The 56,278-nt window shown below is 56.7% G+C and carries 57 protein-coding genes and 1 pseudogene (2 of these 58 cut by a window edge); 38 read left to right on the top strand and 20 right to left on the bottom strand.

What is annotated here, in order from left to right:
- The 3 genes from NR795_RS08730 to NR795_RS08720 all read left to right on the top strand — a co-directional run.
- Positions 1-386, top strand: partial view of a flagellar protein FlhE gene (locus NR795_RS08730; RefSeq protein WP_186370584.1) — the 3' portion only. 10 nt of this gene lie to the left of the window's left edge; 386 of the gene's 396 nt are visible here — the last part of the coding sequence; its start codon lies off the left edge, out of view; it ends in the stop codon at positions 384-386.
- A gap of 242 nt (positions 387-628) precedes the next feature.
- Positions 629-2,215 carry an MFS transporter gene (locus NR795_RS08725; RefSeq protein WP_144818583.1) on the top strand — a complete coding sequence of 529 codons (1,587 nt, stop codon included), beginning with the start codon at positions 629-631 and terminating at the stop codon, positions 2,213-2,215.
- On the top strand, positions 2,216-3,355 hold the full coding sequence (locus NR795_RS08720; RefSeq protein ID WP_257757949.1) for a glycoside hydrolase family 105 protein: 1,140 nt from the start codon (positions 2,216-2,218) through the stop codon (positions 3,353-3,355).
- 43 nt (positions 3,356-3,398) lie between these two features.
- On the opposite strand, the gene argS is transcribed toward NR795_RS08720, so the two are convergent.
- Positions 3,399-5,132 (bottom strand): arginine--tRNA ligase, encoded by a 1,734-nt coding sequence (argS, locus tag NR795_RS08715; protein WP_257757948.1) that lies wholly within the window; start codon positions 5,130-5,132, stop codon positions 3,399-3,401.
- A gap of 245 nt (positions 5,133-5,377) precedes the next feature.
- On the opposite strand from argS, the gene NR795_RS08710 reads away from it, so the two are divergent.
- The gene (locus NR795_RS08710) at positions 5,378-5,944 is read left to right on the top strand and encodes a VOC family protein (protein WP_257757946.1); all 567 of its coding nucleotides are present in this window, start codon (positions 5,378-5,380) and stop codon (positions 5,942-5,944) included.
- Between the two features lie 17 nt (positions 5,945-5,961).
- On the top strand, positions 5,962-6,708 hold the full coding sequence (cutC, locus tag NR795_RS08705; RefSeq protein WP_257757945.1) for a copper homeostasis protein CutC: 747 nt from the start codon (positions 5,962-5,964) through the stop codon (positions 6,706-6,708).
- A 123-nt stretch (positions 6,709-6,831) separates the two neighbouring features.
- On the opposite strand, the gene cmoB is transcribed toward cutC, so the two are convergent.
- Genes cmoB through NR795_RS08680 form a run of 5 tightly spaced genes read right to left on the bottom strand, consistent with a single transcriptional unit; the run spans position 6,832 to position 10,414 of the window.
- A complete protein-coding gene (cmoB, locus tag NR795_RS08700) occupies positions 6,832-7,803 on the bottom strand; it encodes a tRNA 5-methoxyuridine(34)/uridine 5-oxyacetic acid(34) synthase CmoB (RefSeq protein ID WP_257757944.1) in 972 nt (323 codons plus the stop codon).
- Positions 7,800-8,543, bottom strand: coding sequence for a carboxy-S-adenosyl-L-methionine synthase CmoA (cmoA, locus tag NR795_RS08695; RefSeq protein WP_144818593.1), 744 nt, complete (start codon positions 8,541-8,543; stop codon positions 7,800-7,802). The genes cmoB and cmoA overlap by 4 nt, the downstream gene beginning before the upstream one ends.
- A 40-nt stretch (positions 8,544-8,583) precedes the next feature.
- Complete coding sequence (locus NR795_RS08690) at positions 8,584-8,979, bottom strand: MAPEG family protein (RefSeq protein ID WP_257757942.1); 396 nt, start codon at positions 8,977-8,979, stop codon at positions 8,584-8,586.
- Between the two features lie 53 nt (positions 8,980-9,032).
- Complete coding sequence (locus tag NR795_RS08685; RefSeq protein ID WP_257757941.1) at positions 9,033-9,851, bottom strand: DUF72 domain-containing protein; 819 nt, start codon at positions 9,849-9,851, stop codon at positions 9,033-9,035.
- Positions 9,848-10,414, bottom strand: a complete 567-nt coding sequence (locus NR795_RS08680) for a hydrolase (RefSeq protein WP_257757940.1) — start codon at positions 10,412-10,414, stop codon at positions 9,848-9,850. The genes NR795_RS08685 and NR795_RS08680 overlap by 4 nt, the downstream gene beginning before the upstream one ends.
- 258 nt (positions 10,415-10,672) lie before the next feature.
- Between NR795_RS08680 and NR795_RS08675 the strand changes: the two genes are divergently transcribed.
- The 8 genes from NR795_RS08675 (at position 10,673) to ruvB (ending at position 17,091) form a co-directional block, all read left to right on the top strand.
- The gene (locus NR795_RS08675) at positions 10,673-11,212 is read left to right on the top strand and encodes a type IV secretion protein Rhs (RefSeq protein WP_238085035.1); all 540 of its coding nucleotides are present in this window, start codon (positions 10,673-10,675) and stop codon (positions 11,210-11,212) included.
- Positions 11,209-11,565 carry a putative T6SS immunity periplasmic lipoprotein gene (locus NR795_RS08670; protein ID WP_257757939.1) on the top strand — a complete coding sequence of 119 codons (357 nt, stop codon included), beginning with the start codon at positions 11,209-11,211 and terminating at the stop codon, positions 11,563-11,565. The genes NR795_RS08675 and NR795_RS08670 overlap by 4 nt, the downstream gene beginning before the upstream one ends.
- 278 nt (positions 11,566-11,843) lie before the next feature.
- Entirely contained in the window at positions 11,844-13,616 is a 1,773-nt protein-coding gene (aspS, locus tag NR795_RS08665) for an aspartate--tRNA ligase (protein WP_257757937.1), read from the top strand.
- Positions 13,616-14,059, top strand: a complete 444-nt coding sequence (gene nudB / locus NR795_RS08660; protein WP_144818601.1) for a dihydroneopterin triphosphate diphosphatase — start codon at positions 13,616-13,618, stop codon at positions 14,057-14,059. The genes aspS and nudB overlap by 1 nt, the downstream gene beginning before the upstream one ends.
- A 24-nt stretch (positions 14,060-14,083) precedes the next feature.
- The gene (locus tag NR795_RS08655) at positions 14,084-14,827 is read left to right on the top strand and encodes a YebC/PmpR family DNA-binding transcriptional regulator (protein ID WP_042391358.1); all 744 of its coding nucleotides are present in this window, start codon (positions 14,084-14,086) and stop codon (positions 14,825-14,827) included.
- A 33-nt stretch (positions 14,828-14,860) separates the two neighbouring features.
- The gene (gene ruvC, locus NR795_RS08650; RefSeq protein ID WP_042391357.1) at positions 14,861-15,382 is read left to right on the top strand and encodes a crossover junction endodeoxyribonuclease RuvC; all 522 of its coding nucleotides are present in this window, start codon (positions 14,861-14,863) and stop codon (positions 15,380-15,382) included.
- A 78-nt stretch (positions 15,383-15,460) separates the two neighbouring features.
- The gene (gene ruvA / locus NR795_RS08645; protein WP_144818603.1) at positions 15,461-16,072 is read left to right on the top strand and encodes a Holliday junction branch migration protein RuvA; all 612 of its coding nucleotides are present in this window, start codon (positions 15,461-15,463) and stop codon (positions 16,070-16,072) included.
- Positions 16,073-16,080: 8 nt separating this feature from the next.
- Entirely contained in the window at positions 16,081-17,091 is a 1,011-nt protein-coding gene (ruvB, locus tag NR795_RS08640) for a Holliday junction branch migration DNA helicase RuvB (RefSeq protein ID WP_144818605.1), read from the top strand.
- A gap of 63 nt (positions 17,092-17,154) precedes the next feature.
- Here the strand turns inward: ruvB and znuB are convergent, their stop codons facing one another.
- Together znuB and znuC are read right to left on the bottom strand one after the other, a co-directional pair.
- Positions 17,155-17,940: a zinc ABC transporter permease subunit ZnuB gene (gene znuB / locus NR795_RS08635; RefSeq protein ID WP_257757933.1), complete on the bottom strand. Its 786-nt coding sequence runs from the start codon at positions 17,938-17,940 to the stop codon at positions 17,155-17,157.
- Entirely contained in the window at positions 17,937-18,692 is a 756-nt protein-coding gene (gene znuC / locus NR795_RS08630; protein ID WP_144818609.1) for a zinc ABC transporter ATP-binding protein ZnuC, read from the bottom strand. The genes znuB and znuC overlap by 4 nt, the downstream gene beginning before the upstream one ends.
- A 78-nt stretch (positions 18,693-18,770) precedes the next feature.
- Between znuC and znuA the strand changes: the two genes are divergently transcribed.
- The 3 genes from znuA (at position 18,771) to lpxM (ending at position 22,174) form a co-directional block, all read left to right on the top strand.
- Entirely contained in the window at positions 18,771-19,715 is a 945-nt protein-coding gene (gene znuA / locus NR795_RS08625; protein ID WP_257757931.1) for a zinc ABC transporter substrate-binding protein ZnuA, read from the top strand.
- Between the two features lie 15 nt (positions 19,716-19,730).
- Positions 19,731-21,056: a murein DD-endopeptidase MepM gene (gene mepM / locus NR795_RS08620; protein ID WP_144818613.1), complete on the top strand. Its 1,326-nt coding sequence runs from the start codon at positions 19,731-19,733 to the stop codon at positions 21,054-21,056.
- Between the two features lie 146 nt (positions 21,057-21,202).
- Entirely contained in the window at positions 21,203-22,174 is a 972-nt protein-coding gene (gene lpxM, locus NR795_RS08615; RefSeq protein ID WP_257757929.1) for a lauroyl-Kdo(2)-lipid IV(A) myristoyltransferase, read from the top strand.
- Positions 22,175-22,229: 55 nt separating this feature from the next.
- Here the strand turns inward: lpxM and pyk are convergent, their stop codons facing one another.
- Positions 22,230-23,672, bottom strand: coding sequence for a pyruvate kinase (pyk, locus tag NR795_RS08610; RefSeq protein WP_257757927.1), 1,443 nt, complete (start codon positions 23,670-23,672; stop codon positions 22,230-22,232).
- A gap of 126 nt (positions 23,673-23,798) precedes the next feature.
- A complete protein-coding gene (locus NR795_RS08605; protein ID WP_238085593.1) occupies positions 23,799-24,668 on the bottom strand; it encodes a MurR/RpiR family transcriptional regulator in 870 nt (289 codons plus the stop codon).
- Positions 24,669-25,013: 345 nt separating this feature from the next.
- Here NR795_RS08605 and zwf point away from each other — a divergent pair, with 345 nt between their 5' ends.
- The 3 genes from zwf (at position 25,014) to kdgA (ending at position 29,242) form a co-directional block, all read left to right on the top strand.
- Positions 25,014-26,489, top strand: coding sequence for a glucose-6-phosphate dehydrogenase (gene zwf, locus NR795_RS08600; RefSeq protein WP_144818620.1), 1,476 nt, complete (start codon positions 25,014-25,016; stop codon positions 26,487-26,489).
- Between the two features lie 259 nt (positions 26,490-26,748).
- Positions 26,749-28,560 (top strand): phosphogluconate dehydratase, encoded by a 1,812-nt coding sequence (gene edd, locus NR795_RS08595; RefSeq protein WP_257757924.1) that lies wholly within the window; start codon positions 26,749-26,751, stop codon positions 28,558-28,560.
- 40 nt (positions 28,561-28,600) lie between these two features.
- Positions 28,601-29,242 (top strand): bifunctional 4-hydroxy-2-oxoglutarate aldolase/2-dehydro-3-deoxy-phosphogluconate aldolase, encoded by a 642-nt coding sequence (gene kdgA / locus NR795_RS08590; protein ID WP_042391344.1) that lies wholly within the window; start codon positions 28,601-28,603, stop codon positions 29,240-29,242.
- Between the two features lie 44 nt (positions 29,243-29,286).
- On the opposite strand, the gene purT is transcribed toward kdgA, so the two are convergent.
- Positions 29,287-30,465 carry a formate-dependent phosphoribosylglycinamide formyltransferase gene (gene purT, locus NR795_RS08585; protein WP_257757921.1) on the bottom strand — a complete coding sequence of 393 codons (1,179 nt, stop codon included), beginning with the start codon at positions 30,463-30,465 and terminating at the stop codon, positions 29,287-29,289.
- Positions 30,466-30,595: 130 nt separating this feature from the next.
- Between purT and NR795_RS08580 the strand changes: the two genes are divergently transcribed.
- From NR795_RS08580 to ptrB, 4 genes are all read left to right on the top strand, one after another.
- Entirely contained in the window at positions 30,596-30,904 is a 309-nt protein-coding gene (locus NR795_RS08580) for a YebG family protein (RefSeq protein ID WP_144818625.1), read from the top strand.
- Positions 30,905-30,969: 65 nt separating this feature from the next.
- Positions 30,970-31,317 (top strand): protein YebF, encoded by a 348-nt coding sequence (yebF, locus tag NR795_RS08575; protein ID WP_144818627.1) that lies wholly within the window; start codon positions 30,970-30,972, stop codon positions 31,315-31,317.
- Positions 31,318-31,411: 94 nt separating this feature from the next.
- On the top strand, positions 31,412-32,071 hold the full coding sequence (locus tag NR795_RS08570) for a tellurite resistance TerB family protein (protein WP_222888151.1): 660 nt from the start codon (positions 31,412-31,414) through the stop codon (positions 32,069-32,071).
- A gap of 84 nt (positions 32,072-32,155) precedes the next feature.
- The gene (ptrB, locus tag NR795_RS08565; protein ID WP_257757918.1) at positions 32,156-34,213 is read left to right on the top strand and encodes an oligopeptidase B; all 2,058 of its coding nucleotides are present in this window, start codon (positions 32,156-32,158) and stop codon (positions 34,211-34,213) included.
- Here ptrB and exoX read toward each other — a convergent pair.
- Positions 34,210-34,872 (bottom strand): exodeoxyribonuclease X, encoded by a 663-nt coding sequence (exoX, locus tag NR795_RS08560; protein ID WP_144818633.1) that lies wholly within the window; start codon positions 34,870-34,872, stop codon positions 34,210-34,212. The two genes, ptrB and exoX, sit on opposite strands and share 4 nt — an antisense overlap.
- Positions 34,873-34,896: 24 nt before the next feature.
- Positions 34,897-35,127 (bottom strand): DNA polymerase III subunit theta, encoded by a 231-nt coding sequence (locus NR795_RS08555; RefSeq protein WP_042391334.1) that lies wholly within the window; start codon positions 35,125-35,127, stop codon positions 34,897-34,899.
- 134 nt (positions 35,128-35,261) lie between these two features.
- On the opposite strand from NR795_RS08555, the gene yobA reads away from it, so the two are divergent.
- Genes yobA through NR795_RS08540 form a run of 3 tightly spaced genes read left to right on the top strand, consistent with a single transcriptional unit; the run spans position 35,262 to position 36,855 of the window.
- Positions 35,262-35,636 (top strand): CopC domain-containing protein YobA, encoded by a 375-nt coding sequence (yobA, locus tag NR795_RS08550; RefSeq protein WP_144818635.1) that lies wholly within the window; start codon positions 35,262-35,264, stop codon positions 35,634-35,636.
- 1 nt (position 35,637) lies between these two features.
- Positions 35,638-36,501, top strand: a complete 864-nt coding sequence (copD, locus tag NR795_RS08545) for a copper homeostasis membrane protein CopD (RefSeq protein ID WP_257757916.1) — start codon at positions 35,638-35,640, stop codon at positions 36,499-36,501.
- Between the two features lie 15 nt (positions 36,502-36,516).
- On the top strand, positions 36,517-36,855 hold the full coding sequence (locus NR795_RS08540) for a YebY family protein (protein WP_144818639.1): 339 nt from the start codon (positions 36,517-36,519) through the stop codon (positions 36,853-36,855).
- A gap of 534 nt (positions 36,856-37,389) precedes the next feature.
- Here NR795_RS08540 and NR795_RS08535 read toward each other — a convergent pair.
- From NR795_RS08535 to yebS, 5 genes are all read right to left on the bottom strand, one after another.
- Positions 37,390-37,581: a YebW family protein gene (locus NR795_RS08535; RefSeq protein ID WP_042391328.1), complete on the bottom strand. Its 192-nt coding sequence runs from the start codon at positions 37,579-37,581 to the stop codon at positions 37,390-37,392.
- A gap of 131 nt (positions 37,582-37,712) precedes the next feature.
- Positions 37,713-37,952 (bottom strand): YebV family protein, encoded by a 240-nt coding sequence (locus tag NR795_RS08530; protein WP_144818641.1) that lies wholly within the window; start codon positions 37,950-37,952, stop codon positions 37,713-37,715.
- Positions 37,953-38,065: 113 nt separating this feature from the next.
- Positions 38,066-39,505, bottom strand: coding sequence for a 16S rRNA (cytosine(1407)-C(5))-methyltransferase RsmF (gene rsmF / locus NR795_RS08525; RefSeq protein ID WP_257757913.1), 1,440 nt, complete (start codon positions 39,503-39,505; stop codon positions 38,066-38,068).
- Positions 39,506-39,586: 81 nt separating this feature from the next.
- Positions 39,587-42,223, bottom strand: coding sequence for a PqiB family protein (locus NR795_RS08520; protein ID WP_186370585.1), 2,637 nt, complete (start codon positions 42,221-42,223; stop codon positions 39,587-39,589).
- Positions 42,192-43,475, bottom strand: coding sequence for a membrane integrity lipid transport subunit YebS (yebS, locus tag NR795_RS08515; RefSeq protein ID WP_144818647.1), 1,284 nt, complete (start codon positions 43,473-43,475; stop codon positions 42,192-42,194). The genes NR795_RS08520 and yebS overlap by 32 nt, the downstream gene beginning before the upstream one ends.
- 131 nt (positions 43,476-43,606) lie before the next feature.
- Here yebS and NR795_RS08510 point away from each other — a divergent pair, with 131 nt between their 5' ends.
- From NR795_RS08510 to htpX, 4 genes are all read left to right on the top strand, one after another.
- Positions 43,607-44,104, top strand: coding sequence for a GAF domain-containing protein (locus NR795_RS08510; protein ID WP_144818649.1), 498 nt, complete (start codon positions 43,607-43,609; stop codon positions 44,102-44,104).
- A 97-nt stretch (positions 44,105-44,201) separates the two neighbouring features.
- On the top strand, positions 44,202-44,894 hold the full coding sequence (proQ, locus tag NR795_RS08505; RefSeq protein WP_042391318.1) for an RNA chaperone ProQ: 693 nt from the start codon (positions 44,202-44,204) through the stop codon (positions 44,892-44,894).
- 19 nt (positions 44,895-44,913) lie between these two features.
- The gene (prc, locus tag NR795_RS08500) at positions 44,914-46,962 is read left to right on the top strand and encodes a carboxy terminal-processing peptidase (RefSeq protein ID WP_144818651.1); all 2,049 of its coding nucleotides are present in this window, start codon (positions 44,914-44,916) and stop codon (positions 46,960-46,962) included.
- 193 nt (positions 46,963-47,155) lie between these two features.
- The gene (gene htpX, locus NR795_RS08495; RefSeq protein ID WP_042391315.1) at positions 47,156-48,037 is read left to right on the top strand and encodes a protease HtpX; all 882 of its coding nucleotides are present in this window, start codon (positions 47,156-47,158) and stop codon (positions 48,035-48,037) included.
- A gap of 44 nt (positions 48,038-48,081) precedes the next feature.
- Here htpX and NR795_RS08490 read toward each other — a convergent pair whose 3' ends face one another.
- Entirely contained in the window at positions 48,082-49,452 is a 1,371-nt protein-coding gene (locus NR795_RS08490) for an MFS transporter (protein WP_144818653.1), read from the bottom strand.
- A gap of 177 nt (positions 49,453-49,629) precedes the next feature.
- On the opposite strand from NR795_RS08490, the gene kdgR reads away from it, so the two are divergent.
- From kdgR to rlmA, 8 genes and pseudogenes are all read left to right on the top strand, one after another.
- The gene (gene kdgR, locus NR795_RS08485) at positions 49,630-50,421 is read left to right on the top strand and encodes a DNA-binding transcriptional regulator KdgR (protein ID WP_042391313.1); all 792 of its coding nucleotides are present in this window, start codon (positions 49,630-49,632) and stop codon (positions 50,419-50,421) included.
- 146 nt (positions 50,422-50,567) lie between these two features.
- Positions 50,568-50,711, top strand: a complete 144-nt coding sequence (gene mgrB / locus NR795_RS08480; protein WP_257757908.1) for a PhoP/PhoQ regulator MgrB — start codon at positions 50,568-50,570, stop codon at positions 50,709-50,711.
- A gap of 74 nt (positions 50,712-50,785) precedes the next feature.
- Positions 50,786-51,076, top strand: coding sequence for a YebO family protein (locus NR795_RS08475; RefSeq protein WP_257757907.1), 291 nt, complete (start codon positions 50,786-50,788; stop codon positions 51,074-51,076).
- 24 nt (positions 51,077-51,100) lie between these two features.
- Positions 51,101-52,117: an MBL fold metallo-hydrolase gene (locus NR795_RS08470; protein WP_144818657.1), complete on the top strand. Its 1,017-nt coding sequence runs from the start codon at positions 51,101-51,103 to the stop codon at positions 52,115-52,117.
- Positions 52,118-52,532: 415 nt separating this feature from the next.
- Positions 52,533-52,676, top strand: a pseudogene (locus NR795_RS20710) (DUF2627 domain-containing protein).
- A gap of 12 nt (positions 52,677-52,688) precedes the next feature.
- Positions 52,689-52,898, top strand: coding sequence for a transcription antiterminator/RNA stability regulator CspE (cspE, locus tag NR795_RS08460; RefSeq protein ID WP_001062678.1), 210 nt, complete (start codon positions 52,689-52,691; stop codon positions 52,896-52,898).
- A 213-nt stretch (positions 52,899-53,111) separates the two neighbouring features.
- Entirely contained in the window at positions 53,112-54,851 is a 1,740-nt protein-coding gene (gene ftsI, locus NR795_RS08455) for a peptidoglycan glycosyltransferase FtsI (protein ID WP_257757906.1), read from the top strand.
- Between the two features lie 62 nt (positions 54,852-54,913).
- Positions 54,914-55,729, top strand: a complete 816-nt coding sequence (gene rlmA, locus NR795_RS08450) for a 23S rRNA (guanine(745)-N(1))-methyltransferase (RefSeq protein WP_257757905.1) — start codon at positions 54,914-54,916, stop codon at positions 55,727-55,729.
- On the opposite strand, the gene mntP is transcribed toward rlmA, so the two are convergent.
- Positions 55,726-56,278 carry the 3' portion of a manganese efflux pump MntP gene (gene mntP, locus NR795_RS08445; protein ID WP_257757904.1) on the bottom strand. It continues 14 nt past the right edge of the window, so the window shows 553 of its 567 coding nt (coding positions 15-567); its start codon lies off the right edge, out of view; it ends in the stop codon at positions 55,726-55,728. The two genes, rlmA and mntP, sit on opposite strands and share 4 nt — an antisense overlap.

The following is a 56,278-nucleotide window of genomic DNA, read 5'->3' as shown; positions in this document are numbered from 1 at the left end:
TATTAGGTCTTCTGCTGGCGCTGCCGCTGCTGGCCCACGCGGCAGGTGAGGGGGCATGGCAGGCGAGCAGCATCGGCATCACCCTTAACCACCGGGGAGAGTCAATGTCGTCTCGACCGCTGGCCTCCTCTCAGCCCGTCTCCGGGCTGATGACGCTGGTGGCGTGGCGCTACGCGCTTAATGGCCCAACCCCGGCCGGGCTGCGGGTGCGTCTCTGCTCGCAGATCCGCTGCACAGAGCTGGACGGAGAGAGCGGCACGACCCACGCCTTCAACGGCATTCCGGCCGCTGAGCCGCTGCGCTTTATTTGGGAAGTGCCCGGCGGCGGACGTCTGCTGCCAGCCCTGAAGGTTAGCCGCAACGAGGTCATCGTAAACTACCGGTAAGCGCTTCATTCTTCGCCAGTCATCACCGTTTTCAACGGGATTATGATGGCTGGCTCTCAATTTTTGACCCCGCCTTTTGATGCAGAAGAAACACTGTTTTATAAATCAGTGACACACGTAGTGAGACTCTTTGTATTTTTGCCAACCGCGTCAGCGTTGTGGCAGAAACAGAAAGGTTTATCTGAACGCATCCTCTTACTTTAGCCGTGTAAGTACTCCCAAAACAAAAAGGGTTGGCGGCAATGAAAACACGTAAAATTGGACTGGCGAACTATCTCGCCTACGGATCCGGTGACTTTTTGGGGGCCGGGACGACAGCGTTGACCGCTGCGTGGCTCCTCTATTTCTACACAACGTTTTGTGGTTTAACGCCTATCGAGGCCACCTTCATCTTTGCCACCGCAAGGGTGCTGGATGCGGTCGTCAGCCCGCTGATGGGCTTTTTAACCGATAACTTCGGTTCGACCTGGCTGGGCAAACGCTTTGGCCGACGTAAATTCTTTATCATGCTCGGTATCCCGTGTGTCTTTAGCTACTCCATCATGTGGGTTGGCGACATGGGCTTCTGGTACTACCTGCTCACCTATCTGCTGTTCGACATCGTCTACACCATGATCCTCGTCCCGTATGAGACCCTGGTACCGGAGATGACCGACGACTTCAAACAGAAGACCAAGTTCTCTGGGGCACGTATCGGCATGGCGCAGATGTCGGCGATCCTCGCCTCGTTCCTGCCGGGGATCCTGCTGACCCACTTTGGTAAAGACAACCCGGTCTCCTTCTTCTATGCCAGCCTGGTCTTCTCGGTGCTCTGTGCCCTGATGCTGACCTTTGTCTGGTTCTTCACCTGGGAGCGTCCGCGTGAAGAGTGGACCGAAGCCGCCCTGCGTGCCGAAGAGGAGAAGAAACACCTGACGTTCCGTCAGAGCATGACCCGCCTGTTTACCGAGCTTAGCTCAACCCTGCGCATCAAGATTTTCCGTCAGCATCTGGGCATGTACCTCGGAGGCTATATTGCCCAGGATGTCTTCAACGCCGTCTTTACCTACTACGTTGTATTCGTCCTGATGCAGGAGGCGTCGCTGGCCTCTAATCTGCTCGGCACCATGGCTATCTTCCAGTTCATTGCGGTCATCGCCATGATCCCGCTCTGCATCCGCTTTGGACCCGCGCCGTCCTATCGGATGGTGGTGACGCTATTCGGACTCAGCTCCATCTCCTACGCCGTGCTCTACTACGCGGGGCTGAGCGATATCTACTCCCTGCTGCTGCTGGTTTCTGCCGTCGCCGGTCTCGGACGCGGGGGCATCAACTACGTGCCGTGGAATACCTACACCTACATCTCCGACGTGGATGAGGTGATCACCGGCCAGCGCCGGGAAGGGATCTTCGCTGGCATCATGACCCTGACCCGTAAAGCCTCCCAGGCCGGGGCGGTGATGCTGGTGGGGATCGTCATGCAGGCCTCTGGCTTCGTCTCCGGTCAGAAAACGCAGCCGGAGTCGGTCAGCCACACCATTCTGATGATCCTCTGCTTCGGTACCGTAGCGGTGCTGATCTGCGGCTTCCTGGTGTCGCTGCGCTTTAAGCTGAACCTGAAAACCCACAGCGTGCTGCGGGAAGAGACGGCCAAAATGCGCCAGTCTGGTCGCGCTATGCCGGAGACCGTGACGCCGCAAGCGCGGGCCACCGTTGAGATGCTGGCGGGTATGCCTTACGAGTCGCTGTGGGGCAATAACAATATTGGCTATCTGAATCGTAACAAGCCTGCCGCGCCGTCGCTGAAAGATCGCCCCGGCCATGAATTCAATACGCAAGAGGTTAAGTAAATGATTGTTTACCCTGTCAAACATAGCCCTTTACTCTGTCAGCCGACGCGCTTTATTGCCCGGGACGAGCTGAAGGCACTGATCCAGAAGGTGACCCATAATCTGGTCAATATTCAGGATGCATCCGGTGAGTTTTTACTGCGACTAGACGACGGGCGTGTCATTGATACCAAAGGCTGGGCGGGCTGGGAGTGGACGCACGGCGTGGGACTGTACGGCATGTATCAATACTATCGCCAGACCGGCGATGAGACGATGCGGGAGATCATTGATAGCTGGTTCGCAGATCGCTTTGCTGAAGGGGCTACCACTAAAAACGTCAACACTATGGCACCGTTTTTGACCCTGGCCTATCGCTATGAGGAGACCCGCAATCCGTCTTACCTGCCGTGGCTTGAGAGCTGGGCCGAGTGGGCGATGAACGAGATGCCACGCACCGAGCATGGCGGAATGCAGCACATCACGCTGGCGGAAGAGAACCACCAGCAGATGTGGGACGATACGCTGATGATGACCGTGCTGCCGCTGGCGAAGATCGGCAAGCTGCTTAACCGCCTGGAGTATGTTGAAGAGGCGGTGTATCAGTTCCTGCTGCACGTGCAGAACCTGATGGATCGCCAGACCGGTCTCTGGTTCCACGGCTGGAGCTACGAGGGTAACCACAACTTCGCTCAGGCGCGCTGGGCACGGGGCAACAGCTGGCTGACTATTGTGATCCCGGACTTTCTCGAGCTGGTGCATCTGCCGGAAAACAACGCCGTACGCCGCTACCTGGTGCAGGTGCTGAATGCGCAGATCGCCGCCCTGGCGACGTGCCAGGACGACAGTGGCCTGTGGCATACCCTGCTGGACGACCCGCACTCCTACCTTGAGGCGTCGGCCACCGCCGGGTTCGCCTACGGTATTTTGAAAGCGGTGCGCAAGCGCTACGTCGGGCCAGAGTATGCTGAGGTCGCGGATAAAGCGATTAAGGGAATTGTGAATAACATCTCGCCGGAAGGGGAGCTGCTGCAAACCTCCTTCGGCACCGGAATGGGATCGAACCTGGATTTCTACCGCAATATTCCGCTCACCTCCATGCCCTATGGCCAGGCGATGGCGATACTCTGCCTGACCGAGTATCTGCGGAAATACTTCTGATAATAAAAAACCCGGCGTTGGCCGGGTTTTTTTACATCATTTGTTACATCCGTTCGACGGTCTGGATCCCAAGGGTATCCAGACCCGTCTTCAGCGTTTTCGCGGTAAGCTGCGCGAGCTTCAGGCGGCTCAGGCGCGTCTCGTCGCTTTTGGCGGTCAGGATCGGGCAGTGCTCGTAGAAACCAGAGAACAGTCCAGCCAGATCGTAGAGGTAGCTGCACATCACGTGCGGCGTGCCTTCACGAGCGACTACGTTCAGCGTCTCTTCAAACTGCAGCAGGCGCGCCGCCAGCTGGGCTTCGCGATCTTCAGTAATCACCACGTTAGCACTTGCCAGCACGCTCTCGTCGATCTCTGCTTTACGAAATACAGAGAGCACGCGGGTGTAAGCATACTGCATGTACGGCGCAGTGTTGCCCTCAAAGGCCAGCATGTTATCCCAGTCGAAGATGTAGTCGGTGGTGCGGTTTTTAGAGAGATCCGCATACTTCACCGCACCGATGCCCACCGCGTTAGCCAGCTTTTCCAGCTCGTCGGCAGGCATATCCGGGTTCTTCTCCGCCACCAGACGGCGGGCGCGCTCCAGCGCCTCGTCCAGCAGATCGGCGAGCTTCACGGTACCGCCGGCGCGGGTTTTGAACGGCTTGCCGTCTTTGCCCAGCATCATGCCGAACATGTGGTGCTCCAGCGGCACGCTCTCTGGCACGTAGCCCGCTTTACGCACGATGGTCCACGCCTGCATCAGGTGCTGGTGCTGACGGGAGTCGATATAGTAGAGCACGCGATCGGCGTGCAGGGTCTCAAAGCGGTACTTGGCGCAGGCGATATCCGTCGTGGTGTAGAGGTAGCCGCCATCCTTTTTCTGGATGATGACGCCCATCGGCTCACCCTCTTTGTTTTTGTACTCGTCGAGGAAGACCACGGTCGCGCCTTCGCTCTCTACCGCCAGCCCTTTGGCTTTCAGGTCGGCCACGATGCCCGGCAGCATCGGGTTGTAGAGGCTTTCGCCCATCACATCCTTGCTGGTGAGGGTCACGTTCAGACGATCGTAGTTGGTCTGGTTCTGCGCCATGGTGATATCCACCAGCTTGCGCCACATCTGACGGCAGTACTCGTCCCCGCCCTGTAATTTCACCACGTAGCCACGGGCGCGCTCGGCAAAGGCGGCATCTTCGTCGTAGTGTTTTTTTGCTTCACGATAGAACGCTTCGAGGTCTGCCAGCGCCATCTCGCCTGCGTTCTCCTGCTGCTTAAGCTCCAGGAACGCAATCAGCATACCAAACTGGGTGCCCCAGTCGCCAACGTGGTTGGCGCGGATTACCTTGTGACCCAGCAGCTCCAGGGTACGCACGGAGGCGTCACCGATGATGGTCGAGCGCAGATGGCCGACGTGCATCTCTTTGGCTACGTTCGGGGCAGAGTAGTCAACCACAATGGTCTGCGGCTCCGGGCGGGAGAGACCCAGACGATCGGAGGCCAGCGCCTGGTTGACGTGCTCGGCCAGAAACGCCGGATCGAGGAAGATATTGATAAAGCCTGGCCCGGCGATCTCGACCTTGCTGGCAATGCCGTTGAGGTCAAGGTGAGTCAGGACCTGCTCAGCAACCTGTCGCGGGGGCATGCCCAGTTTTTTCGCAACCGCCATGACGCCATTGGCCTGGTAGTCACCAAACTGTACTTTTGCTGACTGACGAACCTGCGGCTCGCAATCCGCAGGTGCGCCTGCGGCAATCAGTGCCTGACTGACTTTTTCTGAGAGAAGTGCCTGAATATTCACCGGGATACCTTACGTTAACGACGCAGCGCGCAAAAAGCCGCCTGCGTCCGGGTGTTGATAAGTAAAGCCGGGAGTATACTGCAATTGCCTGCTGCCGTCAGCCCTGTCGGGACGCGGGTTTTGCGCAAATAAACGGCAAGCTAATTGTGAATAATCATTCATTTGCCAACGGGGGCAATCGCCGTTTGGTGCGCGTCCGACAACAGGGTAAATTAGCGGCTTTGCGATAAACGAGGGCGTTGACCATGGCTGACTGGCAGACCATTGACGAATTGCATGATATTTCTGCGGATCTCCCGCGCTTTACAAAAGCGTTAACCGAACTTGCCACCCGGCTGGGGCTGGATATTGCACCTCTGGAGGCCGATCACATTTCGCTGCGCTGCCATCAGAATACCACCGCCGAGCGCTGGCGGCGGGGCTTTGAGCAGTGCGGTACGCTGCTGTCAGAGAACATCATTAACGGTCGGCCGATCTGCCTGTTTAAGCTGCACCAGCCTGTGACGGTGGCGCACTGGTCCTTTACGGTGGTTGAGCTGCCGTGGCCGGGCGAAAAGCGTTACCCCCACGAAGGCTGGGAGCATATCGAGATCGTACTGCCCGGCGAGCCGGAAACCCTGAATGCCCGAGCGCTGGCGCTGCTGGCCGATGAGGGGCTAAGCCAGCCGGGTATTGCCGTTAAAACCAGCTCGCCAAAAGGGGAGCACGAGCGCCTGCCCAACCCTACGCTTGCGGTGACCGATGGCACGGTAACGGTGAAGTTTCACCCCTGGTCCATCGAAGCGATCGTGGCGAGCGAAAACGGCGCGTAGAACAGAGGAGAGAGAACATGGCTCTGCTGGAGATCTGCTGTTACAGCCAGGCGAGCGCCGAGACCGCACAGCTCAACGGAGCGGATCGTATTGAGCTTTGTGCGGCGCCGAAAGAGGGTGGGCTTACGCCCTCCTATGGCGTCCTGCGGCTGGTGCGCGAGACGGTAACCATTCCCGTGCATCCCATCGTCCGCCCGCGGGGCGGCGACTTTTGCTACACCGACGATGAGTTCAGCGCCATGCTGGATGACGTCAGGCTGATCAAGACGCTGGGCTTTGCAGGAGTGGTTATTGGCGTGCTGGATGAAGAGGGCAATGTCGATATGCCCCGCATGGGGCAAATAATGCATGCCGCACAGGGGATGGCCGTCACTTTTCATCGCGCTTTTGATATGTGCAGAAACCCGCATGAAGCCGTTGATAGATTAGGGGATTTAGGCGTTTCACGCGTCCTTACCTCGGGGCAAAAAGCGTCGGCAGAAAAAGGACTTTCATTAATTACGGAACTAAAACACCGATCCGGTGTTCCAATCATTATGGCTGGTGCTGGCGTTCGAGCCAGCAACCTGCACATGTTTCTCGACGCAGGGGTGGAGGAGGTACACAGCTCCGCAGGAATGTGGATCCCGTCGCCCATGCGTTACCGTCAACAGGGATTGTCGATGTCATCTGATGCGCAGTCGGATGAGTATCTGCGCTATTGCGTGGACGGTGAAATTGTAGCGGAAATGAAAGCGATGATTACCCGTCATCGTGCGTTCTGACCAGTTTTTACCGCACATCATGTCGCCCAATATGATGCTTGCTTTGTACCAGGCCCCTGCCATTTCAACAGGGGCCATTTTTTTTCCTTCATATTTCAAACTGCAACTGTGTTGGCTGCCGCGTTAAGGCTTTTTCGCGACTAACACCGCACGCAGCGGGGCCGGGTAGCCCTCAACGGTCTTGCTGGGATCGTTTGGATCGAGGAACTCCGCCAGCGACTCGGTGATCATCCACTCGGTGCGGCGCTGCTCCTCGGTAGTGGTCTGGCAGACGTCAACGATACGCACATCTACAAAGCCACACTTCTCCAGCCAGTTTTTCAGCGCCAGCGCGGAGGGGATAAAGTAGACGTTGCGCATCTGCGCATAGCGATCGCCGGGGAGCAGCACCGTGCGCTCATCGCCCTCGACCACCAGCGTCTCCAGCACCAGCTCGCCCTCGCTCACCAGCTGATCTTTAAGCTGCCACAGGTGCTCCAGCGGGGAGCGACGATGATAGAGCACCCCCATCGAGAAGACCGTGTCAAACGCGTTCAGCGCTGGAAGCTGCTCAATGCCCAGCGGCAGCAGGTGCGCCCGCTGGTCGCCGCCCAGCAGCTTGCGCACCGCCTCGAACTGGCAGAGGAACAGCTGAGTCGGATCGATACCTACCGCCAGGTGTGCGCCTGCGCCCACCATTCGCCACAGGTGATAGCCGCTGCCGCAGCCAACGTCGAGAATGGTACGTCCGGCTAAATCAGAGAGGTGCGGAAGAACGCGCTCCCATTTCCAGTCGGAGCGCCACTCGGTATCAATGTTCACGCCATAGAGCGAGAACGGCCCCTTGCGCCACGGCATCAGGTTACGCAGCAGCGTATCGATGCGTTTGATCTGGCCTGGGCTGAGCGGGGTTTCGCTCTCCGCCGTCACGCTGTGCAGCAGATCAAGCCGATACGGCTGCATCTCTGGCAGAAACTCTACCGCATTGGTCCACTGCTTAAACTGACCATGCAGAGCACCGCGCTGCCAGGTTGCAATTTGCGCGGGCAGCGTCTCCAGCCAGTGGGCGAGGGGGCTTTTGGCAATCTGCTGATAGAAGTCACCGAACTCGATCATGCTGACGCTCCTGCTTTCAACGCCACCAGCGAACCAAAATTAAAGCACTGGAACCAGAGCTCGCTGTGCTCGAACCCGGCCTGGCGCAGGCGAGCTTTGTGCGTCTCCACGGAGTCGGTAAGCATTACGTTCTCCAGCATGCTGCGCTTCTGGCTGATCTCCAGCTCGCTGTAGCCGTTGGCACGCTTAAAATCGTGGTGCATGTTAAACAGCAGCTCGCCGGTGGTAGCATCTTCAAAGCTGAATTTTTCCGACAGCACCAGCGCGCCGCCAGGATTCAAGCCCTGATAGATGTTGTCCAGCAGCGCCTGCCGTTCAGCAGGTTCAAGGAATTGCAGGGTAAAGTTCAGTACCACCAGCGACGCGTTTTCAATGCGGATATGGCGAATATCGCCCTCAATCACCTCAACCGGCGTCGGCGCTTTATAGGCGTCAATATGGCGGCGGCAGCGTTCAACCATGGCCGGAGAGTTATCCACGGCAATAATTTTACAGCCCGGATGGGCGATATTACGGCGCACGGAGAGCGTAGCCGCGCCCAGCGAGCAGCCCAGATCGTAGACCTGGGTAGCGGGCTGTACGAAACGCTCCGCCAGCATGCCGATCATCGAGATAATATTTGAGTAGCCGGGAACGGAGCGCTGGATCATGTCCGGGAAGACTTCGGCTACCCGTTCATCGAATGTCCAGTCACCCAGGCTGGCGATTGGCGCAGAAAAAAGCGTGTCGCGGTGAGACATAACGTAAAAATCCGAGAAAACAAAAGTGGCGTATTGTGCGCTAATGCACAGAGAAAACCAACTCCCAGGGCATGAACCAGAGGTTTGCCAGCACCATCAGCACCAGCGAACACCAGGTGGCGCTCATGCCAGAACGCCGCCAGCGCATCAGCTGGTGATGCAAACCGTAGTAGTGCATCAGGCGACCAGCAATCAGCAGCAGCCCGCAGACGTGTATCATCCACGTTTCTGCGCCGTTCATTTCCATAAACAGCAGCAGGATCAGGCCGCCGGGAAGATACTCTACCGCATTGCCGTGAATGCGGATCGCGGTCTGTAGCTCGCTAAACCCGCCATCACCATATGACACCCGGTACTGCATACGCAGGCGCACAACGTCAAAAGAGAACTTAATCAGCAGCAGAACACCCAGCACGGCATACAGCGCGCTTACCATAGAAACTCCATTTAAGCCCGGAAAGGGTACGTCTCTATGATAGCGCGACTGATTCAGAAAAGAGAGGATTGTTGCGGAATTGACGGTGCGGAACCCACGGAGGGGACGGCGCGCCGTAGCGCGGCCCACAGGGTATCGACCAGGACCGGGGCTTCGGCAATATCGGGCGTATGCAGAAAGAGATAGGGCGTGGTGCTTTTCTCCCAGAGGGCCAGTTTCTCCAGCCAGACGGCAAACAGGGCGCTGTTCTGCGCCATGTCATCGCTGCCGATAAAGCGCACCATCGGATGCTGAGCCGTGACCACCGCATGCACCGGCACCACGGGCTTCTTGCGCTGGGCTTCAATGACCGCTTCGCTGCGGGGAAGGGCGCTGTGCACCGGACGACTGTCGAGGATCACCCGGTTGACGCCCCGCGCATGCAGGCCGCGGTTAAGCTCTGTTTCCGCATCGCCCTTGGCGAAAAATTCCTGATGGCGCACCTCTACCCCATAGTGAAAATCCTCAGGCAGGCCGTCGAGGAAAGCCCATAGAGCGGGCAGATCCTGCGGCGCAAACGAGGCGGGCAGCTGGAGCCAGTACTGGCCTATCCGCTCCGCCAGCGGGGCCATGCGACTAAAAAACTCCTCGGTGAGATCGCCGCACTGGCGCAGCCGCGCCTGGTGCGAGATGGTGGCCGGGAACTTAAAGCAGAAGCGAAAGGCGTCGGTGGTCTGGGCGTGCCAGCGCGCCACGATATCGGCCTTTGGCAGGGCATAGAGCGTGGTGTTACCCTCCACACAGTTAAAGTGGCGGGCGTACGCTTCGAGGTCGGTGATGCCAAGGCGCACCCACTTCGGGTGCGACCACTGCGGCAGGCCAATGTAGATCATAGCGCGGTAAGGATCTCCTCGGTGCTACGCACCCGGCCAATGCGCGGGAAGATATGCGTAAAGCTGCCCTGGTGCTGTTCGCTGCTGGCGGCGCTGCAGGCGTCTTCTACTACGATCAGGTTAAAGCCCAGCTCCCACGCGTTGCGGGCGGTGGATTCAACGCCGATGTTGGTGGAGATACCGCACAGCACGATGGTGTCGATACCCCGGCGGCGCAGCTGTAGCTCCAGATCGGTGCCGTAGAAGGCGCCCCACTGGCGTTTAGTCACCTCGATATCGCTGTCGCGCTTGCCGAGCGCCACCGGATAGTGCCACCACTCCGGCGGCAGGGCGTGGCCACCGATGGGGGCGTCGACGGGCTGCTTGAGCGCCTCGGCGAAATCAGCTGACCAGCCCACGCGTACCATCACCACCGGCGCACCGTTGGCGCGAAACTTCTCCGCCAGCCGCGCGGCGCGAGCAACAACCTCATCCGCCGTATGCGGGCCACCGGCAAACGGCAGAATACCCTCCTGAAGATCGATAACCACAAGGGCAGTTGTTTTCGCGTTAAGTTCTGGCATGTTAGCTCCTGTTATCTACGTCGTTTTGCCCATACAGTAAGCGTAAATGACGTTAATCCGGGGCACAAATTTTGTTAATTTTTGTGAGCGTAGATGAAAAAGTATGCAGTCAGGCTGCAGGTGAAGACTATCACTTAGCTATTTTTAGAAAAGTTATTAATGAGAGTATATATTAAAAGCAATAAACATTCAGTAACTAAATAATTTCTTTGTGGAACTAAAGTGTTATCATAAGCTTTTCTTTATGGAGAGTGAATAATGAAAAATAGCATAAGGGAAGGGGGGGTGAGGCTATTAACTCCAGGCGAAATAAAATTAGCTTTGTCTCTCTATGGATATAGTGTTCGTTACAACAAAGTATGGGTTCATTTTGCAAGTTATCTTCCCTTCAACTTACAAAACCCAGCTCAAGCTATGAGTCCGAATGGAGAAATGTGGTTCAGAAAGCCACGATATGAAAATGATTTCTCTAACCCAAGAAATAATTCATTTATAGATGTTCAACATCTATTTCTTCACGAGATGATGCATGTCTGGCAGCATCAAAAAGGAATGTGGGTAAGAATAAGAGGTGCGTTTTCCTGGGCTGCAGATTATACTTATGATTTAGATAAAAGCAGTTTGCTTGAATATGGGTTGGAACAACAGGCTAGTATAGTTAGTGATTATTGGTTATTAAAAAATTATGGTTTTCAGGGACACAGTAACCTTTACACGCTGAGAAATTATAATCCAGATGAGCCAGTGATAAATTTATTAGCAAAATATAAAAATGTGCTTAAGAGGTTCCCTTTATGAAAAGAATAATAGCTTTGGTTCCGTTGTGTTTGCTGTTAGCAGGTTGTCCTGGGGGAAGCAGAGAAGGAAAAGAGTTAGGTGAATGGAGACCAATCAGCATAGGTACGAACAGCATATGCTTTAGCGTTAATTCTAAAGATGTTTTAAGTCGCTATGTGCTCACCTCTCATGAAAATGGATATCAACAGTTACTTATTGGCGATTTTGCTCACCTCTCTTACCCTGACACCTGCTTTAATCCGAAGTTAAAATCAGGTGCCGATTATGCGGCAAGTTATACTCTAAATAATAAAGTTTATTACTATACGTTTACTATAGACAATAACGGCGGCGTTGTTCCTGTAAAAAATTAATAAGTGCATATTCAGTTCCATGCATTGTGCAAGCAGACGCAGGAGAAAGAAACCTCAATTGGGGGATTGCACGTAAAACGAGCAGGAGAACTGGGCAGAGGCTGTCTAAAAACGTATCTTTGTGCCGACGTAGCGGCTCATCTTGGCTTTGAGTGTCCTGCTGATATCCAGTATAATAGCCCCCTTTTTTCATCCAGTTGTGACATTCAGCTCGCGCTGGGTCGTCGTGGCTGCAAGGCAGGCGACAAACGGCCTGCGGCTAAGTTAAGGGATATCTCATGCGTACAGAATATTGCGGACAGCTTCGACTGTCCCACGAGGGGCAGCAGGTGACTCTGTGTGGTTGGGTCAACCGCCGCCGCGATCTCGGCAGCCTGATCTTTATCGATATGCGCGACCGTGAAGGTATCGTGCAGGTGTTCTTCGATCCGGATCGCGCAGATGCGTTAAAGCTGGCCTCTGAACTGCGTAATGAGTTCTGCATCCAGGTCACCGGCACCGTGCGCCGCCGTGACGATAAAAACATCAACAGCGATATGGCCACCGGCGAAATTGAAGTGCTGGCCTCCGATCTGACCATCATCAACCGTTCAGAATCGCTGCCGCTCGACTCCAACCACGTCAACACCGAAGAGGCGCGTCTCAAGTACCGCTATCTGGATCTGCGTCGCCCGGAGATGGCCAACCGCCTGAAGACCCGCGCGAAGATCACCAGCTTCGTGCGCCGTTTCATGGACGATCACGGTTTCCTCGATATCGAAACCCCGATGCTGACCAAGGCCACCCCGGAAGGGGCGCGTGACTACCTGGTTCCGAGCCGCGTGCACAAAGGCAAATTCTACGCGCTGCCGCAGTCTCCGCAGCTGTTCAAACAGCTGCTGATGATGTCCGGCTTTGACCGCTACTACCAGATCGTCAAATGCTTCCGTGATGAAGACCTGCGTGCGGATCGCCAGCCTGAATTTACCCAGATCGACGTTGAAACCTCCTTCATGACCGCGCCGCAGGTGCGTGAGGTAATGGAGGCGCTGGTGCGTCAGCTGTGGCAGGCCACCATTAACATGGACCTGGGCGACTTCCCGGTGATGACCTTTGCCGAGGCCGAGCGCCGCTACGGCTCTGACAAGCCAGACCTGCGTAACCCGATGGAGCTGGTGGACGTTGCTGACCTGCTGAAAAACGTTGAATTCGCCGTGTTTGCTGGCCCGGCCAACGATGCCAAAGGCCGCGTGGCTGCCCTGCGCGTGCCGGGCGGCGCTGCCCTGAGCCGTAAGCAGATTGACGACTACGGCAACTTCATTAAGATTTACGGCGCGAAAGGGCTGGCCTACATCAAGGTCACCGAGCGTGCGAAAGGTCTCGAAGGCATCACCAGCCCGGTGGCGAAGTTCCTGAACGCTGAGATCATCGAAGCGATTCTGGAGCGTACCGGTGCGCAAGATGGCGATATGATCTTCTTCGGCGCAGACAACCGTAAAGTAGTTGCCGACGCGATGGGCGCGCTGCGCCTCAAGCTGGGTAAAGACCTGAGCATCACCGACGAAAGCAAGTGGGCACCGCTGTGGGTCATCGATTTCCCGATGTTTGAAGAGGACGGCGAAGGCGGTCTGACCGCGATGCACCACCCGTTCACCGCGCCAAGCAACATGACCCCGGAAGAGCTGAAGGCCGCGCCGGAAACGGCTATCGCTAACGCCTACGATATGGTCATCAACGGCTATGAAGTGGGTGGGGGTTCAGTGCGTATTCACCGCGGCGAAATGCAGCAGACGGTGTTTGGCATCCTCGGTATTACCGAACAGGAGCAGCGCGAGAAGTTCGGCTTCCTACTCGACGCCCTGAAGTACGGTACGCCGCCGCACGCGGGCCTGGCCTTCGGCCTCGATCGCCTGACCATGCTGCTGACCGGCACCGATAACATCCGTGACGTGATCGCCTTCCCGAAAACTACCGCCGCTGCCTGCCTGATGACCGAAGCACCAAGCTTCGCCAACCAGACCGCGCTGACCGAGTTAGGTATTGAAGTGATCAAAAAGGCTGAGAATAGCTGATGGCATTTAAGTGTCCTGTCTCTGTTCTTGTCGTGATCTACGCCCAGGACACGAAACGGGTGCTGATGCTACAACGACGCGACGATCCCAATTTCTGGCAGTCGGTTACCGGCAGCCTGGAAGAGGGTGAAACCGCGCTGCAGGCCGCCGTGCGTGAAGTAAAGGAAGAGGTCGCCATCGACGTTGCGGCAGAGCAGCTGACCTTGATCGACTGTCAGCGCACGGTGGAATTTGAAATTTTTATGCATTTACGTCATCGCTATGCGCCGGGTGTTAAGCGCAACACGGAATCGTGGTTCTGTCTTGCGCTGCCTCACGAGCGGGAGATTGTGTTCACTGAGCACCTGACCTACCGCTGGGTCGACGCGGTGGATGCCGCCGCCCTGACTAAGTCGTGGAGCAACCGGCAGGCGATTGAAGAGTTTGTAATTAACGCCGCCTGAGAAGGCGCTTTTGGAGAATTTTTTATGGCAGGTCACAGTAAATGGGCCAACACCAAACACCGCAAAGCGGCACAGGATGCCAAACGCGGTAAGATCTTTACCAAAATAATTCGTGAGCTGGTAACGGCGGCGCGTCTGGGCGGCGGCGATGCCGGCTCCAACCCGCGTCTGCGTGCGGCAATCGATAAAGCGCTCTCCAACAACATGACTCGCGATACCCTGAACCGCGCCATCGCGCGTGGCGTAGGCGGTGATGAAGACGCGAACATGGAGACCATCATTTATGAAGGTTATGGTCCTGGCGGCACGGCGGTAATGGTAGAGTGTCTCTCTGACAACCGTAACCGTACCGTTGCCGAAGTTCGCCATGCGTTCACTAAAACCGGCGGTAACCTCGGCACCGACGGCTCCGTTGCCTATCTGTTCAGCAAGAAAGGGGTGATCTCCTTCGAGCAGGGCGACGAAGATGCGATCATGGAAGCTGCGCTGGAAGCCGGTGCGGAAGACGTGGTGACCTATGATGACGGCGCGATTGACGTCTACACCGCATGGGAAGAGATGGGCGCCGTGCGCGATGCGCTGGAAGCCGCTGGCCTGAAAGCTGACAGCGCTGAAGTGTCGATGATCCCGTCCACCAAGGCGGACATGGATGCCGAGACCGCGCCGAAGCTGCTGCGCCTGATCGACATGCTGGAAGATTGCGATGACGTGCAGGAGGTTTACCACAACGGTGAGATCTCTGATGAGGTCGCAGCGACCCTCGAATGAGGCCGTCTGGATCCGTAAAACAGGAGGTGCGTGGTGTCAATCATTCTCGGTATTGATCCCGGCTCACGCATCACCGGCTACGGCGTGATCCGCCAGGTCGGCAGACAGCTTACCTACCTTGGCAGCGGCTGTATCCGCACCAAGGTTGACGATCTCCCTTCACGCCTGAAGCTGATTTATGCGGGCGTGTCGGAGATCATCACCCAGTTCCAGCCCGATTTTTTCGCCATTGAGCAGGTGTTTATGGCGAAAAACGCCGACTCGGCGCTAAAGCTCGGGCAGGCGCGCGGGGTGGCGATTGTTGCGGCGGTAAACCAGGACCTGCCGGTTTTTGAGTATGCCGCTCGCCAGGTCAAGCAGACGGTGGTCGGCATCGGTAGCGCGGAGAAGAGCCAGGTGCAGCATATGGTGCGCACCCTGCTCAAGCTGCCCGCTAACCCCCAGGCGGATGCCGCCGATGCGCTGGCGATTGCCATAACCCACTGTCATGTCAGCCAAAACGCCATGCAAATGAGTGAAAAACGGCTCAATCTTGCGCGAGGGCGGTTACGTTAATCGAAAAAGAGGCTGGATATGTATCCAGCCTTTTTTATATCATAGAGAAAAATTTAGCCGATAGCGCAGGAGCGAAACGTGATAGGCAGACTCAGAGGCATTATTGTCGAGAAACAACCCCCGCTGGTGCTGCTGGAGACCAGCGGCGTAGGCTATGAAGTGCATATGCCGATGACCTGCTTCTATGAGCTACCGGATGCTGGGCAGGAAGCGATTATCTTCACCCACTTTGTGGTGCGTGAAGATGCCCAGCTGCTGTACGGCTTTAACAACAAACAGGAACGTACCCTGTTTAAAGAGCTGATCAAAACTAACGGCGTCGGGCCAAAGCTGGCGCTGGCGATCCTCTCCGGCATGTCGGCGCAGCAGTTTGTCAACGCCGTCGAACGCGAAGATCCCAATGCGCTGGTGAAGCTGCCCGGCATCGGTAAAAAGACCGCCGAGCGCCTGATTGTAGAGATGAAGGACCGCTTCAAAGGCCTGCATGGCGATCTCTTTACGCCAGCGGCGGATCTGGTGCTGACCTCGCCCGCGGGCCCGTCGGCGGACGATGCCGAGCAGGAAGCGGTTGCCGCGCTGGTGGCGCTGGGCTACAAGCCTCAGGAAGCCAGCCGCATGGTCAGTAAACTGGCACGCCCGGATGCCAGCAGTGAAACACTTATTCGTGAAGCGCTTCGCGCCGCGATGTGAGGTAAAGGATGATAGAAGCAGACCGCCTGGTATCAGCAGGCAGCGTTACCCAGGAAGAGATCGTCGATCGCGCGATCCGTCCTAAGCTGCTCGACGAATACATTGGCCAGCCGCAGGTGCGCTCGCAGATGGAGATTTTTATCCAGGCGGCAAAGCTGCGTGGTGATGCGCTCGATCATCTGCTGATCTTCGGCCCGCCGGGCCTGGGTAAAACGACGCTGGCCAACATTGTCGCCAACGAGATGGGCGTTAATCTGCGCACCACCTCTGGCCCGGTGCTGGAGAAGGCCGGGGATCTCGCCGCGATGCTGACCAACCTTGAGCCGCACGACGTGCTGTTTATCGATGAGATCCATCGTCTGTCGCCGGTCGTGGAAGAGGTGCTCTATCCGGCTATGGAAGATTACCAGCTGGATATCATGATTGGCGAAGGCCCGGCGGCGCGCTCGATTAAAATCGACCTGCCGCCCTTTACGCTGATCGGTGCTACCACCCGTGCGGGCTCTCTGACCTCGCCGCTGCGCGATCGCTTTGGCATCGTGCAGCGTCTGGAGTTCTACCAGGTCGCCGATCTGCAGCATATCGTCGGGCGCAGCGCACGCTTTATGGGGCTGGAGATGAGCGAAGAGGGTGCGCTGGAGGTGGCTCGCCGCTCCCGGGGTACGCCACGTATCGCCAACCGCCTGCTGCGTCGCGTGCGTGACTTCTCTGAAGTGAAGCATGACGGAACGATCTCCGCAGACGTGGCCGCCCAGGCGCTGGATATGCTCAACGTTGACGCTGAGGGCTTTGACTACATGGACCGCAAGCTGCTGCTGGCTGTGATCGATAAGTTCTTTGGCGGCCCGGTGGGGTTAGATAACCTTGCGGCGGCCATCGGTGAAGAGCGGGAAACGATTGAGGATGTGCTGGAGCCGTACCTGATCCAGCAAGGCTTTTTACAGCGCACCCCGCGCGGGCGGATGGCGACGGTAAGAGCCTGGAACCACTTCGGTATTACGCCGCCGGCAATGCCATAAGGCATGCCGCAGGTTTTGTAGGCCCGGTAAGCTACTCGCTACCGGGCACGTGGATGCTGCATTCTACTGCGCCGGTTTCTTCATCATGCTGAAAATAAACAGCGCTGCCGCGCAGAGCACCACCGAGGGACCAGCGGGCGTGTCATAGAACGCCGAGAAAGTCAGCCCCCCGGTGACGGCAACCATTCCTACCACCACCGCCAGTCCGGCCATCTGCTCCGGCGTACGGGCGAAACGGCGGGCGGTCGCGGCGGGAATAATCAGCAGGGAAGTGATGATCAGCGCGCCAACAAACTTCATCGCTACGCCAATCGTCAGGGCGGTCACCAGCATCAGCAGCAGCTTCACCCGCTGCAGTTTCACCCCGTCAACAAAGGCCAGATCCGGGCTGATGGTCATCGACAGCAGGCTGCGCCACTGCCAGAGCAGGATGCCAAGCACAATCGCGACGCCCACCCCGAGGATGATCAGATCGTCCGGCGTGACCGCCAGCAGATCGCCAAACAGATAGGCCATCAGATCGACGCGAATGTTCGACATCAGGCTTACCACCACCAGACCCAGCGACAGGGCGCTGTGCGCCATAATGCCCAGCAGGGTATCAATCGCCAGGTGCGGACGCTTCTCCAGCCAAACCAGCCCGCCGGCAAGCAGCAGCGTCACTGCAATCACTGCGTAAAACGGGTTGACGTCCAGCAGCAGACCAAAGGCGACGCCGAGCAGCGACGCGTGGGCGAGGGTGTCGCCGAAATAGGACATGCGACGCCAGACCACAAAGGAGCCCAGCGGGCCTGCGGCACAGGCCAGCATTATCCCGGCCAGCCAGCCGGGCAGAAGTAGTTCAATCATGAGTTTCCATTTCCCCGGCGCAGTACAATACGGCCCTGTAAATCATGGCGATGGTTATGGTTATGGCGATAGATACCCAGCTGTTCAGCACCGCGCGGCCCGAACATTGAGATAAACTGCGGATGCATCGCCACCACCTCTGGCGTGCCGGAGCAGCAGATATGGTGGTTGAGGCACAGCACCTCGTCGGTTTTCGCCATCACCAGATGCAGATCGTGAGAAACCATCAGCACGGCGCAGTTCAGCTCCCGGCGCAGCTGGTCAATCAGATCGTACAGCGCCACCTGGCCGTTCACGTCTACGCCCTGGGTGGGCTCATCCAGCACCAGCAGCTGCGGCGCGTTAAGCAGGGCGCGGGCCAACAGCACGCGCTGGGTCTCGCCGCCGGAAAGCTTTTGCATCGGGGCGTCAATCAGGTGTCCGGCCTGCACGCGCTTGAGAGCCGGAAGAATATCGTCTTTGCGTGTACCCGGACGCAGGCGCAAAAAGCGGCTGACGGTCAAGGGCAGGGTGGCATCCAGATGCAGCTTCTGCGGAACATAACCAATGCGCAGCGCCTTATCGCGCTTGATTGTCCCGGAATCGGCTGCTACCAGGCCCAGTACGACCCGTACCAGGGTAGATTTTCCTGCACCGTTTGGGCCCAGCAGGGTTAAAATTTTTCCAGGCTGCAGCGCCAGCGAAATGTCAGACAGGACGCGGCGTTGGCCGAAGGAGACGGATACATTTTCCAGTGAAACAAGATTTGTCATAGTGTTTAAGGGCTTGCACAAGTCATAGAATGTTATAATATCACATTCCACCCACTTGTTACGATGATTAGTCGCATTATGTTACATAAAAATACGCTTCTTTGCGCTGCAATCTCCACCGCTCTAATGAGCCTGACACTCTCTCCCGCCAACGCCGACGTTGTCGCTTCGCTTAAGCCTGTCGGCTTTATTGCCGCTGCTATTACTGACGGCGTCACTCAGACAGAAGTATTACTGCCGGACGGTGCCTCTGAGCATGATTACTCATTGCGTCCTTCGGATGTAAAACGCTTACAAAGCGCGGACTTAGTGGTTTGGGTCGGGCCGGACATGGAAGCCTTCATGCAGAAGCCGACCCAGCAGCTGCCGGCGCAGAAGCAGCTGGCCATTGGCGAGCTGCCAGGCGTGAAGCCGCTGCTGATGAAAGGCAGCGAGCATGACGAAGATGAGCATGAAGGTCATGACCACCACGGGGAAAATGGTGACGAACATCACCATCATGGCGAGTATAACATGCACATTTGGATGTCCCCGGAGGTAGCCCGCCTGGCTGCGGTTGCAATCCATCAAAAATTAGTGGAAGTTATGCCGCAAAGTCGAGCCAAGCTTGACGCCAACCTGCGCGATTTTGAGGCACAATTAGCCGAAACCGATAAGCAGGTCGGCACTGAGCTCGCACCCGTGAAGGGGAAAGGGTATTTCGTTTTTCATGATGCCTATGGCTACTACGAAAAACACTATGGTCTGACGCCGCTCGGCCATTTCACCGTTAACCCTGAAATTCAGCCCGGTGCGCAGCGTTTACATGAAATCAGAACACAGTTAGTTGAGCAAAAAGCAACCTGCGTTTTTGCTGAGCCACAGTTCAGGCCAGCGGTCGTTGAATCTGTTGCGAGAGGAACGTCTGTGCGTATGGGGACTTTAGATCCTCTGGGCACCAATATTGCGCTGAGTAAAACCAGCTACGCGCAATTTTTGAAACAACTCTCAAACCAGTATGCGAGCTGCCTGAAAGGAGATTAACGAGGAAGTGAATACGTGCAACAGATAGCCCGCTCTGTCGCCCTGGCATTTAACAATTTGCCCCGACCCCATCGCGTTATGCTGGGGTCGCTTACTGTTCTCACATTAGCGGTCGCCGTCTGGCGGCCCTATGTCTACCACCCCGACTCTGCCCCGATTGTCAAAGCCATTGAGCTGGAGAAGAGCGAGATCCGTTCGCTGCTGCCGGAAGCCAGTGAGCCTATCGATCAGTCGATGCCTGATGAAGTCGAAGAGATCCCCCAGGATGAGCTGGATGATAAAACCGGCAACGAGGCGGGCGTGCATGAGTACGTTGTCTCTACCGGCGATACGCTCAGCAGCATTCTGACCCAGTACGGTATGGATATGGGCGATGTCACCCAGCTCGCCAGCGCCGATAAAGAGCTGCGTAATTTGAAGATCGGCCAGCAAATCTCCTGGACGCTCACCGCCGATGGCGATCTGCAGCGCCTGACCTGGGAGATGTCGCGCCGTGAAACCCGCACCTACGACCGCACGGAGAGCGGCGCATTTAAAATGAGCAGTGAAGTTCAGCAGGGCGATTGGGTTAACACCACGCTGAAAGGCGCGGTTGGCAGCAGCTTCGTTGCCAGCGCCAAAGAAGCGGGCCTGAACAGCGGTGAAATCAGCTCGGTGATCAAAGCCATGCAGTGGCAGGTAGATCTGCGCAAGCTGAAAAAGGGTGATGAGTTCTCGGTGTTGATGTCGCGTGAAATGCTCGACGGCAAGCGCGAGCAGAGCCAGCTGCTTGGCGTACGACTGCGCTCGGACGGTAAAGACTACTACGCTATCCGCGCTGAAGATGGCAAATTCTACGATCGGAACGGCACCGGGCTGGCGAAAGGCTTTATGCGTTTCCCCACCTCTAAACAGTTCCGCGTATCGTCAAACTTTAACCCGCGTCGTCTGAACCCGGTGACCGGCCGCGTTGCCCCGCATAAAGGGGTAGATTTTGCCATGCCGCAGGGCACGCCGGTGCTGGCGGTGGGTGATGGCGAAGTCGTCACGGCCAAGCGCAGCGGTGCGGCAGGCTACTACGTGGCGATTCGTCACGGGCGGACCTACACCACGCGCTATATGCACCTGCGCAAGCTGCTGGTGAAAGATGGCCAGAAGGTGAAGCGGGGCGATCGTATCGCGCTCTCGGGTAATACCGGCCGCTCAACCGGCCCGCACCTGCACTATGAGGTGTGGATCAACCAGCAGGCGGTCAACCCATTAACGGCTAAGCTGCCGCGTACCGAAGGGTTGACCGGCAGCGATCGCCGCGACTACCTGGCGCAGGTGAAAGAGGTTATGCCTCAGCTGCGCTTCGACTAGCGTGCCCTAAAGAAGCGCTATGAAAGCCGGTCGCCCATGGGCACCGGCTTTTTCTTTTGTGCGAAGCCAGAGGTGTCGCTAAACTATCACCTCAATTGATACCTGGTTATTTCTCTGACCCGAGTCTGTCGGCTCCCGGAAGATGCATGGAAACGAAAAAAAATAACAGCGAATACATTCCTCAGTTTGAAAAGGAGTTCCTGCAGCCGCGCTACTGGGGCGCATGGCTGGGGGTTCTCGCGCTGGCAGGCGTATCGCTTATACCGGCCTCGGTACGCGATCCGCTGCTGGGCAAGCTGGGGCATTTAGGTGGACGACTGGGTAAAAGCGCTCGCCGCCGGGCGCAAATTAACCTGCTCTACTGCTTTCCTGAGAAGAGCGTAGCCGAGCGGGAAGCGATTGTTGATAAGATGTTTGCTACGGCTCCCCAGTCAATGGTGCTGATGGCTGAGCTGGCGATACGCGGCCCGAAGAAGGTTGCCGGTCGTATTCACTGGCAGGGCAAAGAGATTATCGACGAGATGCAGCGCAACGGTGAGAACGTGATCCTGCTGGTACCGCACGGCTGGGGCGTGGATATTCCGGCGATGCTGATGGCCTCCCAGGGGCGGCCAATCGCTGCCATGTTCCATAACCAGGGTAATAAGGTGCTCGATTACGTCTGGAATAAAGTGCGCCTCCGCTTTGGCGGGCGTCTGCACCCGCGCAACAGCGGGATCAAACCCTTTATTCAATCCATACGCCAGGGCTACTGGGGTTACTACCTGCCCGATCAGGATCATGGCGCGGAGCAGAGCGAGTTCGTCGACTTCTTTGCGACCTATAAAGCGACGCTGCCTGCCGTTGGCCGCCTGATGAAAGTCTGCCGCGCCCGCGTTGTGCCGCTGTTCCCGGTTTATGACAGCAAGACGCATAGCCTGACGATCGTGGTCAGGCCGCCCATGGACGATCTGCTGGACGCTGACGATAACACCATCGCCAGACGGATGAATGAAGAGGTAGAGCATCTCGTCAGTCCGAATCCGGAGCAGTACACCTGGATCCTAAAACTGCTTAAGACACGCAGGCCGGGCGAACAGGAGCCCTACAAGCGTAAAGAGCTGTTTCCGAGGAAATAGCAGACGAAAAAAAACCTCTCACCTGTGAGAGGTTTTTTATTAACCCGGGTGGATTTTATTCCACGGTCAGGATGCGGGTGGTGTTGGTGGTACCGATGGTGCCCATCACGTCGCCCTGGGTCACGATAACCAGATCGCCGGAGATCAGATAGCCCTTGTCGCGCAGCAGATTGACCGCATCGTGGGCAGCGGCCACGCCGTCGTTGTTGCTGTCGAAGTACACCGGGGTGACACCACGGTAGAGTGCCGTCAGGTTCAGGGTGCGCTCATGGCGTGACATGGCGAAGATCGGCAGACCGGAGCTGATGCGCGAGGTCATCAGCGCGGTACGGCCCGACTCGGTCATGGTGATAATGGCGGTCACACCCTTCAGGTGGTTTGCGGCATACATCGCTGACATCGCAATGGCCTCTTCCACGTTCTCGAACTGGATATCGAGGCGGTGTTTAGAGACGTTGATGCTGGGGATCTTCTCGGCACCCAGGCAGACGCGGGCCATCGCGGCCACGGTTTCCGCAGGATACTGGCCAGCAGCGGTCTCGGCAGAGAGCATCACGGCATCGGTACCATCCAGCACGGCGTTGGCGACGTCCATCACTTCGGCACGGGTTGGCATCGGGTTGGTGATCATCGACTCCATCATCTGGGTCGCGGTGATCACCGAGCGGTTAAGCTGGCGTGCGCGGCGGATCAGCGCCTTCTGAATGCCCACCAGCTCCGGGTCGCCAATCTCAACGCCGAGGTCGCCACGGGCCACCATCACCACGTCAGAGGCGAGGATCACGTCGTCCATAGCGTCCTGGTCACAGACGGCTTCCGCACGCTCAACCTTGGCAACGATTTTGGCATCGCAGCCTGCATCACGCGCCAGGCGGCGCGCGTAGTTCAGGTCTTCTCCGCAGCGCGGGAAGGAGACGGCCAGATAATCAACGCCAATCTGCGCAGCGGTGACGATATCGGCTTTGTCTTTGTCGGTCAGCGCCTCGGCGGAGAGACCGCCGCCCAGCTTGTTGATGCCTTTGTTATTCGACAGTGGACCGCCAACGGTCACTTCGGTAAAGACCTTCATGCCCTGAACTTCAATGACCTTCAGCTGTACGCGACCGTCGTCGAGCAGAAGAATGTCGCCGGGAACCACGTCCGCAGGCAGGCCTTTATAGTCAATGCCGACGCGCTCTTTATCACCTTCGCCTTTACCGAGATTGGCATCAAGCAGGAACTTGTCGCCAATGTTGAGGAATACCTTCCCCTCTTTAAAGGTCGATACACGAATTTTTGGACCCTGCAGGTCACCAAGAATAGCAACATGACGTCCCAGTTTTGCCGCAATCTCGCGCACTTTATCTGCACGCAGCTTGTGATCTTCTGGCGTGCCGTGGGAGAAGTTCATACGTACCACGTTAGCGCCAGCAGCGATGATCTTTTCGAGGTTATTATCGCGGTCGGTAGCTGGACCCAGGGTGGTAACGATTTTAGTTCTGCGAAGCCTTCTGGACATGTATTACTCCGTTGACTGAAACAACCAGGTGTTGCGTGAATATGAATTCGGCAGTTCTGCGCGCCGATTTGGCAAATCAAAAACTTAACCGAATGCCGTAATGAATTACAACGCTGTTATAAAAGTTTAATGTTTATCGCTCCCGGTCAGGAGCTCCTTATCAAAACGCGATTCTTTAAGCGCTTCCTTGACTCGCTTCAAGTTATCTCTGAATTTTGCTCCCCGACGCAGAGTAAAGCCTGTTGCCAGCACGTCGATGACCGTGAGCTGCGCCAGACGCGACACCATCGGCATATAGATGTCGGTATCTTCTGGCACGTCCAGAGTGATCGCCAGCGTCGCTTCCCGGGCCAACGGCGTTCCCGCAGAGGTGATGGCAATGACCATGGCATCGCTCTCGCGGGCCAGCTGCGCCAGCTCCACCAGGCTTTTGGTCCGGCCGGTGTGGGAGATCAGCACCACGACATCATCTTCGTTGCAGTTCATACAGCTCATGCGCTGCAGCACAATGTCATCGGTGTAGACCACCGGCACGTTGAAGCGGAAGAATTTGTTCATGGCGTCGTGCGCAACCGCCGCCGAAGAGCCAAGGCCAAAGAAGGCGATCTTCTTCGCCTGGGTGAGCAGGTCGACGGCGCGGTTGACGGCGGGCATATCCAGCGACTGGCGGACATGGTCCAGGCTGGCCATTGCCGACTCAAATATTTTACCCGTATAGGCCTCAACGCTGTCATCTTCATCGACATTGCGATTAACATAGGGCGTGCCGTTAGCCAGACTCTGGGCGAGATGCAGCTTGAAATCCGGGAAGCCACGGGTTTCCATGCTGCGGCAGAAACGGTTTACCGTGGGCTCGCTGACTCCGGCCTCGTGTGCCAGCGCAGCGATGCTGGAGTGAATGGCCTGATCCGGCGAGGTGAGTATGACTTCCGCCACTTTTCGTTCGGATTTGCTAAGGTGTTCCAGCTGAGACTGAATTTTTTCCAGCATGTTCATTATTAACGGGGTGCCCATGGCTAAAATCAACTTCAACAACGGATGAAATTGTGCTGCGGTTCAGTCGATATTACCCTTGTGGGGCCAGGAAAGGTAAAGAACAGCGGGAAAATTTGTTGTTTTTTTTCATTACATGATCAGAGTCGGATTTTAGCTACTCGATTCCAGACAAAATCCCTGATTTTTCAGGGCGATTTACCCAATTTTTAGCCGCCTGAGCGAAAGCGCACGGGAGGATAAGCGGTAACGGTTTCGGGTTTTACGTAAAAGCAGTACAGTGCAGTGTAATAAAATTACAGCTATGCCCTGGCGAAAGTACCGGGGCAGCCAACTGAGGAGAATGACATGGCGGTAACGCAAACAGCCCAGGCATGTGACCTGGTCATTTTCGGCGCGAAAGGCGATCTTGCACGCCGGAAATTGCTGCCTTCCCTGTATCAGCTTGAAAAAGCAGGCCAGATCCACCCGGAGACGCGTATCCTTGGGGTAGGGCGTGCGGACTGGGACAAAGAGAAGTACACCGAAATCGTGCGTGAAGCGCTCGAGACCTTCATGAAAGAGAAAATCGATGAAAGCCTCTGGGATACGCTCAGCGGACGCCTCGATTTCTGTAACCTTGACGTAAACGATACCACCGCATTTACCCGTCTCGGTGACATGCTCGATCAGAAGAACCGCGTTACCATCAACTACTTTGCCATGCCGCCGAGCACCTTTGGCGCTATCTGCAAAGGCCTGGGTGAAGCAAAACTTAACGCCAAGCCAGCGCGCGTGGTAATGGAAAAACCGCTGGGCACCTCCCTCGACACCTCTCGTGAAATCAACGATCAGGTGGGCGAATACTTTGAAGAGTGCCAGGTTTACCGTATCGACCACTACCTTGGTAAAGAGACGGTGCTGAACCTGCTGGCGCTGCGCTTTGCCAACTCGCTGTTCGTCAACAACTGGGACAACCGCACCATCGACCACGTGGAGATCACCGTGGCGGAAGAGGTGGGCATCGAAGGCCGCTGGGGCTATTTCGACCAGGCCGGGCAGATGCGCGACATGATCCAGAACCACCTGCTCCAGGTTCTCTGCATGATCGCCATGTCGCCGCCGTCGGATCTCTCTGCGGACAGCATTCGTGATGCGAAAGTGAAGGTGCTGAAATCTTTGCGCCGTATTGACCGTTCCAACGTGCGTGAAAAAACCGTACGCGGTCAGTACACCGCCGGTTTTGCCCAGGGCAAGAAGGTGCCGGGCTACCTGGAAGAAGAGGGCGCAAACAAAACCAGCAACACCGAAACCTTCGTGGCGATCCGCGTAGATATCGATGACTGGCGCTGGGCCGACGTGCCGTTCTACCTGCGTACCGGCAAACGCCTGCCGACCAAGTGCTCTGAAGTGGTGGTCTACTTTAAAACCCCGCCGCTGAACCTGTTCAAAGAGTCCTGGCAGGATCTGCCCCAGAATAAGCTCACCATCCGCCTGCAGCCGGACGAGGGCGTGGACATCCAGATCCTCAACAAGGTTCCGGGTCTCGATCACAAGCATAACCTGCAAACCACTAAGCTGGATCTGAGCTACTCCGAAACCTTTAACGAAAGCCATCTTGCGGATGCTTACGAGCGTCTGCTGCTGGAGACGATGCGCGGCATCCAGGCGCTGTTCGTGCGTCGCGACGAGGTGGAAGAGGCGTGGAAATGGGTCGACTCCATTACCGAAGCCTGGGCGATGGATAACGAATCACCGAAGCCTTACCAGGCCGGTACCTGGGGCCCAGTGGCGTCGGTAGCAATGATCACCCGTGACGGTCGCTCCTGGAACGAATTCGAGTAACCAACGCGTTCTGTTAAGACGGCCCTGCGGGGCCGTTTTTTTTTGTTTATTGCCCCTCTATTTTACCGGTAACATGATCTAACACAGATTCCCGCACAATTTTCGCTCTTTTGCATCGCCCCTGGATTCACCCGTAACGCTTTTTTTATTACACTGGCTGAAGCGATTTTGCCTCCGGCCTGCGGTGGATGAGTGGTTTACGCCCCCTCTGTTTTATGACCACACTGCCGTCCGGGACACCTCATTTTCAGGAGCCTTTATGAACTCGACATTGTTACGGGTAACAAAACGTATTATCGATCGTTCTCATGCCACCCGCAGCGCTTACCTTGCCCGCATCGAACAAGCGAAAAGCAGTACCGTTCATCGGTCGTCGCTGGCCTGCGGTAACCTGGCCCACGGTTTTGCCGCCTGCCAGCCGGAGGATAAGGCCTCGCTGAAAAGCATGCTGCGTAACAATGTCGCCATTATTACCTCCTACAACGATATGCTCTCCGCGCATCAGCCCTATGAACGCTACCCTGACATTATTCGTAAAGCGCTGCATTCGGTTAACGCCGTAGGCCAGGTCGCGGGCGGCGTACCCGCCATGTGCGATGGCGTGACCCAGGGTCAGGACGGGATGGAGCTCTCTCTCCTTAGCCGGGAAGTGATCGCTATGTCTGCCGCGGTCGGCCTGTCGCATAATATGTTTGACGGCGCGCTCTACCTGGGCGTCTGCGATAAAATCGTCCCGGGCCTGGCGATGGCCGCGCTGTCGTTTGGTCATCTGCCGGCCCTGTTTGTGCCGTCAGGCCCGATGGCCAGCGGCCTGCCCAATAAAGAGAAGGTGCGGATCCGCCAGCTTTATGCGGAAGGCAAAGTCGACCGCATGGCCCTGCTGGAGTCCGAGGCGGCTTCCTACCATGCACCCGGCACCTGTACCTTCTACGGTACGGCCAATACGAACCAGATGGTCATTGAATTTATGGGCATGCAGCTGCCTGGCTCGTCATTTGTGCATCCTGACGCGCCGCTGCGTGAAGCCCTGACCGTGGCGGCCGCACGCCAGGTGACGCGTCTGACCGGCAACGGTAACGAGTGGATGCCGCTCGGCAAGATGATCGACGAGAAGGTGGTGGTTAACGGTATCGTTGCCCTGCTGGCGACCGGCGGCTCCACTAACCACACCATGCACCTGGTGGCGATGGCGCGGGCGGCGGGCATTATCGTCAACTGGGATGACTTCTCTGAACTCTCCGAGGTGGTGCCTCTGATGGCACGCCTGTACCCGAACGGCCCGGCGGATATCAACCATTTCCAGGCGGCAGGCGGTGTTCCGGTGCTGATGCGCGAACTGCTGAAGGGCGGCCTGCTGCATGAGGATGTGAATACCGTGGTCGGCCACGGCCTGTCACGCTACACCCTTGAGCCCTGGTTGAACGAGGGCGAACTGGACTGGCGCGAGGGGGCCAGCGCGTCGCTGGACAGCGATATCATTGCCTCTATCGATAAGCCCTTCTCGCACCATGGCGGCACGAAAGTGCTCAGTGGCAACCTGGGACGCGCAGTGATGAAAACCTCCGCCGTTCCGGTAGAGAACCAGGTCGTCGAGGCCCCGGCGGTGATTTTTGAGAGCCAGCACGACGTGTTGCCGGCTTTTAAAGCCGGTCTGCTTGACCGTGACTGCGTGGTTGTTGTCCGACATCAAGGGCCAAAAGCGAACGGCATGCCAGAATTACATAAACTGATGCCGCCACTTGGTGTATTATTGGACCGCCGTTTCAAAATCGCATTAGTCACCGATGGACGGCTCTCCGGCGCATCAGGTAAAGTACCGTCGGCGATCCATGTGACACCAGAAGCGTATGACGGCGGGTTGCTGGCAAAAGTACGCGAGGGCGATATCATCCGCGTAAATGGACAGACAGGGGAGCTTACTCTGCTGGTGGATGAAACCGAGCTTGCTGCACGTCAGCCGCACATTCCTGACCTGAGTAGCGCGCGTGTCGGTACTGGCCGCGAAATGTTTAGCGCACTGCGTGAAAAACTCTCCGGTGCGGAGCAGGGCGCAACCTGTATCACTTTTTAAACTGATTAATTTTTTTAGATCGGGCGAGAGAAAAACTCTGATGAAAAACTGGAAAACGAGTGCTGAAGCAATCCTGAAAACGGGTCCTGTTGTACCGGTTATCGTGGTGAACAAACTGGAACATGCAGTACCGATGGCGAAAGCCCTGGTGGCCGGTGGCGTTCGCGTGCTGGAAGTCACTCTGCGTACCGCCTGTGCCATGGATGCGATCCGCGCCATTGCGAAAGAAGTCCCGGAAGCAATCATTGGTGCCGGTACGGTACTGAACCCGCAGCAGCTGGCGGAAGTGACCGAAGCAGGCGCGCAGTTTGCTATCAGCCCGGGCCTGACCGAGCCGCTGCTGAAGGCAGCAACCGAAGGCACTATTCCGCTGATCCCTGGCATCAGCACCGTGTCTGAACTGATGCTCGGCCTCGACTACGGTCTGAAAGAGTTTAAATTCTTCCCGGCGGAAGCCAACGGCGGTACCAAAGCGCTGCAGGCGATTGCTGGCCCGTTCTCGCAGGTGCGTTTCTGCCCAACCGGCGGCATCTCTCCGGCAAACTACCGTGACTATCTGGCGCTGAAAAGCGTGCTGTGCATCGGTGGCTCATGGCTGGTACCGGCTGATGCGTTGGAAGCGGGTGACTACGATCGCATTACCAAACTGGCTCGCGAAGCGGTAGAAGGCGCGCAGCAGTAATCGTTATGATAGCGTAACAAAAACGGGCCCTTCGGCCCGTTTTTTTATCCCTTCACTATCACGCTCGCGGCGGCGCTTTTCGCCCGTTCTACCGCATCCTCTACGCTTTCACCGGTGGCTAACGCCACGCCTAATCGCCGCGTGCCGTCGATCTCCGGCTTGCCGAACAGGCGCAGCTGAAGACCCGCGCCCACCGCCGCCTGTACGTTATCGAAGCACACGTTATCGCTCTTCAACGCGGGCAGGATCACCGCCGAGGCGGAGGGGCCATACTGACGTACGCCGCCTACCGGCAGACCGAGGAAGGCGCGGACGTGCAGAGCAAACTCCGAGAGATCCTGGGAGATCAGCGTGACCATGCCGGTATCGTGTGGACGCGGTGACACCTCGCTGAAGATCACCTCGTCGCCGCAGACAAACAGCTCCACGCCGAACAGACCATAGCCGCCCAGCGCCAGCACCACTTCCTCGGCAATAGCCTGGGCGCGGGAGAGAGCCAGCTCGCTCATCTGCTGCGGCTGCCAGGATTCACGGTAGTCGCCATCCTCCTGACGATGGCCGATAGGGTCACAGAAGTGCACCCCGTCAACGGCGCTCACGGTCAGGAGCGTAATTTCAAAGTCAAACTTCACCACGCCTTCGACAATGACGCGTCCCGCTCCGGCGCGCCCGCCAAGCTGGGCGTACTGCCAGGCATCGTGCAGCTCATCGGCGCTGCGAATAAAGCTCTGGCCTTTGCCGGACGAACTCATCACCGGCTTGATAATGCACGGCAGGCCGAGCGCCGCAACCGCTTCTGTGAACGCGACTTCGCTGTCGGCGAAGCGGTAGGTTGAGGTAGGCAGGCTCAGCTCTTCAGCGGCCAGGCGGCGGATCCCCTCCCGGTTCATGGTCAGCTTCGCGGCACGGGCGCAGGGCACAACCTGTTGGCCCTGGGCCTCAAGCTCAAGCAGCGTATCCGTGGCGATAGCTTCGATCTCCGGCACGATAAAATCCGGTTTCTCCTGCGCCACCAGCGCTTTTAACGCCTCACCGTCCAGCATGTTGATCACGTATGAACGATGGGCGACGTGCATTGCCGGGGCATCCGCATAGCGGTCCACCGCAATCACTTCAATACCCAGGCGCTGGCACTCAATCGCCACCTCTTTACCCAGCTCACCAGAGCCTAACAGCATTACACGCGTGGCTGCCGGACGCAGCGCCGTACCTAAAAAAGTCATACTCTCAACCCCTTAAAAATTTCGGACTATTATACACGAAAACGTTTGCGTGTCTTTTTTCGGCTTGCATTTCAGCGGGGAAATGCTTACTATTATACTGTATAAATAAACAGGTAAATGAGGCTGCATTATGGCGGTTGAAGTCAAATACGTGGTAATCCGCGAAGGTGAGGAAAAAATGTCTTTTGCCAGCAAAAAGGAAGCCGATGCGTACGACAAAATGCTCGATCTGGCGGAAGTACTGGAAGGCGTGCTGGTAAATGCCCCCGTTGCGTTTGATGACGCGCAGCGTGAGCAGATGGCGCTGTGGCTGGCGGAGCAGAAAGAGACCCTCAGTGCGGTATTCCGCTCGGGTAAGCTGCCGGATCCTGATGCCGCGCCAATGAAAAGCGATACCGTAACGGATATGCCGACGGCGAAGCGTAGCAAAGTAGCCTAACCGCAGCTTGCGCTGCCGGTAATTTGTACCATGCTTTGTGTGGGTTATGCGCACAGGAGATAAGCATGAACAAATCAGGATTACTGCTCGGCCTTGCCTTGCTGGCCGGCAGCGTTAGCGTACAGGCTGCCAATAGTAAATCAGTGAAGTTTCCCAGCTGTGAAGGGCTGGATGCCGCCGGTATCGCCGCCAGCGTCAAGCGCGACTACCAGCAAAATCGCATTGCGCGCTGGGCCGATGACCAGGAGACGCTGGGGCAGGCCGATCCTGTTGCCTGGATCAACGTCAAAGAGATTACTGGTAAACAGGATAAGTGGACCGTTCCGCTGACCGTTCGCGGCAAAAACACCGATATCCACTATCAGGTAGCGGTTGACTGCAAAGGTGGCAAGGCCGTCTATACCCATCGTTAACCCTCCCCGCCTTTTCGCTTCTTTAGTCAGCTTAGACATTTCCTGACAACCCCTCGCTTACTCTGTGGTTTGACACAGAATAAGCGAGGGAATTATGACTAACTGGATGAATCAATTACAGTCGCTGCTGGGCCAGAAAGGGGCGTCCGCCTCATCGGGTGACGGACAGGGACTTAGCAAGCTGCTGGTGCCCGGCGCACTGGGTGGCCTGGCGGGCCTGCTGGTCTCGAACTCCTCTTCCCGTAAGCTGCTCACGAAATACGGTACCAGCGCGCTGCTGATGGGCGGCGGGGCCGTTGCTGGCACGGTGTTGTGGAACAAATATAAAGATCGCGTGCGTAGTACGCATCAGGATGAGCCGCAGTTTGGTCAGCAGAGCTCGCCGCTGGATGTGCGCACCGAACGTCTCATCCTGGCATTGGTCTTTGCCGCGAAAAGCGACGGCCACATTGATGCGCGCGAGCGCGAAGCCATCGATCTGCAAATGCGCGAGGCGGGGGTTGAGGAGCAGGGCAGAGCGCTGGTGGCGCAGGCTATCGAGCAGCCTCTCGATCCGCAACGGCTGGCTCGTGACGTGCGTAACGAGGAGGAGGCGCTGGAGCTGTACTTCCTCAGCTGTGCGGCGATCGATATCGATCACTTTATGGAGCGCAGCTATCTTAACGCCCTCGGTGACGCTTTGAAGATCCCTCAGGACGTGCGTGACGGCATTGAACAGGACCTTAAAGCACAAAAAAGCGCGCTGCCAGGCTAGCTTACACGCGTTGGTGGCGCGTTTCGCTTGCAACATGCGTGGGTTTTGCCACCCTTATAGGGTGTAAACTGAAAAGATAACGCTATGCCACCAAAAGCAAAAAAAGTACCGCACGTCATGACTCAGCATGGCGACACGCGAACAGACGACTACTACTGGCTGCGCGACGATACGCGTTCGGATCAGGATGTCCTGGATTATCTGCACCAGGAGAATGACTACGGGCGCGACGTCATGGCCTCGCAGCAGTCATTACAGGATCGCCTGCTCAAAGAGATAGTCGACCGTCTCCCCCAGCGCGAAGTTTCCGCCCCCTATACCCGCAACGGCTACCGCTACCGGCACGTCTATGAGCCGGGGTGCGAGTACGCTATCTATCAGCGCCAGTCAGTGCTCAGCAGCGAGTGGGATGAGTGGCAGGTGCTGCTGGATGCCAACAAGCGGGCCGCGCGCAGTGAGTTCTATACCCTTGGCGGGCTGGCCGTGTCGCCGGACAATAAGATTATGGCGCTGGCGGAGGACTACCTCTCCCGGCGGCAGTACGGCCTGCGTTTTCGTAATCTGGATACCGGGAACTGGTATCCAGAGATGCTGGATAACGTCACGCCCGACTTCGTCTGGATCAACGACTCTGAAACGCTCTACTATGTGCGTAAGCATGCCAAAACCCTGCTGCCTTATCAGGTATGGCGGCACACCATCGGTACGCCTGCCTGTCAGGACGAGCTGGTCTACGAGGAGAAGGATGAGACTTTCTACGTTAGCCTGCATAAGACGACCTCCCAGCACTATGTAATTATCTACCTGGCCAGCGCCACGACCAGCGAATGTCTGCTGTTGGATGCTGAACTGCCGGATGCCCAGCCCATTATGTTTCTGCCCCGCCGCAAAGATCATGAGTACAATCTCGACCACTATCAGCACACGTTCTATCTGCGCTCAAATCGCGAGGGGAAAAACTTCGGCCTCTATCGCACCAAGGTGCGTAACGATAAGCAGTGGGAGGTGCTGATCCCGCCCCGGGATCACATCATGCTGGAGGGCTTTACGCTGTTTACCGACTGGCTGGTGGTGGAAGAGCGCCAGCGTGGCTTAACCAGTCTGCGACAGATCAACCGTAAAACCCGCGAGGTCACCGGCATCGCCTTTGACGATCCGGCCTATGTGACCTGGCTGGCCTATAATCCCGAGCCGGAAACCTCCCGGCTGCGCTACGGCTACTCCTCTATGACAACGCCAGATACGCTGTTTGAGCTGGATATGGATACCGGTGAACGGCGGGTACTCAAGCAGGCCGAGGTCCACGGCTTTGATGCCAGCCAGTACCGCAGCGAACATCTGTGGATCAAGGCGCGCGACGGCGTAGAAGTTCCCGTCTCGCTGGTTTATAACCAAAAACACTTCCGTAAGGGACAGAATCCGCTGCTGGTCTACGGCTATGGCTCCTACGGCACCAGCATCGATGCCGATTTTAGCAGCAGCCGCCTGAGCCTGCTGGATCGTGGCTTTGTCTATGCCATCGCCCATATTCGCGGCGGCGGCGAGTTGGGCCAGCATTGGTATGAGGATGGTAAGTTCCTTAAAAAGAGAAATACCTTCAACGACTATATCGACGTCTGTGACGCGCTGCTGGCGCAGGGCTACGGCTCTACACGCTACTGCTACGGCATGGGCGGCAGCGCCGGCGGGATGCTGATCGGCACGGTGATTAACGAGCGCCCAGGCCTGTTCCATGGGGCGATCGCTCAGGTGCCCTTTGTGGACGTGGTGACCACCATGCTGGATGAGTCGATTCCGTTAACCACCGGTGAGTTTGAGGAGTGGGGCAATCCGCAGGACGAGATCTATTATCACTACATGAAAAGCTATAGCCCGTACGATAACGTGAGCGCCCAGGCCTATCCGCATCTGCTGGTAACAACCGGCCTGCATGACTCCCAGGTGCAGTACTGGGAGCCAGCCAAGTGGGTCGCGAAGCTGCGGGCAACGAAAACTGACGATAACCTGCTGCTGCTGTGTACGGATATGGACGCAGGCCACGGTGGGAAATCAGGCCGCTTTAAATCCTATGAAGGCGTCGCGCTGGAGTTCGCTTTCCTGGTGGCACTGGCACAGGGCACGCTGCCCGGCAAGAAAAGCTAGTTTTCGTCGAGATAGTGCTTTAACGTCAGCCGCAGTTCGGGGCTCATGCGCTCCAGGTTGTTATATAGCCAGCGCAGGTAGCCCGGATCGCGGTCGGCGATCTCGGATACCGCTTTGCCGCGATATTTGCCAAAGGTAAAAGTCGTCATCAGGGCAGGGCGACCGGTAATCGTCGCCATTTGGTCCGGCGTCCAGCCCGACGTTTCCATGATGTCAATCAGCAGCGCGGCGGTGATGTAGCAATCATACAGCGCCCGGTGATGATGCAGCCCCGGCGGCGTCTGTACGTTCAGCTTACGCGACTTGTAGAGCGCCATGTTGCTGTACTGGATCCCCGGCCACAGGCGACGGGCCAGCTTCATGGTGCAAATCCACTCGCCGGGCATCTCGGGCAGTACGCGGCGGTCGAAGCTGGCGTTGTGCGCCACGTACCAGCTGCTGCCCAGGTAGTGGGGCAGTATCTCTTCGATCCACGGCTGATCGGCGACCATCTCTTCGGTGATGCGGTGGATGGCCATCGCCTGATGGCTGATAGGGCGATCCGGACGCACAAGGTGGCTCATCGGGTTCACAATCTGACCGTCGATGACATCCACCGAAGCAATTTCAACGATGCCGCCCTGCAGGCCACAGGTTTCAGTATCGATTACGCGTAACATCCTCTTCTCCAGCAACCGGGGCGATTATTTGATTTTAGGTTCGTAGGGCAGGCGTGAAAGCGACACGGATGCCAGGCGATGAGCAATTAACCGCTCGCGAAACCAGTCGCGCAGGTGAGCGGGCTGTTCGCGCTCTACCACCTCTGCGATAACCGGCATATTGTAGCGCTCTTTAAAGGCCACGCCAGCGGCCGCCAGGTCAACGTTAACTTTGTCCATCTCATCCTGAGGCAGAAGTGCAAGATTGGTTTTCATAGGTCCTCCCGGTTTAACGGCGCAAAAGTACTAAGCCTGCTGCAGAAAGGCAAGCCCGCATCGGTACAGACTCGACTGCACCATTATACAGAGTTATTCTTTGTCCTATAGACATAACAAAAGGGAATAGAACGATGGGTTTTACCGCTAAGTCTTCCTGCCGCACGCTACTGCTGTTGGCCTCTCTCGCTGCCTCGCCTGCGGTTTTCGCGCATGCTCACCTGAAACATCAGTATCCAGCCGCCGATGCGAACGTCACTGCGGCTCCCCAGGCGCTGACCCTCAATTTTTCCGAGGGCATTGAACCCAAGTTCAGCGGCGTAAAGGTAACTGGCTCGCAGCAGCAGGCGGTAAAAATTGGTGCGGTAAAGCGTAACGACAACGATAAAACACAGCTGATTGCGCCCATTGAGCAGGCGCTCACGCCCGGTGAGTATACCGTAGAGTGGCACGTTGTCTCCGTTGACGGGCATAAAACCCAGGGCAGCTACCGGTTTAGCGTGAAGTAATATGCTCGCGCTTTGCTACGTTGGCCTGCGATTTATCCACTTTCTGACCCTGATGCTGGTATTTGGCAGCACCGCGTTTGCACACTGGCTTGCCGACCCGACGATCCGCCCCGCGCTCCAGCGTCGTTTTATGCCTATGCAACGCGGCGCGCTGGCGCTGGCGTTTTTCAGTGCGCTGCTGATGTTTGCCGTGCAGGGCGGTATGATGGGCAGCGGTTGGCACGACGTTTGGCAGCCAGATATCTGGCTGGCGGTAAGCGAAACGCAATTTGGTAGCGTCTGGCTGTGGCAGATTATTCTCGCGCTGGCAGCATTGCTGCTGGGCTTTATGTATCAGCAGGGGCGGGTGCTGCTGCTGGTGACCGCCCAACTGCTGCTGCTGGCAAATACCGGCCATGCGGCGATGCATGATGGGGCGACCGGGGTGTTTACCCGGCTTAATTATGCTGTTCATCTTCTGTGTGCCGCCGCCTGGTTTGGCGGTCTGCTGCCGGTGCTGTATTGTATGCAGCGGGTAAAAACGCCCAGTCGTCTGGCGGCAATAAATAGCCTGATGCGTTTCTCCCGTTACGGACATCTGGCGGTTGCAGGGGTGTTACTCTCCGGCATCATCAATGCGCTTCTTATTCAGGGCGTGGTGCTGCCATGGCACAGTACATATGGTCAGTTGCTGCTGGTCAAATGCGCGCTGGTACTGCTGATGGTGATGATTGCCCTGGTAAACCGCTATGTGCTGGTGCCGCGTTTTCGTGTGCAGGAAGCTCAGGCGCGCGCGGCGTTTATCCGGATGACGCAAGCTGAAGTGGTTCTCGGCATTGTGGTGCTGGCAACGGTCAGCGTGTTTGCGACACTTGAACCTTTTTAAATAACTGGCGAAAAAATGAAAAAAAGTATTCTCACTCTTCTGTTACTCACCTGTTCGGTTAGTGCGCTGGCCGCACCGCAGGTGATCACCGTAAGCCGTTTAGATGTGGGTAAAGAGAAATGGGCGTTTAACCGTGAAGAGGTGATGCTCACCTGCCGTCCAGGCCATGCGCTGTTTGCTATCAACCCCAGCACGCTGGTGCAGTATCCGCTCAACGATGCCGCGGAGCAGCAGGTCGCCAAAGGCGAGAACAGCGGTCAGCCCATCTCCACTATTCAGGTTGACGATCCCGCGAAGCCTGGGGAAAAGATGAGTCTTGCCCCGTTTATCGAGCGTGCCGAAACGCTCTGCTAATGTCGGCGTGATTCATAACAAAAAACCGCAGGCTTCATTAACGAAGCGTTGCGGTTTTTTTGTTTACGGCCGTGACAATCACTCTTTTTTCCTGCCACCGAGTCTGGAGACTGGAAAAGCTGGCGCTGTCATCTATTCTTAAAGTGCCAGGCGTATTTAGCCTGCATTAATGCCAACTTTTAGCGCACGGCTCTCTCCCAAGAGCCATTTCCCTGGACCGAATACAGGAATCGTATTCGGTCTTTTTTTATCTTTTTGAATACTCAGCTTTTTTAGTCTCCCAACTAAACGCCGCGAAAATTTCATGAATTCTCTGTATTCAGGTTAAACCATAACATACTCGGCCCTACGGGCGTCCAGGGATTTTTTTGGCTATTAATCAATTTTTCTGCCCTCAAAGCTGCCACCGCTGAAGCGGCAGATCATGAATGCACAGTGCGATATCAGTTTGTTACTAACGATAAGTGGGCGCTGCTCTATCAGGGAAAGGGTAATGTGGCTATATCAATTACTGTTTAAACTCTTCTATGCCTATTAAAAATCGCTAAACTCCTGAGCCGGTCGCCAGAAGCCGTCGACAAAGTCCTCTACCGGATAGCAGCCGCCGTGACGGATGCGCTGCTCCTCCATAGAGACCAGGCACTGCTGTTCGGTATTATATACATCGATAACGATGTCATCGCAGCCACCATCCAGGTAGCAAATAAAAAGAACCAGCGCGACCATTCCATCCTCACTTCCGTACCGCTTAGATTAAGTGTAGGGGATGAAGGTAAAGAGAGGAAATTCCAGGCGTAAATAACTGGGCAGGGCAGGGTATGGATAAATAACCCGCCGGGCGGCGGGTTCAACGGATATCAGCCGAGGCGCATAATCCAGGTATCGGTTTGTTGATCGTAGTGCTCACGGTAAAGCACAGACTGTTCGCCGTTAAGCAGCGCCGGAATACTGGTATCAGCGTCCCAGGCATCAAGCTGCATACATAAATCGGGATCGGAGCTGCATGGAATGCGTAACGTCCGCTCTCCTGGCTCATTGCCTTGCAGCTCAGCATCATCTATCTCAAATTGGCCAATGCGCACGGTAGTTTTCGTCATAATGCTCTCCATTGATCTGCGGAATGTGGTACGACCAGTACAGTCACCCTATTTTTCAGCCTGGTACAACATGGCCTATCCCGCCAGTCAAAAAGTGCGCTTTTTTTCCGGACTTACGCTTTGTTGGCAAACAGACGACCGTCGCGAACCAGCTCCCGAGGGTAACTGTTCTTAAGGCGCGAGCCGACTTTTTTTGCCAGACCAAGGGGCTGCCCCTGGAACGTTACAATCACCTCGTCATGCGCGATTGCCGCCTGCGGGTAGATATCCCGGCCGCGATACCACTCTTCTGCTTCAGCGGGATCAAGCTCAAAGGCCAGCGGATTATCGGTGCCGGCAAGGGCAATCACCGCCTCATGCTGCCAGCGGTAGCCTTTGTTATGCGTCTCGGCGAGCTTGATACCGATGCGCGAAAAGCGGACTTTTCCGGTCAACGCCTCGATCTGCTCCGGGAAGAGCCAGAGCTCTTTATCACGCTGCCAAAGGCGTAATGTGTCGTCCCAATGCAGCCCGGAGGCCGCTGCGGCCTGGATTATCTGAGCGCTCTCCCGGCCTTTGACGGGCGAGAAGGGGAACTTACCCATCTTATAGCCGGGCGCAGGCAGCGGCTCGACCGAGGCCGTTTTACGCAGCCGGGCCACAAAGAATCCCTCACAATCGAAAATTTGCGGGAAGACGTGCAGGAAGCCGTCGGGGGTCAATGCCTGCGTGGCATCGGCAAACAGCTCCCCCAGCGGCAGGAACTCAACCGCATCGGGGTAGCGGGCCTTGAGCCAGTGGCAAATCGCTTCGTTCTCATCCTGGTTTAAGGTGCAGGTTGAGTAGACCAGCGTCCCGCCGGGGCGCAGAGCGTGAAAGGCACTGTCGATCAGCTCGCGCTGGGTGTCGGCGATCTCCAGATTGCTGGCAACGGACCAGTTTTTCAAGGCATCGGGATCTTTGCGCACCACGCCTTCACCAGAGCAGGGCGCGTCCAGCAGGATGGCATCAAAGGTTTCAGGCAGCGCCGCGCCGAATACCCGGCCATCGAAGTGGGTCAGGGCCACGTTGCGGATCCCGCAGCGGCTGATATTGGCATGCAATACCTTCACTCGGCTGGCGGAGAATTCATTGGCGAGGATCGCCCCGGTGTTATCCATCCGCGCGGCAATCTGGGTGGTTTTCGACCCGGGCGCGGCGGCAACGTCCATTACCCGCTGCGGCTGGTTGCCGTCGGCGAAGAGGGCGCTAACCGGCAGCATTGAGCTGGCTTCCTGAATGTAAAACAGTCCGCTGAGGTGCTCGGCGGTGCTGCCAAGCGGCAGTGCCTCTTCATCTTCGCGCTCGATCCAGAATCCCTCTTCGCACCACGGCACCGGCGTCAGCTGCCAGCCATAGGGGGCGACCAGGTCCAGAAACGCTGCCACGGAAATTTTAAGCGTGTTGACCCGAATGCTGCGGCGTAGCGGACGCTGGCAGGCGGCAATAAAGTCATCGAAGGAGAGATGCGTCGGCATAGCCAGACGCATCTGCGCAAGAAATTCTTCAGGAAGATAGACAGCGTTATGAGCCACGAATTACACCACCAGCAACAAATCAGGGGGCGCAGTGTAGCATAAAACGCTCCGGCGCAGCAGGCGCGCCGGAGCAGGGGGTTAGCGCGGCAGGGCAGTGCCCCAGGTGCGCCACTCTTTCGGCTCGCTATCCTGCAGCAGGAAGTGTTTGCCGGTTTGCGCCTTCGGTGCCAGCGGGGTCCCCGGTGGGGTTGCGAACGCAATGCCGCCGCGGATGAACTGGTTAAAGGTGCCGGTTTTCACCACGCCGCCCACCAGACCGAAGTCCAGCGAGTAACCTGATGCCAGCCAGAACACCGAGTTGTTGCGCACCAGGTGCTCGAAGCGCTTGCTGATGCGTAGGCCAACCATGACCCGGTCCGAGAGCGTGCCCAGGGTCAGGCCGGTCACCGTACCCACCTCAATACCGCGGAACAGCACCGGAGTACCGATATTCAGCCCGCCCGCTTCAGGGGCCTCAACCACAATGCTCAGGCCGTCGACATAGCGTGAGTCAGCGATGGTGGCTTCCTGCAGTTCAAACTCCCGGCGGGCAGTACCGCCCCGGCCCGGCTCAACGTTGATATAGGGCTGCAGAATAGTATCAAGGTGCTCAACCCCGGCCGCTGAGATCTGCGGCGTAATCACCGAGAAGCGCGTACCGCTGCGGGCAAAGGTGTTCACATACTCTGGATAGAGCACAGCAGTGGCCTGCACTTCGTTACGCTCGGTAATCAGCTCCAGATCCTGCACCTGACCGATATCAATGCCGAGGTATTTGATCGGCATGCCAGGGGCAAGCTTGCCTGCATCAAAAGCGTGGAGTTTGATCTGTCCGCCCACGGCACGTGCCGCAGTTTCTGACGGGAAGAGGATCCGCTTGTCGCCTTTGCGAGTAGAGGCGTTGGCACCGTTAAGGTTATCAAAGCTCACCGCACCCTTGATGGCTCTGGCAAGCGGGGAAGCCTGCACCGTTAGCCCGCTGCCGTTAAGCTGCACTTTCGCGCCACCTTCAGCCCAGAAGACGCTGTTAGGCGTCAGCAGGGACTGATACTCCGGCTTAACGTGCAGCTGAATATCAAACGCATTAGCGCGTGGACGGACGTTGATGACCTCGCCCACCTCAAACTTACGATAGAGCACCACCGAACCGGCCTGCACGTCCGGCAGCTTCTCGGCGGTCAGGGTCAGGGTGGTAGTCGGCAGGTCGCTGAGGCTGTTTTCTATCGCCTTATCGATGTTTGCGAACAGCGGATAGGTAGATTTGATCTCGCCTTTGGTTCCCGGGAGGATGCGGATCCCGCCGCTGATCCACTCGTTGGCGCTGGCGGCAAGGAACTCTATGCCGTCCAGGCCTACTTTGACGTCGACCCGGCTGTTAACCACAAACTTGCTGTCGCCCTGCACCAGTTCACGGTACTGGGGATCGATAGCCACAGCAAAAGAGACGCCTTTCGCGGACAGATTGCGCTCCAGTACCTGGCCTATCCGCACCCCGTGCAGCACGATGGGCTGACCTGCGTCAATGCCGTAGCTCTCCGGTGCGGTCAGGGTTAGCGTCACCACGCCCGGCTCCTGAAGCAGGGTTTTGTCTGCGGGCAGCACAACGAAGTTGTCTCGCGGCTCGCCTTCCCCCGGGACCAGTTCAAGGGTGGTGCCGGTAAGCAGCGAGCTGACGCTGGCATTGTCTAAAGAGAGCTTGGGACTGCGCATCTCAATGCGCGTATTGGCGCGCAGAAGATTAACCACGCTCGGGTCAACGGTCATCTCTCCGCTCACCGCGCCGCCGGGGTTAAGATCGAGCTTGGTCAGCTCGCCGACCTCCAGCCCCTGGTACATCAGCGGGGTAGAGCCAGCTTTCAGCCCCTCGCCACCGGGCAGGGCGAGCTTAACGATCACCCCGCGCTGGCTGTGGGCCAGATCTTTATACAGGCCGAACTCGTCATCGCTCTCTGCCGGTTTCGATGCTTCCGGGGAGTCAAAGGCAATGGCACCGTTGACCAGCGAGGCAAGGCTCTCCAGCTCTACCTTCGCCCCGCTCAGGCCGACGTCCGCCTTCACGCCAGAGACGTTCCAGAAGCGGCTGCCTTTTTTTACCAGGCTGGTGAAGCGGCGCTCAATCAGCACGTCAATGGTGACGCCCTGCTTGTTGGCATTGATCGAGTAGTCGTAGACGCGCCCGACGGGGATTTTGCGGAAATAGACCAGCGAGCCGCTGCTCAACGAACCGAGGTCGGGGGCGTGGAGATGGATCATCAGCTCGCCGTTGCTGAGGCGATACTTCGGCTGGGTATCAAGGGCCGTAAAGTGATCCTGCGGCTCGCCCTTGCCGGGCATCATGCCGATGTAGTTCCCGCCGACCAGCGCATCCAGCCCGGAGATCCCCGCCAGCGACGCTTTTGGCGTTACCAGCCAGAACTGAGTATCGTTACGCAGGGCATCCTTCATATCCGCTTTGATACTGGCCTTCACCTCAATTTTATTGAGATTTTCGCTCAGGCGGATGTCCTGCACGGTACCCACCTCAACGCCCTGGTAGCGCACCGGCGTACGCCCGGCCACGATGCCGTCAGCCGAGACGAAATCGATGGTGATGGTGTTACCGCGATCCTCATAGCTGCTCCACAAGAGCCAGCCAGCAATCATTAGTGCGATAACAGGTAGCAGCCAGAAAGGCGAAATTCGACGTTTTGTTTTAATGCGCGCTTCAGTCGGCGAAGCGGGGGTTTCCTGACTCATGTGCATCCCAAAGTAAGCGGCTGTCCAGCCATTCCACAGCAAGAATAGTCAAAATTACCGCTGCGCCGAAATAAAACGCAGCGGGACCCATGGTAAACGCGAGAAGCTGATCGCGGTTAATGAGTGACATCGTTATTGAAATCACAAACAGATCGAGCATCGACCAGCGGCCAATCCATGTCACGAAACGCAACAGCAGCAGGCGCGTGCGCAGCCCTTGCTCGCATTTAAAATGGATACTCACCAGCAGTGTAAACAGGACGATGACTTTGGTAAACGGCACCAGGATACTGGCGATAAAAACAATGCCCGCGACGGCGACGTTGCTGCTCGCCAGCGACATAATCCCGGACATGATGGTATCCGCCTGCCGCGAGCCGTTGACATAGACAACTGAAATAGGCAGCAGGTTGGCCGGCAGCAGAAACACCATTGAGGCAATAAGCGCGGCCCAACACTTCTGAATGCTATGCCGTCTGCGGTAGCGCAGCGGAATATGGCAGCGAGGACAGCGTCCCCGCGGATCAGGCAGACCGGTGAAGTGGCACCCCAGGCAGACGCGCAGATTCTCGTGCGGGCGCGTAGCGGGGCGCTGAGGGTAGAAACGCTCCCACAGCTGCTCAATATTGAGATGGATAAGGGTCAGGATGCTTAAAATCACCAGCGCGATAAAGGCGATCAATCCCACCCCTGGCTGCAGATACGCATAGTCCTGAACCTTTATTGAGGCGACGCCGATGCCGATCAGGTAGATATCCAGCATTACCCACTCTTTCAGCCTCTCCAGCATCAGCAGCACCGGGCGCAGGTTCATCCCCAGTCGGTTACCAAACCAGAGATAGGCGATAGCGGCCACCAGCACCAGCGGGGCTCCGACGGTACAAAACAGTACCATAGCGGCGGTGAGCGGATCGCCCTGGGAGGTCATCAGCCAGATCCCCATCAGCAGGTTGGCATCAATACGCGTCCCCAGCAGGTAGAGGTGCAGCAGCGGCTCGCCCCACGCAAAGGGCATCAGCATCAGCATGGTGATGGCCATCGCCCCAAGTCGGGTAAGTGACCAGTCCCGGCCATCGCGGACCTTCGCATCACAGCGCGGGCAATACGCACTTTCGTGTGATTTCATTGCAGGCAGCGCAAAAAGCGTATCGCACTGCGGGCAGCGCTGATAATGTGCTCGTGGCAGAGGATCGCCAATAGCACGAATCGCCATTTTCTTACCGGTGACTAACTTTTGAGTTTTCAGCGCCATGACGTATTTTGGACTATGTTCGAATTAATCTATCTTAACTCATGAATGGATTATCTTGAGCATGAAGGCATTTAATGTTTATTTTAATAGGCTAGGCTACCTTTTTTTGTATGACAACAAGTGATTGAATAATGAACAAAAGTGAATTTTACGCGGAGTTGAACCGCGATTTTCAGGCATTGATGGCAGGTGAAACCAGTTTTTTAGCCACGCTCGCGAATACCAGCGCGCTGCTGTTTGAACGCCTTGAGGGCGTTAACTGGGCAGGTTTTTATCTGCTGGAGGGCGATACGCTGGTGCTAGGCCCGTTCCAGGGCAAGATTGCCTGCGTGCGCATTCCGGTAGGCCGCGGCGTTTGCGGTACGGCAGTGGCGCAAAACAGCGTCCAGCGCGTGGAAGACGTCCATGCGTTTGACGGGCATATCGCCTGCGATTCTGCCAGCAACGCGGAAATTGTTCTGCCGCTGGTGGTTCAGGATAAGATTATTGGCGTGCTTGACATCGACAGCACGGTATTTTCTCGCTTCACGGCCGAGGATGAGCAGGGGCTGCGCGAGCTGGTTTCGCATCTCGAACGCCTGCTGGAAGCGACCGATTATCAAAAATTCTTTGCGGGCGACGCAGTATAATCAACGGATAACGTAGCATTTACTGATGGGGTCATTATAATGACGCCTGTTCATGCCTGCGGCTTGTTGGCAACGTCCGTTGTAATCAGGAAATTTCATGGAAAATCAACCTAAGTTGAATAGCAGTAAAGAAGTTATCGCCTTTCTGGCCGAACGTTTTCCTCACTGTTTCAGTGCAGAAGGTGAAGCGCGCCCCCTGAAAATTGGTATTTTTCAGGATCTGGTAGAGCGCGTTGAAGGAGAGATGAGCCTCAGCAAAACTCAGCTTCGTTCTGCGCTGCGTCTTTACACCTCAAGCTGGCGCTACCTGTATGGGATCAAAGCAGGCGCGACGCGCGTCGATCTCGACGGCAATCCAAGCGGTGTACTGGACGAACAGCATGTTGAGCATGCGCGTAAGCAGCTGGAAGAGGCGAAAGCCCGTGTCCAGGCCCAGCGTGCTGAACAGCAGGCCAAAAAGCGCGAAGCCGCTGCTGCTGCCGGTGAGCAGGAAGATGCGCCACGCCGCGAGCGTAAACCGCGTCCTGCACCGCGCCGTAAAGAGGGCAACGAGCAGCGTAAACCACGCGCCGACAAACCTGCCGCGAAACCTCAGCGCGCACCGCGTGAAGAGCCACAGCATACGCCAGTATCCGATATTACTGCGCTGAACGTGGGTCAGAACCTCAAGGTGAAAGCGGGCAACAACGCAATGGACGCCACTGTACTGGAGATCACCAAAGACGGTGTTCGTGTACAGCTGACCTCAGGCATGTCGATGATTGTACGCGCAGAACACCTGTTGTTCTGAAACGGAGGCCAGGCCCGGCATGAACACTTTGTTTAAGCGCACCGCGTTGGCTGGCCTGTTCCTGATTGCAGGACAGGCTTTTGCCGTTGAAGATATTACGCGTGCCGATCAGATTCCGGTATTAAAGGAAGAGACCCAGCATGCAACGGTCAGTGAGCGCGTGACATCGCGCTTCACCCGTTCCCATTACCGTCAATTCGATCTCGATGAGGCATTCTCGGGCAAGATTTTCGATCGCTATTTAAACTTGCTGGACTACAGCCATAACGTGCTGCTGGCAAGCGACGTTGAGAAGTTCATGCCGAAGCGGAGCGTGCTCGGCGAGGAGCTGCGTACCGGCAAACTCGACGTGTTTTATGCGCTCTATAACCTGGCGCAGAAGCGCCGGTTTGAACGCTATCAGTATGCGCTGAAGGTGCTTGAGCGGCCGATGGATTTCACCGGCAACGACACCTTCAACGTAGATCGCAGCAAAGCGCCGTGGCCGAAAGACGACGCGGAGATGAACGCCCAGTGGGATGCCAAGGTGAAGTTCGATGAGCTGAGCCTGAAGCTGACCGGTAAGGACGAGAAAGAGATCCGCGAGACGCTGACCCGTCGCTATAAGTTCGCGATTCGCCGTCTGGCGCAAACCAACAGTGAAGACGTCTTCTCTCTGGCGATGACCGCCTTTGCCCACGAGATCGACCCGCACACTAACTATCTGTCGCCGCGTAACACCGAGCAGTTCAATACCGAAATGAGCCTCTCTCTTGAGGGGATCGGGGCGGTGCTGCAGATGGACGACGACTACACCGTGATTAACTCCATGGTAGCAGGCGGTCCGGCAGCGAAGAGCAAAGCCATCACCGTTGGCGATCGTATCGTTGGCGTCGGCCAGCCGGGCCAGAACATGGTGGACGTGATTGGCTGGCGTCTTGACGACGTGGTTGCCCTGATCAAAGGTCCGAAGGGAAGCAAGGTACGCCTTGAGATCCTGCCTGCCGGTAAAGGGACCAAGACCCGTATCGTCACCCTGACCCGGGAGCGTATCCGCCTTGAAGATCGCGCCGTGAAGATGTCGGTGAAAACCGTCGGCAAAGAGAAGGTGGGCGTGCTGGATATTCCTGGCTTCTACGTTGGCCTGACCGATGACGTCAAGGTGCAGCTGCAGAAGCTGGAGAAACAGAACGTCAGCAGCGTGATCATCGATCTGCGCACCAACGGCGGCGGGGCGCTGACCGAAGCGGTTTCACTCTCCGGCCTGTTTATTCCGTCTGGTCCAGTGGTGCAGGTGCGAGATAACAACGGCAAAGTGCGAGAAGACAGCGATACCGACGGCGTCGTCTACTACAAAGGCCCGCTGGTGGTGCTGGTTGACCGCTTTAGCGCCTCGGCGTCAGAGATCTTTGCTGCCGCGATGCAGGACTATGGCCGGGCGCTGATCGTTGGTGAGCCGACCTTCGGTAAAGGCACGGTGCAGCAGTATCGCTCTCTTAACCGCATCTACGATCAGATGCTGCGTCCGGAGTGGCCGGCGCTGGGTTCGGTGCAGTACACCATTCAGAAATTCTACCGCGTTAACGGCGGCAGCACGCAGCGTAAGGGCGTGACGCCGGATATCATCATGCCGACCGGCAATGAAGAGACCGAAACCGGTGAGAAGTTTGAAGATAACGCGCTGCCGTGGGATAGCATCAACGCTGCGACCTTTGTGAAATCTGGCGATTTGACGCCGCTTGGGCCGCAGCTGCTCAAGGAGCATGACGATCGTATTGCCAAAGATCCGGAGTTCCAGTACATCCTGAAGGACATTGCTCGCTTCAATGCCCTGAAAGATAAGCGGAATCAGATATCTCTCAACCTTGCCCAGCGTGAGAAAGAGAACGCGGAAGATGACGCGATTCGCCTGGCCCGCCTGAACGACCGCTTTAAGCGTGAAGGCAAGCCGGTGCTGAAGAAGCTGGACGATCTGCCGAAGGATTATCAGGAGCCGGATCCCTACCTTGATGAGACGGTGCATATCGCCCTCGACCTGGCACATATCGAGAAAGATAGCCCGCCAGCGCAGCCCGCTAAAGCACAGTAAACCGCAACAGGCACAAGAAATTGTGCCTGTTTTTTTTAACAAGCGTATCGCGGCGTAAGGCTGCCGCGTCTAAATGTAAAGTTGTGTCTTTCTGGTAACTTACGCGCGGGTTATGCTTGAAAATAGCCAATATACCCATACGATGTGGGTAGTCGCATAGTGCGTTTTGTTAAGTTGAGGTTAAAAGAAAATTATGATGCGGATCGCGCTCTTCCTGTTAACGAACCTGGCGGTGATGCTGGTCTTCGGGCTGGTGCTGAGCCTGACGGGTATTCAGTCGAGTAGCGTTCAGGGCTTGTTGATCATGGCGCTGCTGTTTGGTTTTGGCGGCTCGTTCGTTTCGCTGTTAATGTCGAAATGGATGGCCCTGAAGTCAGTCGGAGGAGAAGTCATTGAGCAGCCGCGCAACGATATGGAGCGCTGGCTGATGAACACCGTGGCGCAGCAGTCGCAGCAGGCAGGCATCGCGATGCCGCAGGTTGCCATCTATCACGCCCCGGACATTAACGCCTTCGCCACCGGCGCGCGCCGTGATGCGTCGCTGGTTGCGGTAAGCACCGGCCTGCTACAGAACATGAGCCGTGATGAGGCCGAAGCGGTTATCGCTCACGAGATCAGCCACATCGCCAACGGTGACATGGTGACCATGACCCTGATCCAGGGCGTGGTGAACACCTTTGTTATCTTTATCTCGCGTATCCTGGCGCAGATCGCCGCAGGCTTTATGGGTGGCAACCGCGACGAAGGCGAAGAGAGCAACGGCAACCCGCTGATCTACTTTGCGGTGTCGATGGTGCTGGAGCTGGTGTTTGGTATTCTGGCGAGCATTATCACCATGTGGTTCTCACGTCACCGTGAATTCCATGCCGATGCCGGATCGGCGAAGCTGGTAGGCCGTGAGAAGATGATAGCTGCTCTGCAGCGTCTGAAAACCAGCTACGAGCCGCAGGAAGCCAGCACAATGATGGCCTTCTGCATCAACGGGAAATCCAAATCCCTGAGCGAGCTGTTTATGAGCCACCCGCCGTTGGATAAGCGTATTGAAGCCCTGCGCAGCGGCGAGTACTTGAAGTAACACAAGCCGTTGTAATAAAAAGCGCGTCTAAGGACGCGCTTTTTTTATGCCTGGGATTTCTGCGTCATCCGCAGGCTACTGAAAGCGGCGGCAACGGCGGCTAATACCGCAGCAAACAGCAGCGCAACGTGCGTGGCGTGATCGGTAAAAAGATTAAACATCAACGCGACCAGCGCGGCCCCGATGCTCTGCCCGAGCAGGCGCGCCGTGCCAAGCATACCGCTGGCTCCGCCGCTGCGCTGACGCGGCGCGGCTGTGATAATGGTGTGGTTATTGGGCGACTGGAATAGCCCAAAGCCCGCGCCGCAGAGCATCATCCGCCAGATGATATCCATATCCGACGGTGCCGTAGGGAGAAGCGCCAGTGCCAGCAGCCCCGCAGCCATGACCGCCAAACCCACCGCACCCAGCAGACCCGCGTGAACCCGTTCAATCAGATACCCCGCCAATGGGGCCATCACCATGGTTGCCAGCGGCCACGGGGTCAGCAGTAGCCCGGTCTCCACCTCACTGCGTCCAAGCACGCTCTGCATAAAGAAGGGCAGTGAGACCAGGGCGAGCATCTGGGCGCAGAATGAGCAGATTGAGGTGCAGATAGAGAGCGAAAAAAGCGGAATGCGCAGCAGATCTACCGGCAACAGCGGCACGGGAAGCCCAAGCTGGCGGCGAATAAAGAAATACCCGATGACCAGCATGACCGCTACTTCTCCAGCGATCAGCGTCAGAGACTGCCCCTGGGCAAAGCCCCCGAGAGCCAGGATCAACAGGCCAAAGGTGAGGGCGTTCATCACCGCACTGGGCAGATCGAAGCGCGTCGTGCTGCGGCGCGGCGGGTTGGCGGGCAGATAGCGCATCGCCAGCAGCAAAGAGACGATCCCCAGCGGCACGTTGATCAAAAATAGCCACTGCCACGAACCAACGGCGAGGATCGCTGCGGCAATGGTCGGGCCCGCCGCCGACGAGACCGCGACGACAAACGAGTTAATACCCATCCCCCGGCCCAGGCTGCGCTGAGGGTAAATGAGCCGAATCAGCGCCGTGTTAACGCTCATTAGCGCCGCGCCGCCGAAGCCCTGGGCGATTCGAGCAAGGGTTAGCATGGTGAGCGAATCGGAGAGGGCACAGAGAAACGAGGTGACGGTAAAGAACGCCAGTCCGCACTGGTAAACCCGTCGGTAGCCAAACATATCCCCCAGAAATGCAAAGGAGAGCAGCGAGATCACGATAGCAATCTGGTAAGCGTTAACCACCCAGATCGAGCTTGCCGGGGAGACGTGCAGATCGCTGGCGATAGTCGGCAGCGCCACGTTAGTGATGACGCCGTCAAGCACCGCCATGGCAATACCGATGATGATGGTCAGTATCGCTCCGTAACGCTGCGGTATCGGCAGGCCTTCTGTAAAAGATTTATCCATAGAGTTTATATGATTAAGCTGAAATTATTATCGTGAGAACGATTTTACCCGCTGCGCGCTGTTTTTATATCGCAGATTTGTAACGAAGTTAACAAACTGCCATTGCGGGCGACCCGCGACGAAATTATAATAAAAACCTATTCTAAATTTTATAAAACACTCGCGATGAGGTGATTAATGGCAATCGCAGATTTGGACAAACAGCCAGATTCTGTCTCTTCAGTACTGAAGGTCTTTGGCATTCTGCAGGCGCTCGGGGAAGAGCGGGAAATTGGCATTACTGAACTGTCTCAGCGTGTGATGATGTCAAAAAGCACCGTTTATCGCTTTTTGCAGACGATGAAATCCCTTGGCTACGTGGCCCAGGAGGGGGAGTCAGAGAAGTACTCCCTAACGCTTAAGCTCTTTGAACTCGGCGCACGCGCGCTGCAAAACGTCGATTTAATTCGCAGCGCCGATATCCAGATGCGTGAGCTTTCGCGCCTGACCAAAGAGACGGTGCACCTTGGCGCGCTGGATGAAGACAGCATTGTCTACATCCATAAAATTGACTCTATGTACAATCTGCGCATGTACTCCCGTATCGGCCGCCGCAACCCGCTCTATAGCACCGCCATCGGTAAAGTGCTGCTGGCCTGGCGCGATCGCGAGGAAGTGAAACAGATCCTTGAAGGCGTTGAGTATAAGCGCAGCACCGATCGCACTATTACCACTACCGACGATCTGCTACCCGTGCTTGATACCGTTCGCGAGCAGGGCTATGGCGAAGACAACGAAGAGCAGGAAGAGGGGCTGCGCTGCATTGGTGTGCCGGTCTTTGACCGCTTTGGCGTGGTCATCGCAGGCCTGAGTATCTCCTTCCCAACGCTGCGCTTCTCTGAAGAGCGTCTGCATGAATATGTTGAGATGCTGCATACCGCAGCGCGTAAAATCTCCGAGCAGATGGGCTATAACGACTATCCGTTCTGATACCAGACGCCGCGCCAGACGCGGCGTTTTCATCTCTGCTCCCTCTTTGCCGCGGTTTCCTGAATAGTCAAATAGCGCTACAGTTAGCTCCGGTTTAATATGCCAGTAGTAACCTGTTTGCATAAGACGTTGATTCGGAGAGAAGAGTGAGAAAGTTTCGGTGGCTGCTCTTGATTGCCATCCTGGTAATTTGCCTGATGCTCTGGACTCAGATGCTCAATGTGATGTGCGATCAGGACGTACAGTTTTTCAGCGGTATTTGCGTTATCAATAAATTTATCCCCTGGTAGCGGCATTTTTGCTTCGAATCATTCCCTTCCTTAATGTCAGTGGTAAGATAGCGCGTCAACATTGAGGTGGTGTAATGAACGAAGTACTGAATTCGGGCGCGTTCAATCTTGCGTCCCTGGTAATTTCTTTGGTGGTGTTGGTCGTTGGGCTAATACTGTGGTTCTTTGTAAACCGGGCCAGCTCCCGCGCTAATGAGCAGATTGAACTGCTTGAGGCGCTACTGGATCAACAAAAACGACAGAACGTGCTGCTGCGTCGCCTCTGCGAGGCCAACGCGCCGGAAAAAGCCGAGCCGGAAGCAAAAACGGCGGCAACAGTGCAAACCGACGGCGACGATTTTATCCGTCTGGTGGCTGAACGCTAAATAAGCTGGAAAGGGTGGTGAGTGATGGCATGGAAAAATCCCTGGTATAATCCAGCCCTGACTCACCATACGCCCCAGGGGTTTCGTAATCTGACCCCCGGTGGGCATCAGCCCGGTGACGTTGAGCGCTGGCAAAAAGAGCGCCGCGCCGCCGGGCTGCCGCATCCTCCCGAGGGCGGCTACGACACTTTTCTTCAGCAGCGGTGGCAGCGTGCCGAAATAGGCGGCAGCGGGGACGGGGTCTGGTGGTTGGGCCATGCCAGCATGCTGCTCCGTCTGGACGGCTGTTATCTGCTGGCGGATCCGCTCTTCTTTAACCGTGCCTCCCCGGTACGCTTTACCGGGCCGCAGCGCAAAAGTCCCGCGCCGCTGAACGTTAGCGATCTGCCGGCGCTGGATGCCATCCTCATTTCGCATAACCATTACGATCATCTCGATACCCGCACCATCCGCGCCCTGTTAAAACGCTTTCCAGACGTCACGCTGTTTGTTCCCCTCGGGCTGGGCCGCTGGTGTCGCCGCCACGGCGTGCGCCACGTGGTCGAGCTTGACTGGTGGCAGAGCTTCACCTTCCAGGGAATGACCCTAAGCGCCGTACCCGCCCAGCACTGGAGCATGCGTACGCCGTGGGACAGAGATCGTTCACTCTGGTGCGGTTGGGTCGTGGAATCCCGGGCGCATCGCTTCTGGTTTGCCGGCGACACCGGCTACACGCCGGACCTGCTGGCGATCCCCGAGCGCCTGGGCAAACTCGATTCCGCTGCGTTGCCGGTCGGTGCCTATGCACCACGCTGGTTCATGTCCGTGCATCATATGGATCCGCAGCATGCGGTGTCACTCTGGCAGCAGATCGGTGAGCCGCTGGCTTTTCCTATCCACTGGGGCGTCTTTGAGCTGGCGGATGAAGCGGTGGACGAGCCAGCCCGGGAGCTGGCCGCGGTATTAAACGAGACGGTGACCCAAACGGATAACTTTAGGATCCTGAAAATAGGTGAGTATTTATCTCTCGATGCCCAGACTATTAAACAGACAGCAGAGTAGCCTGGAGAGGTTATATAAACGATATTATTTTTAGCGAAACGTTTTTATTGCTTTGAATTGATGCAGTGTCATTAAACTTTCATTATTTTGGTGCAGGGGGTGCACTAATTGAGCAACAATTATTCGGTGGTCAACTTATCCATTTCTGATTGCCGGGCAAAAACGTTTTCACTCACCCGTTTTCATGATTTTTCAGTAGGCTATTGCACAAAAATTGCTAACGACATGCTCTATTTAGCCATTGTAAAGCTCAGGCTGGACGACACGACATCGCTGTGTCAGGTTAGCTGCACATCTGTTGTTCTGCTTGCCGCTGAATTTGTGCGACAGATCCAGACATCATTAAAAATGGCTTGCCATAATTAACGTTGTATGTGATAACACGGTGTAGGTTAAACGAGGTACAGTTCTGTTTATGTGTGGCATTATCAGTAAAGAAGTTCTGAGTAAACACGTTGTCGTTGAATACTGCTTCTCTGCCGAACCTTATTTAGTGCCTCATGCAGTAATGTCTCAGTTTCATCTCGGTCAATGCCTGCGGGCTAAGAAAACACTCTAAGGAATTTTGCAAATGGCAAAGATTAAAGGTCAAGTTAAGTGGTTCAACGAGTCTAAAGGCTTTGGTTTCATTACTCCTGCTGACGGCAGCAAAGACGTGTTCGTACACTTCTCTGCAATCCAGGGTAACGGCTTCAAGACTCTGGCTGAAGGCCAGAACGTTGAGTTCGAAATTCAGGACGGCCAGAAAGGCCCAGCAGCGGTTAACGTTACTGCTATCTGATTTTCCTCCACTGCTTGAGCGCGATTAGCGCATCAATGTCAGCGTAAAAGCCTCGCCGCGTGCGGGGCTTTTTAATGCTTGTTTTTCAAAATGTTACTGTAAGCCTCTCCATTCTTCTTTTGTTGCAAAGCCATACCGTTATTAGCACACTTTTTTCCCTTTCTCTTGTTGTTTCCTGTCAAATCAGCGGGTTAATCCGTTTCAGGAGCCAAGGTGAAAAACAAATCTCTTTCCAGCAACTATACCCCTCTGCGTTTTGCCTTGCTCTGCGTGGCCATTATCTGTGCGCTGGGCCTGCTGCTGGGGCGAACGGCCTGGCTCCAGGTCGTCTCGCCGGAAAAGTTGGTCAAAGAGGAGGATATGCGCTCGATTCGGGAAGAGAAGATTGTGCCGCCTCGGGGGATGATCGTCGATCGCAATGGGCTGCCGCTGGCGGTGAGTGTGCCGGTGAGTGCGATCTGGGCCGATCCTAAAGCCATCAACAGCAGCGGTGGGGTGAGAGTGAACCCGCGCTGGCAGGCGCTGGCCAGCGCCCTGAATATGCCGCTGAACGAGATAGCCGAACGCATCCGGCGTAACACGACATCCCGTTTTATCTACCTTGCCCGCCAGCTCGACCCGCAGCAGGCAAAATGGATCGATAACCTTAATTTGCCGGGCATCAATTTGCAGGAGGAGTCGCGCCGCTTTTACCCCAGCGGACACGTTGCGGCTAACCTGATTGGCTTCACCAACGTGGACGGGCAGGGGATCGAGGGCATTGAGAAGAGTTTCAATGCCCAGCTAACCGGCAAGCCCGGTCTGCGTCGGGTGCGCAAAGATCGCCACGGACACGTTATCGAAAATATGACCGAAACGCCTGCCGTCCCGGCGCAAACGCTGATGTTGAGTATCGATAAGCGCCTGCAAACCCTGACCGAAGACGCGCTGGATAACGCCGTCAGCTGGAATAAAGCCGAATCCGGCGCGGCGGTGCTGGTGCGTATCCAGACCGGCGAAATCATGGCGATGGCCAGCTACCCTGATTTCAACCCCAACAACCGCAGCGGCGCGACCCTCGATGATTTCCGCAACCGTGCCATCAGCGATACGTTTGAACCTGGCTCAACGGTGAAGCCGATGGTGCTGATGGCCGCGCTGAAAGAGGGGATCGTTCAGCCTGACAGCGTGGTGGACACCCACCCCTATACCCTCGACGGCCACCGCATTCGCGACGTAGGATACTATCCAGAGCTCACCCTCACCGGCATCCTGCAAAAATCGAGCGATACCGGCGTGTCACATCTGTCGCTGGCGATGCCGATCCAGCGCCTGCTGGATACCTATAAAGCCTTTGGCTTTGGTACATCAACGGGTCTGGGGCTGACCGGGGAGAGCAGCGGCGTCTTGCCGGTGCGCAAATACTGGGGCCAGCTCGATCGCGCCACCTTCTCGTTTGGCTATGGCTTAATGGTCACCCCGCTACAGCTGGCCCACGTCTATGCCACCATCGGCAGCTATGGCCTGGCGCGTCCGCTCTCTATTACCCGCGTCGATCCGCCGATCGTTGGAACCCAGGTGATGCCACAGGAAATAGTGCATGAGGTCGAACACATGATGGAGAGCGTGGCCCTGCCGGGCGGAGGTGGGATCAAAGCTGCCGTACGCGACTACCGCGTGGCGGTGAAAACCGGCACCGCCAAAAAGATCGACGAGAACGGTAAATACGTCAATAAGTACGTGGCCTATACCGCTGGCGTTGCCCCGGCCAGCGCGCCAAAATATGCTCTCGCGGTGGTGATTAACGATCCAAAGAACGGTGCGTACTATGGTGGGGCGGTATCGGCACCGGTATTTAGCGAAATTATGGGTAACGTACTACGGGCAGAAAACGTCACGCCTGACGGTATGGCTCCCGACTCAAGTCATTTAGTGGTGCTGAATTCCCATAGCGGCGCGGATCCGCTGCGTTAAGACATTTCCCGCAGCGGCAATTGGCGTTACACTTTCGCCCTTTCTCTTTGCCCGGAGTTGTTATGTCCTTCACCTGTCCGCTATGCCACGCGCCGCTGCTGCGTACCGATAAAACCTACGTCTGCCCGCAGCGGCACCAGTTTGATATAGCGAAAGAGGGATACGTCAACCTGCTGCCGGTGCAGCACAAGCGTTCACGCGATCCGGGCGATAGTGCGGAGATGATGCAGGCCCGGCGCGCTTTTCTTGACGCCGGGCACTACCTGCCGCTGCGTCAGACGCTAAGCGATCTGCTGGATGTGCGCCTGCCGGAAAAGGCCGAGGCGCTGCTGGATATCGGCTGTGGAGAGGGATACTACACCCATGCCTTCGCCGATATCGCCCGCCAGCACGGGGCCCAGACCTTTGGTCTTGACGTCTCCCGGGCGGCGGTTCGCGCGGCGGCGAAGCGCTATTCGCAGGCGATGTTCTGCGTGGCCTCCAGCCACCGTCTGCCGTTTGAGGCGCAGACGCTGGACGCCGTGGTGCGCATCTATGCGCCCTGTAAAGCTGAAGAGCTGGCGCGGGTCGTGAAGCCGGAAGGGTGGGTGATTACCGCCGCGCCGGGGCCACGGCATCTGGTAGAGCTAAAGGGGCTGATCTATGACGAGGTGCAGCTGCATGCTCCGCAGAGCGAACAGCTGGCTGGGTTTACGCTGCGGGAGCAGCAATCGTTAGGCTACGGAATGATGCTAAGCGGCACCGAAGCTGTGGCGCTGTTGCAGATGACGCCTTTTGCCTGGCGGGCAAAACCGGAGGTTTGGCAGGCGTTGCAGGAGATGGCCCAGTTCAGCTGCGAGGCGGATTTCAGCATTCAGTGCTGGCAGCGCGACGCTTAAGGGGCAAAGTGGCTCCAGAGGATCTGGATGCCGATGCCGATCAGCACCACGCCACCGAGGATCTCGGCCCGTTTGCCCAGCAGCGGGCCGATGAACTTGCCGATCATCATACCGAGGGTAGACATGATCAGGGTGGCACAGCCGATGGCGAGCGCGGTTGTCACAATATTGACCTGCAAAAAGGCCAGACCGACGCCGACGGCCATGGCGTCCAGGCTAGTGGCGATGGCGGTCGTAACCAGCAGCCAGAAGCTGTGGCGGCGCAGCGGAGTAGGATCTTCATTAGGCTGGCAGCGGAAGCCCTCCAGCACCATTCGGCCACCTAAAAAAACCAGCAGCAAGAAGGCAATCCAGTGGTTCCACTCCAACACAAACTGGCTGGCAAGCATGCCTAAGCCCCAACCCAGCAGCGGGGTCAGTGTCTCAATGAAGCCGAAGATCAGGCCGGTGCGCAGGGCGTCAGAAAATTTGGGTTTGTGCAGCGTAGCACCTTTACCAATAGAGGCGGCAAAGGCATCCATCGACATGCCAAAAGCGAGCAGCAGGGTA

Source organism: Pseudescherichia sp. L3, from assembly GCF_024656065.1.
Taxonomy (GTDB): domain Bacteria; phylum Pseudomonadota; class Gammaproteobacteria; order Enterobacterales; family Enterobacteriaceae; genus Pseudescherichia.
This window is presented reverse-complemented; position numbering and strand designations above follow the sequence as displayed.

What these genes read in the sequence shown, in the direction of transcription:
- cmoA (WP_144818593.1), bottom strand. Translation starts at nt 8,543, where the DNA reads ATGTCTCACCGCGACACGCTTTTTTCTGCGCCAATCGCCAGCCTGGGT.
- NR795_RS08490 (WP_144818653.1), bottom strand. Translation starts at nt 49,452, where the DNA reads ATGGATAAATCTTTTACAGAAGGCCTGCCGATACCGCAGCGTTACGGA.
- NR795_RS08720 (WP_257757949.1), top strand. Translation starts at nt 2,216, where the DNA reads ATGATTGTTTACCCTGTCAAACATAGCCCTTTACTCTGTCAGCCGACG.
- htpX (WP_042391315.1), top strand. Translation starts at nt 47,156, where the DNA reads ATGATGCGGATCGCGCTCTTCCTGTTAACGAACCTGGCGGTGATGCTG.
- proQ (WP_042391318.1), top strand. Translation starts at nt 44,202, where the DNA reads ATGGAAAATCAACCTAAGTTGAATAGCAGTAAAGAAGTTATCGCCTTT.
- copD (WP_257757916.1), top strand. Translation starts at nt 35,638, where the DNA reads ATGCTCGCGCTTTGCTACGTTGGCCTGCGATTTATCCACTTTCTGACC.
- NR795_RS08470 (WP_144818657.1), top strand. Translation starts at nt 51,101, where the DNA reads ATGGCATGGAAAAATCCCTGGTATAATCCAGCCCTGACTCACCATACG.
- NR795_RS08580 (WP_144818625.1), top strand. Translation starts at nt 30,596, where the DNA reads ATGGCGGTTGAAGTCAAATACGTGGTAATCCGCGAAGGTGAGGAAAAA.
- NR795_RS08475 (WP_257757907.1), top strand. Translation starts at nt 50,786, where the DNA reads ATGAACGAAGTACTGAATTCGGGCGCGTTCAATCTTGCGTCCCTGGTA.
- NR795_RS08680 (WP_257757940.1), bottom strand. Translation starts at nt 10,414, where the DNA reads ATGCCAGAACTTAACGCGAAAACAACTGCCCTTGTGGTTATCGATCTT.
- purT (WP_257757921.1), bottom strand. Translation starts at nt 30,465, where the DNA reads ATGACTTTTTTAGGTACGGCGCTGCGTCCGGCAGCCACGCGTGTAATG.
- yebF (WP_144818627.1), top strand. Translation starts at nt 30,970, where the DNA reads ATGAACAAATCAGGATTACTGCTCGGCCTTGCCTTGCTGGCCGGCAGC.
- ruvB (WP_144818605.1), top strand. Translation starts at nt 16,081, where the DNA reads ATGATAGAAGCAGACCGCCTGGTATCAGCAGGCAGCGTTACCCAGGAA.
- zwf (WP_144818620.1), top strand. Translation starts at nt 25,014, where the DNA reads ATGGCGGTAACGCAAACAGCCCAGGCATGTGACCTGGTCATTTTCGGC.
- NR795_RS08655 (WP_042391358.1), top strand. Translation starts at nt 14,084, where the DNA reads ATGGCAGGTCACAGTAAATGGGCCAACACCAAACACCGCAAAGCGGCA.
- yobA (WP_144818635.1), top strand. Translation starts at nt 35,262, where the DNA reads ATGGGTTTTACCGCTAAGTCTTCCTGCCGCACGCTACTGCTGTTGGCC.
- znuB (WP_257757933.1), bottom strand. Translation starts at nt 17,940, where the DNA reads ATGATTGAACTACTTCTGCCCGGCTGGCTGGCCGGGATAATGCTGGCC.
- NR795_RS08570 (WP_222888151.1), top strand. Translation starts at nt 31,412, where the DNA reads ATGACTAACTGGATGAATCAATTACAGTCGCTGCTGGGCCAGAAAGGG.
- NR795_RS08670 (WP_257757939.1), top strand. Translation starts at nt 11,209, where the DNA reads ATGAAAAGAATAATAGCTTTGGTTCCGTTGTGTTTGCTGTTAGCAGGT.
- lpxM (WP_257757929.1), top strand. Translation starts at nt 21,203, where the DNA reads ATGGAAACGAAAAAAAATAACAGCGAATACATTCCTCAGTTTGAAAAG.
- NR795_RS08690 (WP_257757942.1), bottom strand. Translation starts at nt 8,979, where the DNA reads ATGGTAAGCGCGCTGTATGCCGTGCTGGGTGTTCTGCTGCTGATTAAG.
- NR795_RS08540 (WP_144818639.1), top strand. Translation starts at nt 36,517, where the DNA reads ATGAAAAAAAGTATTCTCACTCTTCTGTTACTCACCTGTTCGGTTAGT.
- cmoB (WP_257757944.1), bottom strand. Translation starts at nt 7,803, where the DNA reads ATGATCGAGTTCGGTGACTTCTATCAGCAGATTGCCAAAAGCCCCCTC.
- NR795_RS08710 (WP_257757946.1), top strand. Translation starts at nt 5,378, where the DNA reads ATGGCTGACTGGCAGACCATTGACGAATTGCATGATATTTCTGCGGAT.
- cutC (WP_257757945.1), top strand. Translation starts at nt 5,962, where the DNA reads ATGGCTCTGCTGGAGATCTGCTGTTACAGCCAGGCGAGCGCCGAGACC.
- exoX (WP_144818633.1), bottom strand. Translation starts at nt 34,872, where the DNA reads ATGTTACGCGTAATCGATACTGAAACCTGTGGCCTGCAGGGCGGCATC.
- NR795_RS08605 (WP_238085593.1), bottom strand. Translation starts at nt 24,668, where the DNA reads ATGAACATGCTGGAAAAAATTCAGTCTCAGCTGGAACACCTTAGCAAA.
- NR795_RS08685 (WP_257757941.1), bottom strand. Translation starts at nt 9,851, where the DNA reads ATGATCTACATTGGCCTGCCGCAGTGGTCGCACCCGAAGTGGGTGCGC.
- NR795_RS08530 (WP_144818641.1), bottom strand. Translation starts at nt 37,952, where the DNA reads ATGACGAAAACTACCGTGCGCATTGGCCAATTTGAGATAGATGATGCT.
- rlmA (WP_257757905.1), top strand. Translation starts at nt 54,914, where the DNA reads ATGTCCTTCACCTGTCCGCTATGCCACGCGCCGCTGCTGCGTACCGAT.
- edd (WP_257757924.1), top strand. Translation starts at nt 26,749, where the DNA reads ATGAACTCGACATTGTTACGGGTAACAAAACGTATTATCGATCGTTCT.
- NR795_RS08725 (WP_144818583.1), top strand. Translation starts at nt 629, where the DNA reads ATGAAAACACGTAAAATTGGACTGGCGAACTATCTCGCCTACGGATCC.
- NR795_RS08555 (WP_042391334.1), bottom strand. Translation starts at nt 35,127, where the DNA reads ATGAAAACCAATCTTGCACTTCTGCCTCAGGATGAGATGGACAAAGTT.
- prc (WP_144818651.1), top strand. Translation starts at nt 44,914, where the DNA reads ATGAACACTTTGTTTAAGCGCACCGCGTTGGCTGGCCTGTTCCTGATT.
- NR795_RS08535 (WP_042391328.1), bottom strand. Translation starts at nt 37,581, where the DNA reads ATGGTCGCGCTGGTTCTTTTTATTTGCTACCTGGATGGTGGCTGCGAT.
- nudB (WP_144818601.1), top strand. Translation starts at nt 13,616, where the DNA reads ATGGCATTTAAGTGTCCTGTCTCTGTTCTTGTCGTGATCTACGCCCAG.
- cspE (WP_001062678.1), top strand. Translation starts at nt 52,689, where the DNA reads ATGGCAAAGATTAAAGGTCAAGTTAAGTGGTTCAACGAGTCTAAAGGC.
- pyk (WP_257757927.1), bottom strand. Translation starts at nt 23,672, where the DNA reads ATGTCCAGAAGGCTTCGCAGAACTAAAATCGTTACCACCCTGGGTCCA.
- NR795_RS08510 (WP_144818649.1), top strand. Translation starts at nt 43,607, where the DNA reads ATGAACAAAAGTGAATTTTACGCGGAGTTGAACCGCGATTTTCAGGCA.
- ptrB (WP_257757918.1), top strand. Translation starts at nt 32,156, where the DNA reads ATGCCACCAAAAGCAAAAAAAGTACCGCACGTCATGACTCAGCATGGC.
- kdgA (WP_042391344.1), top strand. Translation starts at nt 28,601, where the DNA reads ATGAAAAACTGGAAAACGAGTGCTGAAGCAATCCTGAAAACGGGTCCT.
- aspS (WP_257757937.1), top strand. Translation starts at nt 11,844, where the DNA reads ATGCGTACAGAATATTGCGGACAGCTTCGACTGTCCCACGAGGGGCAG.
- znuA (WP_257757931.1), top strand. Translation starts at nt 18,771, where the DNA reads ATGTTACATAAAAATACGCTTCTTTGCGCTGCAATCTCCACCGCTCTA.
- NR795_RS08675 (WP_238085035.1), top strand. Translation starts at nt 10,673, where the DNA reads ATGAAAAATAGCATAAGGGAAGGGGGGGTGAGGCTATTAACTCCAGGC.
- znuC (WP_144818609.1), bottom strand. Translation starts at nt 18,692, where the DNA reads ATGACAAATCTTGTTTCACTGGAAAATGTATCCGTCTCCTTCGGCCAA.
- kdgR (WP_042391313.1), top strand. Translation starts at nt 49,630, where the DNA reads ATGGCAATCGCAGATTTGGACAAACAGCCAGATTCTGTCTCTTCAGTA.
- yebS (WP_144818647.1), bottom strand. Translation starts at nt 43,475, where the DNA reads ATGGCGCTGAAAACTCAAAAGTTAGTCACCGGTAAGAAAATGGCGATT.
- NR795_RS08520 (WP_186370585.1), bottom strand. Translation starts at nt 42,223, where the DNA reads ATGAGTCAGGAAACCCCCGCTTCGCCGACTGAAGCGCGCATTAAAACA.